Below are 55,125 nucleotides of genomic sequence, written 5' to 3' on the forward strand. Positions count from 1 at the left end.
GATCGGGCGCACCCTCGTGGACATCCTGTGGACCGAGCACGCCCGGGACCGGGGCGCGGCCATGTCGGCACTCCGCCGCTACGAACTGGACCGGCAGGGCGACCAGGCCTTCGACCGGCTCTCCGGCGGGCAGCAGGCGCGCTTCCAGATCCTGCTGCTGGAGTTGCAGGGAACCACCGCCCTGCTGCTGGACGAGCCGACCGACAACCTGGACCTGGAGTCGGCGGAGGCCCTGCAGGAGGGGCTGGAGGCGTACGAGGGAACGGTCCTGGCGGTCACCCACGACCGCTGGTTCGCCCGGTCCTTCGACCGCTTCCTGGTGTTCGGCAGCGACGGCCTGGTACGCGAGACGCCGGAACCGGTGTGGGACGAGCGCCGCGTGGAGCGGGCACGCTGAGGGAGTGCCGCGTCTGCCGTTCGGGAAGGCGCCGCTGCGGCGGCGCTCGGCCTACCGGAGGGGACCGGCCTCGCCTGGGGAGTGAGACCATCCACGCATGGCAGACGCACGGCTTCCCCGGGGATGAGCGCTTCAGTGGATCCGCGACGTGCCGGGGGACCGGGAGGCCGCCGCTCCGCATCCCGCTCGGCCGGTGAAGTGGGCCGTCTCGCCGGAGACCCACGAGATGCCCCGCCCGGGGATCTGCTGCGGCGGCGTCGGTGCGTCGCCGCTGCCACCAGCGGGTTCCCGTACACGGCGAACTGCGCCGGCGTGCCGAACCGGCCGTCCGCTACGAGGCCACCGTGCCGGTCGCGGTCCTGAACGACCGGCTGTCACCGGCAGCGGAATCGTCCTCATCGGTCACCTTGTAGCCGGGGACGGAAGGCCAGCGGACCGTCAGAACCACGGACTCCTCCTCCGCGAACCAGGAGTGATCGACGCCCCGGCCCCACACGACGTAGTCCCCCTGCTCGGCCAGGAGAACACTGCGCCCGGGCAGTTCCACCCTGAAGCGCCCGCTGATGAGGACCAGCAGGGCGGTGCGCTCTTCGCCGGTCACCCACTGAGCCCGCTCATCGCCCTGCGGATGGACGCCCCACTTGATCTCCACGTCCTCGCTGTGACGGGGATCGGAGGCGTCCTTGAAATGTCCCAGCAGCCACCCTCGGTCCAGTGCCGCGTCCCTGCCGGCATTGCCCACGTACACACTGTCCGTCACGGCTCCGGACGGTAGCAGCCGGGCGCATCCGCGCTCTCACAGCAGCGGCTGTCACCATTTCCGCAACAGGCCCTGGGTGGCCCGACAGAGCTCCATGAGGGTGTCATCGAAGGTTGGGAACTCCCGCCGCCGAGTTGGTCTTGGCCGGGGTGGCGTGCGGAGGAACGTACGGCCTTGGCCCACAGTTCAGCGCGCTGTCACCGGTGTCGCCCGGCTGGGGCACGCCGGGATGCAGTGCGGGCGTGCGTCCGTACGGTCGGTTGCAGGGCCCGGTCGGTGCCCGGCCCCGCACCTCAGGAGGTTCGTCATGCGGCGCATACGCTCCACGCTCGCCACCCTCGCCACCCTCGGCGCCGCCGGGGTGCTCGCGCTGGCCGTTCCCTGTTCGGCCTTCGCCGCGAACGGGTTCATCGTGATCGACGGTGTCCGTCACGACAGTCCGAAAGGGTGCATCGAGATTCCGCACCTGTCGGTCGTCTTCAACGTCTCGGACGTGCCCGTCCTGGTGCACAACGTTCCGGGGTGCGTCGGCAGCGTCGTCCGGATCATCCCTCCCGGGCTGGCGGAACAGGTGCCCGGGACGCACAGCCTCTTCGTCGGGTGACCTGACGCCTCAGCGGCCCGTGCCCGGTGCGGCATTTCTTTACGCTTCCCTGACGCCCGGGCCGGATCCACGCCCCCTCCTCCCGGTGTCCTCCCCGTTGTCCGGATCGCATGGAAGACGGACGAAGAGGGTCCGCGAGGACCCGAGAAGGGGGCTGCCGTGGAAGGCACCGTCGTCGCAGTGGTCGTGGTCGTCGCCCTGCTGCTGCTCGTACTGAGGAGCGGGATGCGGGTCGTCAACCAGGTGGAGCGGGGGGTGGTGTTCCGCTGGGGCAAGGCGCTGCCCAGCTACCGGCAGCCCGGCGTCACCTTCCTCATCCCCTTCGCCGACCGTATGCGCAAGGTGAACGTGCAGGTCGCGACGATGCCGGTGCCCACCCAGGAGGGCATCACCCGGGACAACGTGTCGGTGAAGGTCGACGCCGTCGTCTACTTCCGGGTCACCGACCCGGTGCGCGCGGCGATCGAGGTGCAGGACTACGTCTTCGCCGTCGGCCAGGTCGCCCAGTCCTCCCTGCGCTCCATCATCGGCAAGAGCGACCTGGACGACCTGCTGAGTGACCGGGAGCGGCTGCACGAGGGGCTGGCGCTGATGATCGACAGCCCGGCCGCCGGGTGGGGCGTGCACATCGACCGGGTAGAGATCAAGGACGTCCAGCTCCCGGAGTCCCTGAAGCGGTCCATGTCCCGGCAGGCCGAGGCCGAGCGGGAGCGGCGGGCCCGGGTCATCACCGCGGACGGTGAGTTCCAGGCCGCGCAGCAGCTCGCCAACGCGTCCCGGATCATGGCGGACACGCCCGAGGCCATGCAGCTTCGTCTGCTGCAGACCGTCGTCGAGGTGGCCGCGGAGAAGAACTCCACCCTCGTCATGCCGTTCCCGGTGGAGCTGCTGCGCTACTTCGACCGGGCGGTGAAGAAGATCGACGCCGAGGTGGGGACTACGGAGAGCGCCGGGGGCGGGACGGAGGGCGCCGCGGTCAGGACCGAGAGCGTTCCGGCGCCTGCTCCCGCACCGGCGCCTGCTCCCGCACCGGCTCCGGCTCCCGTGCCGACTCCGACTCCCGCTCCCGCTCCCGCTCCGGAGCAGGCCGAGACGGAGTCCGCCCCACGGCCGTAGCCGGCGCTGACGCCGACGCCGACGCCACTGCCAGCACCACCGTCACGCACACCGACCCCGCCGCCATCGCCGTCATCGCCGCGGCGGGCGAGGTGAGCTGGGCCAGGGTCCCCGCCGCCGTCGCGCTCACGCCCTGGAAGGTGAGCATGCCGGCCGAGTGCAGCCCCAGGGCCTGGCCGGTGAGGGCGTCGGGGGTCAGGCTCATCAGCCTCTCCTGCTGGACCAGACCCGCCCCGAAGCCCACGGAGGCCACGGTCACGCAGAGGGCCGCCACCGGCACCGGCGGGTGTGTGCCGAACAGCAGGTACGGCGTCGCCAGCAGGAGCAGCAGCGGTGTGGCCAGGCGGGCGCGTACGGCGGCGGGGAGCAGCCGGCCGACCGTCACGTCCCCGGCGAACATGCCGAGCGCCGCGTAGGCGAACAGCGTGCCCGCCGCGTGCGGGGCGTACGACACGTAGAGCGACTCGCAGCCGACGACCATGCCGTTGGGCAGCCACAGGCCGAGGTAGGTCAGGCGGCGCGGCCGGGACGAGAACAGCTCGGCGTTGGCCCGCCAGGTCGCCGACGGCGAGGGGCGCCCGGCGGCCCGGGGTGAGCGGGCGGTCAGGCCGAACCGCAGGACCAGCGCGGCCGTCAGGTACAGGGCCGCCGCCAGCAGCAGGCAGGCGCGCGGGGTGAGCGCGGTGAGCAGGGCGCCGCCGGTGGCGAACCCGGCGACCTGTGTCAGCCCGCTCATCGTGTTGAACAGCGAACGGCCCGGCAGATAGCCCTCCTTGGTGAGGATCTCGTTCACCAGCCCCCAGCGGACCCCGCCGCCGAGCGAGGCCACCAGGCCCAGCAGGAGTACGACGGTGAGGAGCACGCCGGACGGCAGGCCGGGCAGCGCCTGCGCCGCCGTGCCGGCCGCGAAGGCCAGCGCGATCGCGGACAGGGCCGTACGCGGGGGCAGCCGGTCGGCGCCGGACAGCAGGACGGTGGCGCCCAGCACCTGCGCGAGCGACGGGCCGAACATGCTCACCGCCGACAGCAGCGGGGAGCCGGTGGCCCGGTACACGAGGGTGGCGAGGGCGAGGCCGCCGACGGTCTGGGCGGCGGTCTGCGCGGCCGAGCCGAGGAAGAGGGGGGTGAACTCCGGGGTGCGGAACAGGGACCGGTAACTGGGCATGGTCCGGAGTCTCGGCCGGGCCCGAGCGGGCCGGTTATTGTTTCGCCGTCGCGCGAAAGGTCGCGGCCCCCAAGAGCCGCAGCCGCGGGAAGTCGCAGCCACGACGAGAGGTCGTACCCGCCGCCTCTCGCAGCCGCGCGCGGCCGCAACCAGGGAAGGGGCGTGCCGGATCATGGGATGGTGGCAGGTCAACGCCGACACCGTCGCCCGCAGTCGGTTCGTCATCTCGCCGCTCGCCGAGGTCTTCGCCGGCCTGAAGCTGCTGCACGCCGGGCAGGGGTCGCATCCCGGGGAGCACGCGTGGCTGGGCGCCCATCGGCCCGCCTACGAGGCCCGGCTCGCGGCCGACCCCGTGACCGCCCGGCTGGTCCGGGCCGGGCTGGGCCGGGAGTGGATCGCCGACTTCCTCACCCCCACGCCCCGCGGCGGGGAGAGCCTCGCCGTGGAGGTCGCCCGCGTGCGCGCGGCCGATCCCGCTGCCGCCCGGGCCCATCTGCGGATGTCCCTGGGCGGGCCGCTCCCGGACGTACTGGACCGGGACGATCTGCCCGAGCGGGCGGCGGCGCTGCTGGAGTGGGCGTGGGAGGAGACCGTACGGCCGTACTGGGAGCGGCGCCGACGGGTGCTGGAGGCGGATGTGGTCGCGCGGACGGCGGGGGTGAGCCGGGGCGGCTGGGCGAGTGTGCTGGACGGGTTGCGGCCGGGCGGGACGCGGTGGCTCGGGGAGAGCCGGTTCCAGGTCAATCGGCACGAGTATCCGCCGCGGGAGATCTCCGGCGCCGAGCTGGTGTTCGTGCCGGTGACCGCGCAGCGCTCGGGGTGGGTGTCCTGGGAGGAGGGGGAACGGTACGCCGTGGTCTATCCCTGCGCCGGCGTCCTGGCCGGGGACGCCGGCCGTGCGGTGCCCGCGGGGCTGGGGGCGCTGATCGGGACGGCCCGGGCCGGGGTGCTCGTTCTGCTCGGCTCCCCCATGAGCACCAGCCAGCTGACCGCCGTGACCGGGCAGGGCCTCGGCTCGGTAGGGCGTCATCTGAAGGTGCTGCGGGAGGCGGGGCTGGTGGAACGGCGGCGGGCCGGGCGGTCGGTGCTGTACGTGCGGACGGGGGCCGGTGACGCGTTGGTGGAGGCCGGGCGGCGGGGACGCGGGGCGGCACGGCTAGCATCCGGGCATGACGACTACTGACCACAACGTGCTGGATGTCGAGATCGGGGCCCTCACCGGCGGCTCCGCGAACCTGCCGCAGTACGCCGGCAAGGCCGTGCTCATCGTGAACGTGGCCTCCAAGTGCGGCCTGACCCCGCAGTACTCCGGGCTGGAGAAGCTCCAGGAGCGGTACGCCGAGCAGGGCTTCACCGTGCTGGGCGTGCCCTGCAACCAGTTCCTCGGGCAGGAGCCCGGCACCGCCGAGGAGATCGCGGAGTTCTGCTCGGCGACGTACGGCGTGACGTTTCCGCTGACCGAGAAGGTCGAGGTGAACGGGGAGGGCCGGCACCCGCTGTACGAGCGGCTCGTCGGCTTCGCCGACGACGAGGGGCACACCGGGGACATCCGCTGGAACTTCGAGAAGTTCCTGATCGGGCGGGACGGCCGGGTCGTCGCGCGGTTCTCGCCGCGGACCGAGCCGGACGCGGCCGAGGTCGTCGCCGCGATCGAGGCCCAGCTGGGCTGAGCCCCGACGGCAAAGGACCGAGCCCTCTCGGCAAGGACGGCGACTGGTCGAGAGGGCTCTGCTGGTGGTGCTTGTGCAGTTGTGTGCCAGGCAGGGTCAGGGAGAACCCCTCACGCCTTGACCGAGGCCACGAAGGCGTTCCACGCGTCGGCGGGGAAGGCCAGGATCGGTCCCTGCGGGGTCTTGGAGTCGCGGACGGCGAGTTCGGCGGCGGTGGGCGACTTGACCTCGACGCAGGCGCCGTTGCCCGCGGAATAGGAGGACTTCATCCACGTCTCCGAAGCGCCCTGAATCAGTGCCATGTCCACTCCTGTTACGAGTTGCGGTAGTGCGGTTCACGCCAACCATGTCGTCTGATTGGCGTGATCGACGCTACCGGGCAACTGCGCCTGGCGGCGTAGTCGTTCACTCGACCGGATGGCATATTCCAGGTGAGCCTTCCACTGGAGCCGACCGACGGTGTACGATCCCGCGCCCGCTGTGGCCTGACCTCAGTCGGCGTACGTTTTCGCCACATCCGCGATGAATTGCCGGGATGCCTCCACATTGAGGGACTGTGCCCGCAGATGTTCGTACATCACGGCGTACTTCTGCACGTCCTGCGCCTTCTCCAGGTAGAGGTCGCTGGTGACGCCCTCCAGGTACACCACGCTGGAGTCGGCCGCGTCGGCGAACTCCAGGATCGCGTACTGGCCGTTGAGCCCCGGGTGCGCGCCCACGTCGAAGGGCAGCACCTGCACGGTGACGTGCGGCAGCTGCGACATCTCGATCAGGTGCTCCAGCTGCTCCCGCATCACCAGCCGGCTGCCCACGACCCGCTTCAGGGCGGCCTCGTCCAGCACCACCCACAGCCGGAGCGGGTTGTTCTGGGCGGTGATACGTTCCTGTCGGCGCATCCGCACCTGGACCCGCTTCTCGATCTCGGCGGTCGACGTCTCCGGCAACGCGCCCTGCACCAGGGCCTCGGCGTAGGCGCGGGTCTGCAACAGACCGGTCACCAGCTGGGGTTCGTACACCCGCAGCGACTCGGCGTCGGTCTCCAGACCGATGTACACGCTGTACGGGATGTCACCGAAGGTGTGCCACCACCCCTGCTGCCGGGAGTCCCGGGCCATCTCCATCAGCGAGTCGACGATCCGCTGGTCCTCGACCTCGTACACCCCGCACAGGTCACGCACGTCGCGCTGACTGATGCTTCTCCGGCCGTTCTCCAGCCTGCTGATCTTCGACTGCGACACGAGCAGCCGCTCCGCCACCTCTTCGGCCGTCATGCCCTTCAGCTCGCGCAGTCTGCGCAGCTCCTGGCCCAGCCGGCGCCGCCTGACGGTGGGATTGACATTGGACGCCACGGGACGTGCACCTCCGGCTGCCTGCCTGTTACTTGACACTTTCCGTATCTGCTGTTGAGCAGACTGCCACCAAGGTGCTTTCTACCGCTGGGAAACGGAGGATATGCGGCAGCCGCCTCGACCTCCTGTCCACCGGACGCAGTCGAGCGGGACGGCGAGACCACAGGGGTCTCACCGCCCCGCTCGGACCAGCGGCTCCCGAACCGGGTCTGTGGGGACCTGGGGTGCGGCTCAGTGGGCCACGGCGCGTGCCATGGACCCGCGGTGCGGCTGCATCGGAACCCCGTGTGCGGGTTCCGCCGCCCGGACTCCGGAGGCGGCCTGCCGGCCGCCCGCGACCGGGCCGCGGCGCGGCTGGGCCGCCGCACCGTTCTGCACGTCCATGACGGCGTGCGCGACCAGCCCGCCCATGGGGTCGTGCCGGATCAGATCCCGCAACCGGGACCTGGACGATCGGCCCTCGTTCCCGGGGTACAGATGCTTGCCGAGCCCGACGGCGTGCGCCAGGGCGGCGAGCGCCGCGGTCCGCGGGTCCGGCGGTACGCCGGTGCGGATCGCGGAGTCCAGCCGGGCCTTGATCTCCCGGCTGATGGCGGTGTCCGTCGCCTGGTAACGCGTCGTCGGCAGCACCCCGCACATCTGGCCGGGCACGGCGGCGACCATGCCGCACCGCTCCAGATGCGAGAGGTAGGTCTGCCTGAGCCCCAGCCGGGGCCCGCCGATCCAGTGGACGGCACGCACGGGAGCGCCACGCCTTCGCAGCAACTCCAACGCGCAGTCCAGAGTCGGATCTCCTGTCGGCCGTGGTACCACCACGGCGATACGATCCCCGTCTGGGGCTATCCGTCCGGCCAGCGCCAGCTCCACTAGCTGTGCACCGGCCAGACCGAGGTCGAGCGACTGCGGCTGTGCAGTGGTACCCGTGGCCGGGTCCAGTGCCAGCAGCAGAAGCTCCTCCGGAAGTGTTCTGCGGCTCCTGCCCATCCATGCCTCCCCGCGTGGATGAATGACAGGGTGACCCCTCTCACATTGGTCTGTCGAGGGCGCGTGACCGGTTCGTGAGGGAACCGGTAGGTATGTCGTTCTCGTCTACCGCAGGGGCCAAGCCCTCACACAGGACACTGGTACATGGTTCGGACAGGGCGCACACGTGGACGTGCGACGCATGGAGGAGGCATCGGTGGCGGGCGAGTCCCCCGACAGGTCGAAGCAGCGCGAGTCGTCGGCGGAACCGACGTCGGGGAGTGCGGGTTCGGTTCCCGAGGCGCGCGATCCGCGTCTCGCCGTGTCCCGTGAGAAGGATTCCTCGGGCGGCGGCTCGGACATGGCGACGAAGGTCCTGACGGTACGGCCGGAGTCCCCCGCCGAAGCGAAGCCGACCGCCACCGACGAGGAATCCGCCCTCAAGGCAGCGGTCTCCGCCTGGGTCCGCGACCCCAAGCCCGGCACACCCGCACACCCGACCGCCTCCAAGTCGGCGGCCGAGGACGAGGCTGAGGGTCCGTCGGACGCGGGACTCAAGGCTGAGGCGGCGTCCGGCGCGAGCGCCGAGGCCGGGGCGGAGACGGAGACGGCGGACGGGGAGCCGTCCGACGCGGAGACCGCGGAGACCAGGGGCGAGGCGGACGCGGAGCAGCAGGCGGCCACCGATGCCGATGCGGACGCGAAGGCTGACGCCGAGGCCGATGCGGACGCGAAGGCTGACGCCGAGGCCAAGGCCGACGCGAAGGCTGACGCCGAGGCCAAGGCCGACGGGAGCACTGACGCCAAGGCGGACGAGAAGGCCGAGGCGAAGCCTGACGCCGGCGCGGAGGATGCGTCCGGTGCCGAGGACGACGCACGTGCGAACGAGGCCGCTGCTGAAGCCGAGGCCCCCGACGACGGCGTAGCCGAGACGGAAGAGGCCGAGAAGGCCGAGGAAGTCGCGAAGGCCGAGAAGGCCGAGGACGGGCCGAAGGCCGCCGACGGCGGGGACGCCCCACAGGGGCCACCCGCAGGCGACGACGAAAGCCGCACGGGTGGTGCGGGTGGGAAGACGGACGCCGAAGGCGCAGCCGAGGCGGAGGCCCCCGCCGACCCGCCGCAGGCAACCCGTGCGGGTGGGAAGACGGACGCCGAAGGCGCAGCCGAGGCGTCCGTCGATCAGCCGACCACCGTCTTCAAGGCCGTACAGCCCAAGAAGCCCGCCGTCGATCAGCCCACGACCATGCTCAAGCTCGGCGGCAAGCCCAAGCCTGCGGAGTCCGACTCCGAGCGCACGAGCAAGTTCGTCGCGCTGAGGGACGACCTGACCAAGCCGGCCGCTCCCAAGCCCGCCGCCCCCCAGCCGGCCCCGGACGCCACCACCCCCGTCCCCCAGGTCGGCCCCGAGCGCACCACCCAGCAGCCGCTCCCGCCCAAGCCGCCGCTGGACCTGCTGGCCGAGCTGACGAACACGCCGCCGCCCCCGGAGACCCCGGTCCGCACGCTCGTGCGCCGGGTCAAGATCTGGACCCCGCTGGTCCTGCTCCTGGTGATCGTCTTCGCGGTCGTACAGGCGTTCCGCCCGCTGCCGTCCCCCACCCTCGCGCTGACCGCCGAGGAGACGTACACCTTCGACGGCGGCACCACGAACCTGCCGTGGCCCGGCGAGGGCCAGGGCTGGATCGACGCGGACGGCGTCGGCACGATGGGCCACTTCGGCAAGCAGACCCCCGTGGCCATCGGCTCGGTCGCCAAGACGATGACCGCGTACATCATCCTCAAGGAGCACCCGCTGAAGGCGGGCGAGGAGGGTCCGAAGATCAAGGTCGACGCGACGGCGGAGAAGGAGGGCGGCTACAACAAGGACGGCGAGTCCACGCTCGACACCGTCCACGCCGGTGAGTCCCTCACCGAGAAGCAGGCCCTGTCGGCCGTCCTGATCCCCTCCGCCAACAACATCGCCCGGCTCCTCGCCCGCTGGGACGCGGGCTCGGAGGCGGCGTTCGTGAAGAAGATGAACGCCACCGCGCGGGAGCTGGGGATGACCCGCACGACGTACACCGACCCGTCGGGCCTGAAGGAGACCACCGTCTCCACGGCCGAGGACCAGGTGAAGCTGGGCCGCGCGTTCGTGAAGGTCCCGGCCCTGGTCGCGATCAGCAGCGCGGCCAGCTGGACGGACCCCTCGGGCAAGTTCTGGCCCAACTACAACGAGCTGCCGTACCGGATCGGCGCGATCGGCATCAAGACCGGCAGCACCACCGCGGCCGGCGGCAACCTGCTCTTCGCCTCCCGCAAGAAGGTCGGCGGGCAGACGGTCACGCTCGTCGGCGCGGTCCTCGGCCAGCACAAGCGGGAGATCCTCAAGACGGTCAACACGGTCAGCCAGACCGCGCTGCTCGCCGCCCAGGACGCGCTGACCTCGTCGAAGATCCTGAAGAAGGGCGACGTGGTCGGCTACGTGGACGACCGGCTCGGCGGCCACACCCCGATCGTCGTCACGAAGGACGTCACGACGCCCGGCTGGGCCGGGATGAAGGTGAGGCTGTCGTTCGCCTCCGGGACGGTGCCGCACACCGCGAAGGCCGGGACCCGCGTCGGGACGCTCACCGTGGGTGACGGGACGGCCGGTGCGGTCAAGGTTCCGGTGGCCTTGGAGAAGGACCTGGCCGAGCCCGGTTTCGGCGCCAAGCTGACCCGGCTGGGCTGACCGCCCCGCCCCCCGCCCGCAGCGCACCCCGCCCTACGCCGGGCCCCACCCGGGAGCCCCGTGGCGGGGTGCGTGCTAGCGTCACGAATCGGGGCAGGTCGCCGGTCCCGGGAACCGGGCCGCGAATGGGACGGAAAACGGCCGGGAACACCGTGGGAAGCCGGCCGGGAAGAGAAAACGGGACACGGGGAGTGCCTTCAGGTGGCCACAGCGGAGCCGACACGCGCCGACGAAGCAGATCCGGGCCCCGGATCGGGATCCGGCCAGCGAATACGTGCGTCCATGACGGACAGGCCTGACGCGGACGGCAGCCGTGCCGCGGACGGCCGCGCCTTCGGCGTACGGCCCGACGGGCACTGCGACGCGCACCCCGACGCACGCCCCCGCGGGCGCGCGCGCCCGCTCGCCCTCCTGGAGCCCCTCCGGCAGCGCATGCTCCGGCACCCCGTGCTGTCGGTCACGGCGCTCGCCGGCGTCCTGCACATCATCTGGTTCTTCACCTTCGCGAACAGCGGCGGCGATCTCGCGGCGCAGGACGCGTGGGCGGAGTTCGTCGGCCGGCACCCGGACTCGGCGTACAACCTCGCCTGGTACGGCGGCATGCACCCAGTGTCGTACAGCGTGGTGTCGCCGTATCTGATGTCGGTCCTCGGCGTCCGTACGACGATGATGATCGCCGGAACGGTGTCCGCGGGCCTGCTGACGATGGTCCTCATCCGCAGCCGGGCGGTGCGGAACCCGCTGTGGGCCTCGCTCGCCGGGGTCTTCGCGCTGCTGTGCAACGCGATCTCCGGCCGGGTCACCTTCGGCCTCGGCACGATGTTCGCGCTCGGCGCGGTCGCGGCCGTCTTCTGCTGGCCGTACCGGTGGCGGTACAAACGCTGGGCGAAGGCGCTGGTCGCCGCCCCGCTGGCCGCGCTCGCCACGATGGCCTCGCCGGTGGCCGGGCTGTTCGTGGGCCTGGTGGCGGTCGCGCTGTTCCTGCAGAAGCGGCGGCCGGGCGCCTGGGCGCTGGGGCTCGCGCCGTCGGCGGTGGTCGCGGTGTCGGCCTGGCTGTTCCCGTTCTCCGGCACCCAGCCGATGGTCTTCGGCTCGGTGGTCATGCCCCTGCTGTACGGCCTGTTCTGCCTGTTCCTGGTGCCGAAGGAGTGGGTGACGGTACGGCTGACGGCCGGCGTCTACAGCGTCTCCGTGGTCCTGGTCTGGCTGATCAGTTCGCAGATCGGGTCGAACATCTCGCGGCTGCCGATGCTGTTCGCGGGCGCGACGCTGGTCGCGGCCCTGCCGTACACCGTGCCGAGGTCCCGCAAGTGGTACGTGACCGTGGTGGCCTTCCTCGGCTTCGTCGGCTGGCTCGGTTTCAAGTCGGTGGACGACATCATCCACACCACACCGGCCGCGTCCTGGGCGAGGGAGCTCGCCCCGCTCGTCAACCAGCTGCAGAAGGCCGGCGCCGAGAAGGGCCGTGTCGAGGTGGTCCCGGCCCGCTCGCACCGGGAGGCGTCCGCGCTCGCGCCGTACGTCAACCTGGCCCGCGGCTGGAACCGGCAGGCCGACATGGAGCGCAACCCGCTCTTCTACGACGACACGCTCAACTCGGCGACCTACCACGAGTGGCTCCAGCGGTGGGCGGTGCACTACGTGGTGCTGCCCAAGGACAACGTGGACGGGGACGGCGGCGAGCGTCAGCTGCTCCAGCGCGGGATGCCGTACCTGCGGCAGATCTGGGGCGACGCCAACTGGCAGCTGTTCAAGGTGACCGATCCGACGCCGCTCGCCGAGCCGAACGCGGTGGTGGACCGGGCCGAGCAGGGCGAGATGACGCTGCGGGTGCGCAAGCCGGGGCGGATCCTGATCCGGATCCCGTACTCGCCGTGGCTGAGCGTCGTCGACGAGCACGGCAAGAGCCGGCCCTACGCGAAGACCAAGGCGTGTCTGATGGCGACGCCGGAGGACGTCGACGGGGACAAGTGGACCGTGCTGCACGCGCCCAGGGCCGGGACGTACCATCTGGCGGCGCCCTACCAGCTGCCGCGCGGCACGCCCTGCCCGGACGAGCTGAGGAAGCCGTGACGGTCAGCGGAGCCGGTCCACGTACGTGTCCGTGCCCGGCACCGTCGGGATGAACGGCGCGACCAGCTCCACCCGGCCGAGGCCCGACTCCGCCACCTGTTCCTCCAGGCCGGTGAAGTGCTCCGCCCAGCAGGCGCGCGGGTCCCGCTCCAGGAACCACAGCAGCGTCAGCCGGGTGCCGACGCCCTCGACCTGCCGGACGTAGGTCATGCGGTCGCCCGGCAGCGGGGTCGGCCGGAACACGGTGACCAGCGCGGCCGGGGAACCGGCGAGGCGCCGCGGCAGGTGCCGGGCGCGCAGCCACTCCAGCAGCGCGGCCCGCTGCTCGGGCGCGTCGCTGTCGATCACCTCGAGCACCAGGCCGGCGTACGGGTGGTCGAGGGCGTGGACGTCCCGGGGTCCGGCGGCGCCGTCCCGGTACACGGTGGTCTCGTGGTCCTGGAAGGCCGTGAAGACGTGGGTGCGGTCGTGGTAGACACGGGCGTCCCGGTTGAGGCGCCTGTTGATGGCGACCGTCCACCTCATGTGGTCGTCGTAGCGGCCGGCGGTGATCCAGTAGGTGGAGAGGTAGCAGCCGGCGGTGACCGGCCGGGCGACCGCCGACTTCTCCGGGTAGCGCAGGAGCTGCAGTTCGCGGGTGGCCACCCAGCGGCGGCCCGCGTACATCCAGGGCATGGCCATCGCGCCGGCGTAGTAGTGGTCGTCCTCGTACCAGCGGTTGTACGCGTACTCGTGGCCGGGGTGCGGCTCGACCATGGTGATCAGGGCGTGACCGGGACGGACACCGTACGGCCCGACGGCGGCCAGCTCGGCGTACGTCCCACTGCGGGTGTCCTCGCGGGTGTCCTCGCTCATGCGGTTCCCCTTTCCTGCGGTCGCCCATACTCTGACGCCCCGTCAGGTGAAGCGCCAGGGTCCGGGAGGCCTCCATGCCGCTGCTCGCGGGCAAGACGGTCGTCGTCTCCGGGGTCGGCGCCGGACTCGGCCACCAGGTCGCCGCCGCCGTCGTGCGGGACGGGGGGAACGCCGTTCTCGGCGCCCGCACCGGGGCGAACCTCGCCCGGAGCGCGGCCGTGATCGATCCGGAGGGGACGCGTACGGCGTTCCGGGCGACCGACATCACCGTCGAGGGGCAGTGCGAGGCGCTGGCGGAACTGGCGCGGGAGCGGTTCGGCGGGATCGACGCGGTGGTGCAGGTGGCCGCCTGGGACACGTACTTCGGCGGGCTGGCGGACGCCGACTTCGCGACCTGGCAGTCCGTCCTCGACGTGAACCTGCTGGGGACGCTGCGGATGACCCGGGCCTGCCTGCCGGCGCTGCGGGCGGCGGGGGGCGGGTCGGTGGTGTTCATCGGGACGCAGTCCGCGGTGGCCGCGCCCTCACAGGTGCGGCAGGCCGCCTACGCCGCCTCGAAAGGGGCGCTGACCAGTGCGATGTACTCGCTGGCGCGGGAGCTGGGGCCGGACCGGATCCGGGTGAACTCGGTGCTGCCGGGCTGGATGTGGGGGCCGCCGGTGCAGGCGTACGTCCGGTTCGCCGCGCGGAGCGAGGGGGTGCCGGAGGAGGAGGTGCTGGGGCGGCTGACCGAGCGGATGGCACTGCCGGACCTGGCCACGGACGGGGATGTGGCCGAAGCGGCGGTGTTCCTCACCTCCGACCGGGCGCGGGCGATCACCGGGCAGTCGCTGCTCGTGAACGCCGGGGAGCTGATGAGATAGGCCGTTTGTTCATATGGCTGAACACAGGTCACTACAACGAACAATTTTGCCGTGACTTGACCTACCGCTTGCTTGTCGCGTTCATGTGGACAGACCCACGATCGGGCACATGAACAGTCTCGACTGGGCCGTGCTCATCGGCTACTTCGGTGTGATGGTCGCGATCGGCGTCTGGTCGCACAAGCGCGTGGACAACGTCTCCGACTTCTTCACGGCCGGCGGCAAGATGCCCTGGTGGCTCTCCGGCATCTCGCACCACATGTCGGGCTACAGCGCCGTGATGTTCACCGGATACGCGGGCATCGCCTACACCTACGGCGTCACCTCCTTCATCACCTGGTCCTTCCCCATCGCGCTCGGCATCGCCATCGGGTCGAAGCTGTTCGCGCCGCGCATCAACCGGCTGCGCTCCCGGCTCCACGTGGCCTCCCCGCTGGAGTACCTGAAGAACCGTTACAACCTGCCCACCCAGCAGGCCCTCGCCTGGTCCGGCATGCTGCTGAAGATCGTGGACGTGGGTGCCAAGTGGGCGGCGATCGCCACCCTGTTGTCGGTGTTCACCGGGATGTCGCTGAACCAGGGCATCCTCATCACCGGCGCGATCACCGCCGTCTACTGCACCATCGGCGGCCTGTGGGCGGACGCGCTGACCGAACTCGGCCAGTTCGTCATCCAGTTGCTCGCCGGCGTCTCCATGTTCGTCGCGGTCGTGGCGAAGCTGAACGACAAGGACATCGGCTTCCTCGGCGCCTGGGACGAGCCCGCGCTGCACGGCCACGGCAAGCCGCTGGTCGGCCCCTACGGCACGGTGTTCCTGCTGGCGTTCCTGTTCATCAAGCTCTTCGAGTACAACGGCGGCATGCTCAACCAGGCCCAGCGGTACATGGCCACCGGCAGTGCCCGCCAGGCCGAACGCTCGGCCCGGCTGTCGGCGATCCTCTGGCTGGTCTGGCCGGTGGTCCTGTTCTTCCCGATGTGGATGTCACCGCTGCTGGTCACGGCGAAGAAGCCGGACGGCTCCGACTCCTACGCCCTGATGACCGAACAGCTGCTGCCGCACGGGCTGCTCGGTCTCGTCATCGTCGGGTTCTTCTCCCACACCATGGCGATGTGCTCCTCCGACGCGAACGCCATCGCCGCCGTCTTCACGCGGGACTGCGCGCCGGTGATCTCGGCGCGGGCGCGGGAGTGGAACGCGCGCAGCGGGCTGATCGCGGCACGCGTCACGACGGTGGTCTTCCTCGGGCTGTCGATGGCGGCCGCGACGCAGGTCAACTCCCCCGCGTTCAAGGACATCATCACCGTCGTCATCAAGTGGGTCGCCGGTCTGATGGGTCCGATGGCGATCCCGATGATGCTCGGTCTGCTCCGCCCGTTCCGCCGCTCCGGCCCCACGGCGGCGCTCGTCAGCTGGGCCCTGGGACTGCTCGCGTTCTGGCTGGTCAACTACCCGGTCAACTGGCGGATCGACGGGGGCGTGCCGCTCCAGTACCAGGTGTCCATCCCGCTCGCCGTCTCCCTCGTGCTGTACATCGCCATCGGCTACCTGAAGCCGGAGGACACACCGGAGCGGCTGGCGATCATCGAGAAGGTGAACACCGACGGCGACGAGGGGGCCGCGCGGGCCGTGCCGGTCCCCGCGGGTGCGGGCGACGACGTGGTGGGGGCGCCGTAGCGGTCGCCGCCGCGGCAGCGGCCGGCACGGCATCCTCCCTCAGGCCCGCGGATACCTCGCCAGCCACCCCGGGGACGACCCCGCCGGGCCGTGCAGCGCCGGGCCCTGGGTCATCTCCATCGCGAAGTCGTCGGCCAGCTCCAGGATCGTGGGGCGGCCCTCCAGCTCGGCCAGCCAGGCCGGCGGGAGGGCCGTCTCGCCGTGCAGGGCGCCGAGGAGGCCGCCGGTCAGGGCGCCGGCGGCGGCGGAGGGGCCGCTCTGGTTCACCGCCAGGCCCAGCCCGTGGCGGACGTCCTCGCCCACCAGCGCGCAGTACACCGACGCGGCCAGCAGCCCGTCCGCCGTGCCGTCGCCGGCCAGTTCCTCCACCCGGGAGGGCGTCGGTATGCCCTGCCGTACCGCGCCGAGGGCGTGCTGGAGGGCGTCCGAGACGGGCTGGTGGCCGGGGCGCACGGCGAGCAGGGCGAGGGCGCGCTGCACGGCGCCGTCCAGGCTGTCGCCCCGGGCCAGCGCGTGCACGATCACGGCGTACGCGCCCGCCGACAGGTAGGCGATGGGGTGGCCGTGGGACTGGGCCGCGCACTCCACGGCGAGCTGGACGACCAGTTGGGGTTCCCAGCCGACGAGGAGGCCGAAGGGGGCGGAGCGGGCGACCGCCTCCGGGCCCAGCTCGCCCGGGTTCTTCGGGGACTCCGGCGTGCCCATGGTGTCGTCGCCGAACCCGATGAGCAGTGCGCGGGTCGGATCCCGGCGGGCGTACAGCCACTCCTCGCGGGCGAGCCAGCCGTCGTCCTTGCGGCGCTCGTCGGGCCCCCAGTCCCGCTGGGTGGACGCCCAGCGCAGATAGGCCCGGTGCAGATCGGTCGGCGGGTGCCAGGCGCCGGTGTCACGGCGTACCTGGGCGCGTATCAGCCCGTCGACCGTGAACAGGGTCAGCTGGGTGTGGTGGGTGACGGTGCCGCGCCGGCCGTGGCCGAAGGCCAGGTCCAGCAGCCCCTCACCGCCGTACGCGGCCCGGATCTCCTCCAGGGACAGCGGGTCGGCCGGTCCGCCCAGCGCGTCGCCGACCGCGGCCCCGAGCAGCGTGCCGCGCACCCGGCTGCGGAAGTCCTGCTGCTCGGCACGGCCCCAGACGGCACCGGTCGTCGCCCCCACCAGACCTCCCACGGCACCGTCCGCCTGTACGACGCCCAGCAATGTAGTCGACCGGGGTCACTCGGTTCACGGGGGCGGACCGGCCAGGGCGGCATGCTCGGCCACCTTGCGGGGCGTTGATCGCCGTTCTTGGCGCAAAGCGTGCGGCAGCGGGCGGGGCGTAGCGGCGAGAATTCGTTCATGACCACCACCCCCACCCGCCACACCGGCCTCGGCCTCGCCGCCGGTGTGCTCACCGGCATACTCGCCCTCTACATCGCCCTGGTCGCCCTCGGGAACATCACCGACTTCGGGACCAACCAGCAGTTCGTACGGCATGTGCTGGCGATGGACACGACGTTCAAGGACGAGGACCTGATGTGGCGGGCCGTCACCAGCACGGCTCTCCAGGACACCGCGTACGTCCTGATCATCGTGTGGGAGACGGTGGCCGCCCTGGTCCTGCTCTGGGGCACGTATCTGTGGGCGCGGCGGGATCACGAGCGTGCCCGGCGCCTCTCCACCTACGGGCTGCTGATGCTGCTGCTGCTCTTCGGCGCCGGGTTCATCGCGATCGGCGGCGAGTGGTTCGCGATGTGGCAGTCGAAGACGTGGAACGGGCTGGACGCGGCGACCCGCATCTTCCTGCTGGCCGGGGTGGCGCTGGTCGTGAACCAGCTGCCCGACGGCCGCCGGGACGCTATTTGACGACCGCGACCCGCGTGCCCTGGTCGCCGAAGGCCCACAGCGCGGCTCCGTCCTCCTTGTGGAGGCGGATGCCGCCCAGCTTCTGGCCGTTCGCCGGGGGCGGGGAGGCGCCGTCCAGGGCGTTGGAGAAGGCGATGTTCACGCCGTCCGCCTTGGTGAAGTACATGACGTGCTCGATCTCCACGCCGTCCGAGCCCTTGAGGGACTGGGTGCGCAGGGTGACCGAGTAGCGGCCGGGCTGCGGGCTCACCGTGCCCGGCCACACCGTGAACGTGCGGGTCGCGTTGCCGGTCGCGTCGACCAGCCAGACCCGCTTCTCGCCGAGCGAGTACACGATCCGGCGGCCCTCGCCCGATCCGTCCGGCAGGGCGTCCTCGGCCGGTGCCTCCGGTGTGAGCGTGGCGTGCGGGCGCGCCGACGCCGAGGTGCCGGGCCTGGCCACGGAGGCCGTGGGATGCGGCCCGGCGTCCGCCTGTACGGCGAGGGCGACGACGACGGCGGTCGCCCCCGTCGTCAGACCGGTGACCCAGGCCCACGAGGGCAGTCGGGCAGCCACGGGACGCATCTCCTCCGCTACGGGTCCCCTCTTCTCAGCACAGGGGTCGGATCATCGTACTCAGTCCAGGACCGGCAGCAGATCCGGCAGGTGCCCGTCGGACGCCTCGGCCGTCCGCCGCCGCTCCTCCGGCACCTCGCCGTAGAGCGTGGTGCGCGGCTTGGCGGGGCGGCCGGCCGCCTCCGCGACCGCGACCAGGTCGCGGATCGACTTGTACGAGCCGTAGGAGGAGCCCGCCATGCGGGAGATCGTCTCCTCCATCAGCGTCCCGCCCAGGTCGTTCGCCCCGGAGCGGAGCATCTCCGCCGCCCCCTCGGTGCCCAGTTTCACCCAGCTTGTCTGGATGTTGGTGATCCAGGGGTGGAGCAGGAGCCGGGCCATCGCCGTCACCGCCCGGTTGTCCCGCATCGACGGGCCCGGCCGGGCGATCCCCGCCAGGTACACCGGGGCGTTCGTGTGGATGAACGGCAGCGTCACGAACTCGGTGAAGCCGCCCGTCTCCCGCTGGATCCGGGCCAGTGTGCGCAGGTGGCCGAGCCAGTGGCGGGGCTGGTCCACATGCCCGTACATCATCGTGGACGAGGATCGGATGCCCAGCTCGTGCGCGGCGGTGACCACCTCGATCCAGGTGGCCGTGGGCAGCTTGCCCTTGGTCAGCACCCAGCGCACCTCGTCGTCCAGGATCTCCGCCGCCGTACCGGGGATGGAGTCCAGGCCCGCCTCCTTGGCGGCGGTCAGCCACTCCCGGACCGACATCCCGGTCCGGGTCGCGCCGTTCACCACCTCCATCGGGGAGAAGGCGTGCACGTGCATGCCCGGGACGCGGTCCTTCACGGCCTTGGCGATATCGAAGTAGGCGCTGCCCGGCAGGTCCGGGTGGATGCCGCCCTGCATGCACACCTCGACCGCGCCCACGTCCCACGCCTGCCGGGCGCGGTCCGCCACCTGCTCCAGCGAGAGCGTGTACGCGTCCGCGTCCGTGCGGCGCTGCGCGAAGGCGCAGAACCGGCAGCCGGTGTAGCAGACGTTGGTGAAGTTGATGTTGCGCGTGACGATGTAGGTGACGTCGTCGCCGACCACCGACCTGCGCACGTCGTCGGCCACCCGGCACAGCGCGTCCAGCGCCGGGCCGTCGGCGTGCAGCAGGGCCAGGGCCTCGGCGTCGGTCAGCCGGGTGGGGTCGTCGGCCGCCGTGCGCAGCGCCTCGCGCACATCGGCGTCGATGCGCTCCGGGGCCATCCCGGGGGCCGCCGCCTCGCGCAGGGCGTCCCAGTCGCCGTACACCTCGTCGAAGTCGGTGCGCCGGTCGCCGGTGCGGCCCTCGGTGTCGACGGCCGTGTGCAGGTCCGTGCGGCCGGAGGCGGTGAACACCTCCTCCGGCTCCTGCCAGGGCCGGCCCTCCACGACCGCGTCCTCCCGGGCCAGGCCCGTCTCCGGGTCGGCGAGGGCCGACACGTGCGGGCGCAGCCGCGGGTCCAGCCAGGGCTCGCCGCGGCGGACGAACTCCGGGTACACACAGAGCCGTTCGCGCAGGGTGAAGCCGGCCGCCCGGGAGCGCTCGGTGAGTTCCTCGATCTGCGGCCAGGGGCGTTCGGGGTTGACGTGGTCGATGGTCAGCGGGGAGACCCCGCCCCAGTCGTCGATGCCGGCGCCGATCAGCCGCTCGTACTCGCTGTCGACCAGGTTCGGCGGGGCCTGGAGGCAGGCCGAGGGGCCCATGATGTGCCGGGCGACCGCCACCGTGGCGACCAGGTCGTCCAGTTCGGCGTCCGGCATGCCGCGCATCGCCGTGTCCGGCTTGGCGCGGAAGTTCTGGATGATCAGTTCCTGGATGCCGTGGTGGGCCCGGGAGATCTTCCGGAGCGCGAACAGCGAATCGGCGCGCTCCTCGTACGTCTCGCCGATGCCGATGAGCAGGCCGGAGGTGAACGGCACGGAGGAACGGCCGGCGTCCTCCAGCACCCGCAGCCGTACCGCCGGTTCCTTGTCCGGGGAGCCGTGGTGCGGGCCGCCCGGCTCGGACCACAGCCGCTCGGCGGTCGTCTCCAGCATCATGCCCATGCTCGGCGCGACGGGCTTGAGCCGCTGGAAGTCCGTCCACGTCATCACGCCCGGGTTGAGGTGGGGCAGCAGACCCGTCTCCTCCAGGATGCGGATGGAGATCGCGCGGACGTAGGCGATGGTGTCGTCGTAGCCGTGCGCGTCCAGCCACTCGCGCGCCTCCGGCCAGCGGTCCTCCGGCTTGTCGCCGAGGGTGATCAGGGCTTCCTTGCAGCCGAGGGCGGCACCCTTGCGGGCGATGTCCAGCACCTCGTCGGGGGACATGAACATCCCGTGCCCGGCGCGGCGCAGCCTGCCGGGCACGGTGGCGAAGGTGCAGTAGTGGCACTTGTCCCGGCACAGCCGGGTGAGGGGGATAAAGACGCTCTTCGAGTACGTGATGACGCCGGGCCTGCCCGCCGCCTCCAGGCCCGCGTCCCGCACCCGGGCGGCGGAGGCGGCGAGGGCGGTCAGGTCCTCACCGCGTGCCTGGAGGAGCACCGCCGCCTCGGCGACGTCGAGGGCGACGCCGTCCCGGGCACGTTTGAGGGCGCGACGCATGGAGTTCTCGGTGGGGCCGGTTCCGGAGGTCGCGGAAGTCGTCATCCCTTGAGCATACGTTCGCGGTGATCACCGCCGAGGAGCACCGCCCGCGAGGAGGGGACCGTAGGCGTCGAGCGCGCGCAGCACCTCCGCCGCACCGCCGGGCGGCAGTTGCACCACGACCTCCTCGATCCCCAGCTCCGCGTAGTGGGCGAGCTTTCCGGGGGTGGGCTGGACGGCGTACGGGACGATCTGGAGGGCGGCCGGGTCGCGGCCCGCGTCCGCCCACACCGAGCGCAGCACCGGCAGCGACTCGGTCAGCCCGCGCCCGCCGATCGGCAGCCAGCCGTCGGCGAACTCGGCGATGTGCGCGAACAGCCTGGGCCCCGCGCCCCCGCCGACGAGGGTGCGGGGGCCGACGACCGGTCCGCGCGGCTTCTGCACGGGCTTGGGGTGCGCGAGGCTGGCCCGGACGCCGCCGAACTCACCCTCGTACGCGGTCGGCTCCTCGCTCCACAGCGCCCGCATCAGCGCCATCCGGTCCCGGACCAGCTCCCGCCGGGTCCGCCAGGCCACTCCGTGGTCGGCGGCCTCCTCCACGTTCCAGCCATAGCCGAGGCCGAGGGTGAAACGGCCGCCGGACAGGTGGTCCAGGGTGGCGATCTGCTTGGCGAGGTCGATGGGGTCGTGCTGGGCGACGAGGGTGATGCCGGTGCCGAGCGCCAGGTCCCGGGTCACGGCCGCCGCCTGGCCGAGGGCGATGAAGGGGTCGAGGGTGCGGCCGTACTCGCGGGGGAGGTCGCCGCCGGCGGGGTACGGGGTGGTGCGCTCTGCGGGGATGTGGGTGTGTTCCGGCAGGTAGAGGCCGGAGAAGCCGCGTTCTTCGAGTTCGCGGGCGAGGTGGACGGGGGTGATGGTCTCGTCGGTCAGGAAGATCGTGACGGAGATGCGCATGGGGCATCGTACCGACTGGTCGGTCGCTCGTCAGGGGTACGCGCGGTCCGATGTGGCCGGTCGCGCCGTTCCGCACGCCCCTGGGGGCGCCTACGTTGAGGAGGTGACGACGTTGCGCGGCACCATCCCGCCCGGCTCCCCCGACTTCGTGTACCTCCCCTTCGAAGTCCCGCCGGACACCTCCGAGTTGAACGTCTCGTACACCTACGACAAACCCCCCGTCCCACCCGGCACCCCCGGCAACGCCCTCGACATCGGGCTGTTCGACCAGCGCGGCACCGAGCTGGGCGGGCGGGGGTTCCGGGGATGGTCGGGCGGGGCCCGGACCGGGTTCTTCGTGCGGGCGGACGACGCCACACCCGGGTACCTGCCCGGGCCGCTGCGCCCCGGCACCTGGCACATCGTGCTCGGGCCGTACACCGTGGCGCCGCAGGGCCTGTCGTACGAGGTGACCGTCACGCTCACGCAAGGGGCGGCCGGGACGACGCCGGAGCCGGTGTATCCGCCGGACCGCGCCCGGGGGCGGGGCCGGGACTGGTACCGGGGCGACTGCCACCTGCACTCCTGGCACTCCGACGGGCGCCGCACCCCGGCCGAGATCGCGGCTCTGGCCCGGGCGGCCGGGCTGGACTTCCTCAACAGCTCCGACCACAACACCCACGCCTCGCACGCCCACTGGGCCGACGCGGCCGGTGACGACCTGCTGGTGCTGCTCGGTGAGGAGGTCACCACCCGCAACGGGCACGTCCTGGCCGTCGGCACCGAGCCGGGCACCTTCACCGACTGGCGCTACCGGGCCCGGGACGGCCGCTGGGCGCGGTTCGCGCGGGACATCCGCCGGGCCGGCGGTCTGGTCGTACCGGCCCATCCGCACGGCGACTGCGTGGGCTGCGCCTGGAAGTTCGGGTTCGCGGAGGCCGACGTCGTGGAGGTGTGGAACGGGGCCTGGACCCCGGACGACGAGGTGGCGCTGGCGGCCTGGGACGCGCGGCTGGTGGCGTCCGTGCGGGGCGGGCGGGCGTGGCTGCCGGCGATGGGCGACAGCGACGCCCACCGCGATCCGGACGTGGTCGGACTGCCCCAGACGGTCGTCCTCGCCGACGGGCTGACCAGGGAGGCGGTCCTTGAGGGGCTGCGGGCGGGACGGTCGTACGTCGCCGAGTCACGGCACGTCTCGCTGGCGTTCTCCGCGTCGGCCGACGGCGGTGGACGGGCGGGCGAGGAGGCGGGGACCGGGGAGCGGCTGGCGGTCGGGTACGACACCGAGGTGACCGTCCGGCTGGAGGTGTCCGGGGCGCCGCGCTGCTCGGTCCGGCTCGTCACCGACCAGGGCGTGATGTTCACCGGGGAGCCGCTGCCGGTGTCCGGCACGGGAACCGTTCAGTGGCGGACGACCCCGGCCCGCGCGGCCTACGTGCGGGCCGAGGTGCGGCACGAGACGACGCCGGGGCCGGTGCCGGGGGCGATGGCCGCGTTCACCAACCCGGTGTTCCTGGGGCGGGCCGGCGACGAGGGGGCCGCCCACGGGGCATGATGGCCCCGTACCGAGAGGGGCGAGATGTCCGACCGCACCGACCGCAAGCACCGCCTGGTGACCCGCTTCCAGCGGTACGTCGCCAACCCGGTCAACCGGCGGCTGCCGTTCCAGACCCTGCTGGAGACCACCGGCCGCACCTCCGGCCTGCCCCGGCGGACCCCGGTCGGCGGGCGCCGGGTCGGCACCTCCTTCTGGCTGGTCTCCGAGTTCGGCCTCAGGTCGCAGTACGTGCGCAACATCCAGGCCGACCCCGTGGTCCGGGTGCGCATCGCCGGCCGCTGGCACCGCGGCACCGCCCACCTCCTCCCCGACGACGACGCCAGGGCCCGGCTGCGCGCCCTGCCCCGCTTCAACAGCGCGGCGGTACGGGCGTTCGGCACGGACCTGCTGACGGTGCGGGTGGATCTGGCCGACTGAGGGAGGCGACACTGCGCGGGTGAAGCTCACCACCGCCCCCTCCGTGATCGACCCCGCGCGCGACGTCCCGGACCTGCTGCCGTACGCCCGCCCGGCCGTCCGGCTGCATCCGCGCCGCGGCACACCCGGCCCGTACGACAGTCACATCGGCGGCCCGGTGCCGTGGCCGGCGGCCGAACCGTGGCCGCGGTGCACCGACCACCGGGACGTGAACGGCAGGGCGTTCACGCTGCCGCTGGTCGCGGTGGCCCAGTTCACCGCGGCCGATTTCCCGGAGATCCGCTTCCCCGACGGCACGGACCTGGTCCAGCTCCTGTGGTGCCCCGACTGGCACGACCAGCCGCACCCCGCGGGCTGGGGCCAGGCCTGCCGGCTCTTCTGGCGCCGGGCCGCCTCGGTCACCGGCGCGCCGACCGGGCAGCCCGACCCCGGGGACCACCCGCGGTACGACACGGGCATGATCCCGCGCGCCTGCGTCCTGCACCCCGAGCGGGTCACGGACTACCCCGGCGACGAGGAACTCCCGGCCGGGCTCGCCGCCCGCTTCGGGACCTGGCTGACCGGACGCGGCCTGACCGACGACCTCACCACCGTCCCCGGCTACAAGCTCGGCGGCTTCCTGGACTGGTGCACGACCGGCCTGCCGGCCGCCCTGGAGTGCGGCGAGTGCCGGGCGCCGCTGGAACTGTTCCTGCAGTGCGACACCTGCGAGTACCCCCTCGGCAGCTGGGCCCCCGACGACGCGCCGGACCGCTTCCGGCCGCTGGAGGAACGCCACCTGCGCACGGGCGACGCGGCCGGCGACGCGTCCCGCGAGCCGGTCGGCATGACCATCGGCCGCGGCAGCCACGCGGGACTCTTCGTGTGCTCCGCGGACCCCCGCCACCCGGCGTCGTTCTTCACCCAGTGAACGGACCCGGGACGGCCGCGGGCCGCCCCGGACGGCGCCGTCACCCCGGCCACACGATCGCCTGCACCTCGCTGTAGGCGTGCAGGGCGTACACGCCGACGTCCCGGCCGACCCCGCTGCTCTTGAACCCGCCGAACGGGGCCTCCATGTTGCGGCCGACCGTGTTGACGCCCACGCCCCCGGCCCGCAGCCGCCGGGCCAGGCGGAAGGCGCGGGAGACGTCACCGGACCAGACGTAGTCGACGAGCCCGTAGTCGGAGTCGTTGGCGAGGGCCACCCCCTCGTCCTCGTCGTCGAACGGGATCACCACCACCACGGGCCCGAAGATCTCCTCGCGCGCCACCCGCATGGCGTTCGTGCAGTCGGCGAGCAGGGTGGGCGCGACGAAGAACCCCCTGTCCAGCGCGGGGCGTTCGCCGCCCGCCACGACCACCGCGCCCTCCTTTCGTCCCAGTTCGACGTACGACTCGACACGCGCCCGGTGCGCGGCGGAGATGACCGGCCCCACGACCGTGCCGGGCTCCCGCGGGTCCCCCACCTTCAGGCGGCGGGCGTACGCGGCGAGTTGACCGACCAGCCGCTCGTACACCCCGCGCTGGGCCAGCACCCGGGTCGGTGCCGTGCAGATCTGGCCGCTGTAGAAGGAGAACGTGGTGCCGATGCCGGCGACGGCCGAGGGGAGGTCGGCGTCGTCCAGGACGAGCGCGGCGCCCTTCCCGCCCAGCTCCATCAGCTGCCGTCTCATGTCCCGGCCGCACACCTCGGCGATCCGCCGTCCGACGGCCGTGGACCCGGTGAAGCTCACCATGTCGACGTCCGCGGAGGCGACCGCGGCCTCGCCCACCGAGACGTCCCGCCCGGAGACGACGTTCACCACGCCCGGCGGCACCCCGGCCGCCTCCAGCGCCCGCGCCATCCGGTAGACGGAGAGGGGGTCCTGCGGAGCGGGTTTCACCACGACCGTGTTGCCCATCGCCAGCGCGGGGGCGATCTTCCCGGCCGGGTTGGCCCAGGGGTTGTTGTAGGAGGTGACGCAGGTGACGACCCCGACGGGCTGCCGTACCGCCAGCGCCCCCAGCACACCGGCCCGCCCCATCGGCCCGGCCTCGGTGATCTGCGGGGCGATCGCCCACTCGGCGCTCTCCACCCGCGCGTACCGGCGGAAGCGGGCGGCGGCCACCCCGACCTGCATCGCCCGCGCGGTCGCGGTGGTCGCGCCGGTCTCGGCCCGGGCCAGGTCGGCGTACGGCACCAGCCGGTCTCGGATGATCTCCGCGGCCCGCCGGAGCACCGCGGCCCGCTCCTCCGGCCGGGTCCGCGACCACGCCCCGAACGCCTCCCGGGCCGCCGCGCAGGCCGCCCGCGCCTGCTCCGGCGAGGCCTCCGGCGCCCAGCCGACGGTCTCCTCGGTGGCCGGGTCGGTCACCGGGTAGTGTCCGGCGTCCGGCGCGACCCACTCCCCGCCGACGAACAGCGGCTGCCCCTCGCCCGCCGCGGGCCCACCGTCCGCGTCGCTCACCGCGTGTCCACCGTCCGCGTGTGCCGCCCGGAGCGCAGCACCCGGCCCGGTACGGCCCCGGTCACCACGTCGTCCCGGATGGCCTCCACCCCGTTCACCCACACGGCCCGCACTCCCAGCGCCCGGGAGTCCAGCCGGGGACCGTCCCCCGGCAGGTCGTGCACCAGCCGGGCCGGGCCGGCGTCGATCCGCTCCGGGTCGAAGAGGACGAGGTCCGCGTGCCAGCCCTCCTCGATCCGGCCCCGCTCGCGCAGCCCGAACAGCCGCGCCGGGTCGTCGGTCAGCATCCGCACCGCCCGCTCCAGACCGACCAGCCTGCGCCCGCGCAGACAGTCCCCCAGGAACCGGGTGGTGTACGGCGCCCCGCACATCCGGTCCAGGTGGGCGCCCGCGTCCGAACCGCCGAGCAGGACGTCCTCGTGCCGCCAGGTCTCGGCGCGCAGCGCCCAGGACGCCGGGTCGTTGTCGGTCGGCATGGGCCACAGGACCGTACGCAGGTCGTCGTGGACGCAGATCCCCACCAGGCAGGCGAAGGGGTCCTGGCCGCGCTCGGCGGCGATGTCCCGCACCACGCGGCCGGTGAGCCCGCGGTTGGCCTCGCTGTAGGTGTCCCCGATGACGTACCGCCCGAAGTCCGTGAGCCGCCGGAACACCCCGGCCTCCTCGGACCGGGCCCGCCGCAGCATCTCCTCCCGGACGGCCGCGTCCCGCAGCCGGGCGATCCGCTCGGGCACCGGCAGCGCGAGGACCTCCCCCCAGCCGGGGATGAGGTTGAGGGCGCAGAAGGTCCCCAGGGACATGTTCATCGGGGTGAGGATCGGCATGGTGAGCGCCACGACCCGCCCTCCGGCCTTCCTCGCCCGCTCGCTCGCGCTCAGCTGCCGCGGCACCCGTTCCGGTACGGCGGCGTCGATGGTGAGGACGTTCCAGTTCAGGGGCCGGCCGGCGGCCGCGCTCATCTCCACGAGGAGATCGATCTCGTCGTCGCTGAACCGGTCCAGGCAGCCGGTGACGATGGCCTCGATCTGCGTCCCCTCGTGCTCGCCCACGGCCTTCGACAGCGCCAGCAGCTCCGCCGGCCCCGCGTGCCGGGACGCGACCGGCTGCCCGTCGCCGTCGGAGTGCGTACCGGACTGCGTGGTGGACAGCCCCCAGGCCCCCGCGTCCATGGCCTCGTGCAGCAGCCGCAGCATGGCGTCCATCTGGTCGGCGCCCGGCCGGCCTCCGACGGCCTCCGGGCCCATGACGTACCGCCGCAGCGCGCAGTGCCCCACCATGAACCCGGCGTTGACGGCGATCCGCCCCTCCAGGGCGTCCAGGTACTCCCCGAAGGAGTGCCAGTTCCAGGGCGCCCCCTCCTCCAGCGCCACCAGGGACATGCCCTCCACCTTGGACATCATCCGCCGGGTGTAGTCGGCGTCCCCGGGACGGGAGGGGTGGAGCGGGGCGAGGGTGAACCCGCAGTTGCCGGCGGCGACGGTGGTCACGCCGTGGTTGAGGGAGGGGGTGGCGTAGGGGTCCCAGAAGAGCTGGGCGTCGTAGTGGGTGTGGGGGTCGACGAAGCCGGGGGTGAGGACGAGGCCGTGCGCGTCCTCGGTGCTGCGGGCCGCCTCGGTGACGGTGCCGACGGCGGCGATCCGGCCGTCCCGGATGCCGACGTCGGCGGTGACGGCGGGCGCACCGGTGCCGTCCACGACGGTGGCGCCCTCGATCAGGTGGTCCAGCATGCCCGGCCCCCTTGCACAGCCTGACGGAACCGCGTGGTCCGGTGCACCGGATCGGTGTCGATCTTCGGGATCACGTGCTCCCCGATGAGCCGGATCGTCCGCAGCGTCTCCTCCTTCGGCACCCCCACCGGCAGCCCGAAACTCAGCTGGTCCGCGCCCGCCTGCTCCCAGCGCTTGCACTGGCGCAGCACCTCGTCCGGATCGCCGCAGATCAGCAGCTCCTCCTCGATCAGCAGCTCCACGAACTCCGGGGTGTACGGGGGCAGCGTCTCCGGCCACACCGGGAACCCCTCCGGCCGCGGGAAGGTGTCGTGGTAGCGGAAGACCAGCGAGGGCAGGTAGTGCAGTCCGCCGTTCACGGCGGTCTCGACGGCCTCGGCGTGCGTGGGCGCGCAGATCGCGGTGGTCGTGACCATCACGTTGTCGTTGACGAAGTCCCCGACCGGCTCGGCGTCGACGACCGCCGTCTTGTACTGCTCCAGCACCCATTCCATGTCGGAGACCTTCTGGATGCTGAAGCCGAGCACCCCGAGTCCCTTCCTCGCGGCCATCGCGTACGACGGCGGGGACCCGGCCGCGTACCACATCGCCGGGTGCGACTTCCCGTACGGCTTCGGCAGGACCTTCCGCGGCGGCAGCTGCCAGTGCTTGCCCTGGAAGCCGGCGTACTCGTCCTGGAGCCACATCTTCGGGAACTCGGCGATGGTCTCCTCCCAGATCTCCTTCGTGAAGTTCATGTCGGTGACCCCCGGTATGAACCCGAGGATCTCGTGGCTGCCCGCACCCCGTCCGCTGCCGAACTCGAAGCGGCCCTCGCTGAGGTGGTCCAGCATGGCGACCTTCTCGGCGACCTTCACCGGGTGGTTGACCTGGGCCAGCGGGTTGAAGATCCCGGAGCCGAGGTGGATCCGCTCGGTGGCGTGGGCGAGGTAGCCGAGGAAGACGTCGTTGGCGGACAGGTGCGAGTACTCCTCCAGGAAGTGGTGCTCGGAGGCCCAGGCGTACTTGAAGCCGGACCTGTCCGCCTGGATGACGTACTCGGTCTCCTCCATCAGCGCCTTGTGCTCGGCCAGCGGGTCGGTCTCGGCACGCTTGCCGACGTATCCCTGTACGAAGAGCCCGAATTCCACGGCGGTTCACCGTCCCCGGTCCTGAAGTATCTGACGAGCCGTCAGTTTTGACGACTCTCGCACCGGCCGCGCGGAGGGTCAATACCTGACGGTAAGTCAGATGACGTTGATCCCGGCCAGCCACCCGCCGTCGACGACGAACGGCTGCCCGGTGATGTACGACGAGTCGTCGCACGTCAGGAACAGCGCCAGCCGCGCCACCTCCTCCGGCCTCCCGATCCGCCCCAGCGGCACCAGCCCCCGGTACAGCTCGTCCAGGGCACGGCTCGTCTCCTCCGGATCGGCGCCCGGGTCCAGCAGGGCCGGGTTCGACATCGCGGTGTCGACGGCGCCCGGACAGACCGCGTTGACCCGGATCCGCCGGCCCGCCAGCTCCAGCGCCGCCACCCGGGTCAGCCCCAGCACCGCGTGCTTGGTGGCGGCGTACGCGCCCACGGCGACCATGCCGGTCAGCGCGGTGTAGGAGGCCGTGTTGACGATCGTGCCCCCGTCGGCCATCTGAGGCGCCACCGCCTTCATCCCCAGGAAGCAGCCGACCTGGTTCACCTGCACCACCTGCATGAACTCGGCCAGCGGGGTGTCCACGAGGGCGTTGAAACGCAGGATGCCCGCGTTGTTGACGAGCCCGTCGATGCGCCCGTACTCCCGCATGACGGCGGCCACGGCCTCCCTCCAGCCGTCCTCCGTCCCCACGTCGAGATGGACGTACAGCGCCCCGATCTCCTCGGCGAGCGCCTTGCCCTGGTCGTCCAGCACGTCCGCCACGGCCACCCGCGCGCCCTCCGCCCGGAACAGCCGCGCCTCCTGCTCGCCCTGTCCGCGCGCCGCCCCGGTGATGATCACGACGCGTCCGTCCAGCTTGCCCATGCCGTACTCCTCAGAGGTCAGGGGCCACTTCGGCTCCGAAGGCCGCCATCTGGTCGGTGAGTTCGGTGCGGCCGCGGCTGCGGAACCGCACCTGGATCTGGTCCACGCCCATCGCGCGGTACGCGCGCAGGGACTCGGCGAGCGCCCGCGGCGGCCCGCTGACCGTGCGCCGCCCCACGTCCCAGCCGGGCCGGCCGACGTACAGGGGCTCGGTGATCGCGCCGATGGTGCAGGGGGCCTCGACGCCCGCCTCCTCCCGCAACGCCCTCAGCCGGGCGACGGCGGCCGGCAGCCGCTCCCGCGGGTCCCCCTGCGGCAGCCAGCCGTCGCCCTTCAGCGCGGCCCGGCGGACGGCGGCGGGCGAGGAGCCGCCGACCCAGAGGGGGACGGACGGCTGGGCGGGGCGCGGCCGTTGGCCCAGTCCCGCGAAGTCGTAGCGCTTCCCGTGGTGTTCGGGGAACTCGTCGGGCCCCAGGGCGGCCCGCAGGGCGTCGATGGTCTCGTCCAGCACCGCCCCGCGCCGCTCGAAGTCGACGCCGAGCACCTCGAACTCCTCCCGTACGTGCCCGGCCCCCACCCCCAGGACGAGCCGCCCGCCGGAGAGGTGGTCGAGGGTGGCGTACTGCTTGGCGGTGAGCAGCGGATGCCGCAGCCCCACGACCGCCACATGGCTGAGCAGCCGCACCCGCTCGGTGACGGCGGCGAGGTGGGCGAGGGTGGCCACGGGGTCGTACCAGACGGTGCTCATGGCCGGGGCGAGGCGGCGCGGTACGCCCACGTGGTCGCAGCAGGCGACGTACGCGAACCCCGCCGCGTCGGCCGCCCGTGCCACGGCGACCAGGTCCTCCGGTCCGGCCGCGGCCTCCCAGGGCTCGGTGTAGAGGGTGCTCTGCGACTGGACGGGCAGCTGGATGCCGTACGCCAGGGCGCTCACGCCCGCCACAGCCCCTGCGGGGTGAGCCCGAGCAGCTCGATGGCGTTGCCCCGGACGATCCGGGTCACGGTCTCCGGGTCCAGGTGCCCCATCTGGGCCTCGCCGACCTCGCGGGACTTGGGCCAGGTGGAGTCGGAGTGCGGGTAGTCGGTCTCGTACAGGACGTTGCCGACACCGATGGCGTCGAGGTTCCCGAGCCCGAAGGCGTCGTCGAAGAAGCAGCCGTGGACGTGCTCGGCGAACAGCTCGGACGGCGGCCGGGTGACCTTGCCGGCGACCCCGCCCCACCCCCGGTTCTCCTCCCACACCACGTCCGCGCGCTCAAGGATGTAGGGAATCCACCCGATCTGGCCTTCCGCGTACATCACCTGCAGGTTCGGGAAACGCTCGAACTTGCCGCTCATCAGCCAGTCGACCATCGAGAAGCAGCAGTTGGCGAAGGTGATCGTGGAGCCGACGGCGGGCGGCGCGTCGGCCGAGGTGGAGGGCATCCGGCTGGACGACCCGATGTGCATGGCGATGACGGTGCCGGTCTCGTCGCAGGCGGCGAGGAACGGATCCCACTCGTCGGTGTGGACGGAGGGCAGCCCGAGGTGCGGCGGGATCTCGGAGAAGGCGACCGCCCGGACACCGCGTGCGGCGTTCCGCCGCACCTCCTGCGCGGCCAGGCGGGCGTCCCAGAGGGGTATGAGGGTCAGCGGTACGAGCCTCCCCCGCGCCTGGTCCCCGCACCACTCCTCCACCATCCAGTCGTTGTAGGCGCGGACGCAGAGCAGGGCGAGTTCCTTGTCGGCGGCCTCCGTGAACGTCTGCCCGCAGAAGCGGGGGAAGGTCGGGAAGCACAGCGCCGACTGGACATGGTTGACGTCCATGTCGGCGAGGCGGGCGGGCACGTCGTACGACCCGGCCCGCATCTGCTCGTAGGTGATGACTTCCAGCCGGACCTCGTCCCGGGCGTACCCCACGGCGGTGTCGAGACGCGTGAGCGGCCGGCGCAGGTCCTCGTACACCCACCAGTCGCCGACGGGCCCCTCGTCGGAGCCCGGGGTGCCCATCACGGGCTTGAAGCGTCCGCCCAGGAAGGTCATCTCCTTCAGCGGCGCCCGCACGATCCGGGGCCCGACGTCCCGGTACTTCCCCGGCAGCCGGTCCTGCCAGACCCGGGCGGGCTCAACGGTGTGGTCGTCGACGGAGATGATCAGCGGGAACTGTGTGGTCTCCATACTCCTCACGGTAGCGTTGATCTGACGAACCGTCAGCTACGGCGCCGGGCGGCCGGCATGCGGAGGGAATGTGAGGACCTTGTGGACCGCCGCGCGAACCCCGGTGATCGGCCATGATCGCCTGTGATCGGCGTCTCGCACGGCTGACGCAACCGCCCCGAACAAGGCAAACTGACGGGGTTGTTCGTGATGCCGAGGGGGACGAACGCATGGACGGTGGGCCGCGAGTGCCGGAACAGCGCCGCGCCGACTCCGTGACCATCGCGGAGCCGGCGGCGTTGCGCTTCGGCGTGCTCGGTCCGGTGCGTGCCTGGCGCGGCGAGGAGGCGCTCCAGACGGGCTCCCCCCAGCAGCGCGCCCTGCTGGCCGCACTCCTGCTGCGCGAGGGCCGCACGGCCACGGCGGCGGAACTGATCGACGCGCTGTGGGGATCCGAGCCGCCCTCCCAGGCCCTGGCGGCGGTCCGCACCTACGCCTCCCGGCTGCGCAAGGCGCTCAGCCCCGGGATCCTGGTCAGCGAGTCCGGCGGCTACGCCGTCCGCGGCCTGCGCGAGGGCGCCCTGGACCTGGCGGTCGCCCAGGACCGGGCGGCGGAGGCGGAGAAGGCGCGGGGGGCGGGTGACCTGGGCCGGGCCCGCACGCTCCTGAACCAGGCCCTCGCCCTGTGGGACGGCGAACCCCTGGCCGGAGTCCCCGGCCCGTACGCCGAGGCCCAGCGGGCCCGCCTGGAGGAGTGGCGCCTCGTCCTCCTCGAATCCCGCCTCGACCTCGACCTGGAACAGGGCTGCCACGCCGAGGCGGTCTCGGAACTGACGGCGCTGACGGCGGCGCACCCGCTCCGGGAGCGTCTGCGCGAACTCCTGATGCTGGCGCTGTACCGCAGCGGCCGCCAGGCGGAAGCGCTCGCGGTCTACGCCGACACCCGCCGCCTCCTGTCGGAGGAGCTGGGGGTCGACCCCCGCCCGGGCCTGAGCGAACTCCAGCAGCGCATCCTCCAGGCGGACCCGACCCTGGCGGAGCCCTCGGCCCCCGTGACGGAGCCCTCGGCGACCCCGGTCCGCCCCGCCCAGCTCCCGGCCTCGGTCCCCGACTTCACCGGCCGCTCCTCCTTCGTCGCGGACCTGACGCACGTCCTCTCCTCGGCGTCCGAGGCGGAGGGCCGGATCATGGCGGTGTCGGCCCTGGCCGGCATCGGGGGCGTGGGCAAGACGACGCTGGCGGTACACGTCGCCCACCGGGCCAGGGGGGCCTTCCCGGACGGACAGCTGTACGTGGACCTCCAGGGGGCGGGGCCTCGCCCGGCGGAGCCGGAGACGGTACTCGGTTCGTTCCTGAGGGCGCTGGGCACGGCGGACGCATCGATCCCGGATTCGCTGGAGGAGCGAGCGGCCCTCTACCGCTCGGTCCTGGACGGCCGCCGGGTCCTGGTCCTGCTGGACAACGCGAAGGACGCGGCCCAGGTGAGACCGCTGCTGCCGGGGACGGAGGGCTGCGCGGCCCTGGTCACCTCCCGGGTCCGCATGATGGACCTGGCCGGCGCGCATCTGGTCGACCTGGACGTCATGTCTCCGGACGAGGCGCTGGCGTTGTTCACGAGGATCGTGGGCGAGGAACGGGTGGCCTCGGAGCGGAAGGCCGCGCTGGACGTCGTCGCCGCGTGCGGCTTCCTCCCGCTGGCGATCCGCATCGCCGCGTCCCGCCTCGCGGCGCGCCGCACCTGGACGGTCTCGGTCCTGGCGGCCAAGCTGGCCGACGAACGCCGCCGCCTGGACGAGCTGCAGGCCGGGGACCTGGCGGTGAAGGCCACCTTCGAGCTGGGGTACGGCCAGCTTGAGCCCGCCCAGGCAAGGGCATTCCGGCTGCTGGGCCTGGCCGACGGCCCGGACATCTCCCTGGCCGCCGCGGCCGCGGTCCTGGACCTCCCCGCGGAGGAGACCGAGGACCTGCTGGAGTCTCTGGTGGACACGTCGCTGCTGGAGTCCGCGGCGCCCGGGCGGTACCGGTTCCACGACCTGGTACGGCTCTATGCGCGGGCTTGCGCGGAGAGGGACGAGGGGTCGCCGAGCGAGCGGGGGGCGGCGATGTCGCGGTTGCTGGACTTCTACCTGGCGACGACCGCGGGTGTGTACGCGATCGAGCGGCCGGGGGACCGGTTGGTGGACGACCTGGAATCGACGGAGTACGCGGGGCTGCGGTTCACGGAAGCCACTGCGGCACTGGACTGGCTCTACACGGAGGCCGCGCCGCTCCTGGCGTGCGTGCGGCAGTCGGCTGGCACCGAACGACTGCGGCGGGGCGTCGACCTGCTGTGGGCGGCCAAGGACCTGACCGAGTCAGGGGCGAACTCCCACCAGTACGAGGCGACGGCCCGTGCGATGTGCGAGGCGACTCAGGCGGTAGGGAATCCCCGGGCCGAGGGCAGGGCGCGGACCATTTTGACAGACGTCCTGCTGGTATCCGGGCGTATTCAGCAAGCGGAAGCGGAAGCCCGGACAGCGATGCGTCTGGCAAAGGGCGTGAGCGACTCGACCGCCGCCAGTTGGGTGGCCAACAACCGAGGACTGATCTGCCTTCACCAGCGACGTTACGCGGATGGTCGGGCCTACTTCGATCAGGCCATCGACGGTTTCAGGGCTGCAGGGAACCGCCCGGGCGAAGCCTCCGCCCTGTCCAATCTCTCACGGGCGCAACTGGGTGTCGGCAACACCGCTGAGGCGGTCGAGATCGCCATGCGTGGGCTGGCCGTCTACCTCAGTCTGGGACGGACCATGCGTCTGGCGAACGGGCACTTCGCGGTGGGCGTCGCGCTGTCTCAGGCCGGTAGACACAGTGAGGCGCTTGCGCAGTTCTCCGAAGCGCGAGCCATCTTCAGTGGGCACCGTCAGCGCCTGTGGGAGGGGACGACGAACTTCCGCATCGCTGAGGTCCTCATGGCCACGGAACATGTCACGCAGGCGGCCCAGCATGCTGAACAGGCCCTGGCACTGGGGTGCATCGGCGGGGACCGCATGCGGGGGAACGTCCTGACGCTCCTTGGTCAAGCCCTGTCCGCGCTGGGCCAGGTCGACCGCGCGAAGGCCTGCTGGCGGGAAGCACTCAGCTTGTACGAGCAGAACAGCGCAGCGGAGGCGGAGGACGTACGCGCCTTGCTGGCTGCGGGCACTGCGGCGTGAAGCTGCCCAGTACGGCGCGGGCCTGAGGCCCGTTCAGCATTCGTTTATCCCTGCGCGGCACTCTGTTACCAGTCAGACCATCGCGTCGGGGGGCAGATGGTCCGCTGGAGCCCTCACCGGTTAGTGTGCGGCTCCGAACGCCCGTCCGGCGGCCCTCGGGGGAGCTACCGGACGGGCGTTCCCGGCCCTCACCACAGTGAAGGAAGCATGATGAGCGACACGAAGAACACCGCGGACGCCAAGCCGCTGGACAACCACATGCCCAGCGAGCCGGCCACCGACGAGACCGTCACCACGCTCGACAACCACATGCCGATCGGGCCGGCGACGGATGCCATCACGACGATGGACAACCACATGCCTGCGCCGCCCGCCTTGGACCTGGACGCCAAGTAGACCTTCATTCCGACGGGGATCGGCCGCGGTGGCGCGGAGGGGGAGCCGCCGCGGCCGAGGTGTGTCCGGGGGAAGCCGCCGCATCACGGCATGTCGCAGCACACCACCGAGGGGCCGGGCGCAGGCTCGGCCCCTCGGTGGTGTCACCCCTCCAACTCGCACCACACCGTCTTCTCCACCCCCTGCTCCACACCCCACCGCACAGTCACCGCTTCGATCAGCGCGAGGCCCCGTCCGGTCTCGTCGTCCTGCGTGGCCAGCAACAACACGGGAAGACTCCCCGCCTCCGGGTCGGTGACCTCGACGCGGATGCTGCCGCTGTCCGTCCGGGCCACCCGTACACGGACACACACCCCCTCCCCCACATGCCGGATCACGTTACCCACGAGTTCGGTGACGCACAGCTGGACGTCGGCGCAGGGCGCGTCCAGGTAGCGGCGGACGGTGCGACGCAGTCCCTGGAGCGCCTTCGGTACGGCGACGAACTCGACGTCCAGCGGTGGGCGGCCCGGCGTAAGGCCCGCACCCCGCAGCACCCGCGCCAGCTTGCGCGCCGTCACCGTGTTGCAGTTGCCGAGCGCGACCAGGCCGGCCGGGGGTTCGTATCTGCCCGCGAAGCTCGACAGGTCCACCCGGAGGGAGGGCAGGGTGATGCCGTGGGCGGAGAGCGCCTCGCGCAGGTCGTCCACGCAGAGGGTGGTGTCGTAGGCGGAGTTGCCGCGCTGGGCGGAGGGAGAATTCGGGGACGACACGGTTGCGTACGCCTTCCTGTGCACTCTGTGACGAAACAGTCACACCATGACGCCGCCACCGGTACCTTTTGAAGAGATCCCGGCTGCGCAAGCTCAACTGGCAAACGGCGGTGATGAGTCGTGCCCCCACGCAAAGACCCTGACGCTTCGGCGAACGTCCCTTCCTTCTACGGCGCGGAGTTGCGGTACCGGCGGGAGCTGGCGGGGCTCACGTTGGAGCAGCTGGCCGAGGGAAGCTTCCGAGGCGTCCCGTTCCTCAGCCAGATCGAGCGCGGGGAACGGCGCATGCCCCTGGACCTGGCACGGCACGTCGACAAGGTGCTGGGGACGGACGGGTTTTTCGAGCGGCGGTGTGAAGACGCGCGCCGGGCGAAGCAGTCGGGGCATGCGGAATACTTCGCGGATGTGGCGGAGATGGAGCGGCACGCGGAGACGATCGAGGAATGGTCTCCGATGCTGGTGCCAGGCTTGCTGCAAACGCAGGCGTACGCCGAGGCCGTCGTCCACACGTCGCTGCCCTGGCTGCCGCCCCAGACCGTCGGGAAACAGGTCCAGGCCCGACTGGCGCGCGCAGAGATCTGGAAACGGGAGGAGCGGCCGTCGTTCTGGGCGGTGCTGCACGAGTCACTCATCCGCAGGCCACTCCTGCCCCCGACGGAGATGGCGGAGCAGCTGGAGCACATCGCGCACGTCATCCGCTCCACGCAGGGCGTTCTGCAGATCCTCCCGGAAAAGGCACACGCCCACCCGTTCATGATGGGCATGATGAAGGTGATGACCTTCCCCGACGCGCCGCCGGTGGCCTACACCGAGGGACTCCACAATGGCCAACTCATCGACTATCCGGCGCTCGTGAAGGACTACCGCAGGTCGTACGATCTGCTCAGGGCCGCGGCACTACCGCCAGAGGTGTCCCTGGCCAAGGTCGAACGAGCGGCGGAGGACTACCGAGATGGCAAACTGCGGGATTGACCTGGGCACCGCCGTGTGGCGCAAGAGCAGCTACAGCAACGGCAGCGGCGGGGATTGCGTCGAAGTAGCCGACGGTCACCCCGACGTCGTCCCCGTCCGCGACTCCAAGAGGGCCCAGGACGCACCCGTGCTCCTCTTCCATCCCCTCGCCTGGAGCGCCTTTGTCGGTTCCCTGAGGGACTGACCCCGCCCGGTTATCCACAGGGCAAGCAGCGAGTCACGGTTTCTGCGATCTTGCCCGTGTGGAGCGAACGGACTTGAGGGCGCTGGCGGACAGGGGCGTCCTCCTCACCTCACGTGCCGTAGAGGCCGGCTGGCCCAGGCGTAGCCTGACGCGGGCGCTGCGCGGGGACGGCTGGACGCGGCTCCGGCACGGCGCCTGGGCCGAGCCGGGGCGCGGCCCGGACCTGCTCACTCACCTCCGGGCCGTCCAGCTCCGCGTGCCGCAGCTCGTCGTGAGCCACGGTTCGGCGGCCGCTCTCTGGCGGATCGAGCTGCTCGGCGGTAGCCGCAAGGCGCCTCTGGACTTCATCGACCCTCACCTCAGCGTCCACCGCCTGGGCACCGACGTGCGCGTGCACCGGATACCGCTCGTCAGAAGTGACGTGGTGGAGAGGCAGGGGCTCCGGCTCACCACCCCCACCCGCACACTCGCCGACCTTCTCCGACGCGGTCCGAGGGACGTGGCGGTCGCTGCCGTGGACTCGGCCCTGACCTACCGCAGGGTCGGACGGGTCCGGCGCGCGCCGCTGGTCCGGATGGACGAGGTGGCCGCCGCGCTGGGGAAGGCCTCGCCCGGGTCGCTCCGCGCGCGGGACTGGCTCCGGCTGACCGACCCGCTCGCCGGCTCCCCCGCCGAGACGGTTGCCCGACTGCGCATGTACGACGCCGGGCTGCGCCCCGAGAGTCAGGCGGAACTGCGCACACCGGACGGCAGCCGCCGCGTCGTCGACTTCCTCTTCCGGGCGGCAGGGCTCGGCGTGGAGATCGAGGGGTACGCCTACCACGGCAGCCGTGAAGCCCACCGCAGGGACATCGCCCGCTACAACCAGCTACTCCGCTGCCCCGAGATCCGCAGCCTCCTCCGCTTCACCGCCGAGGACGTCTTTCACCGGCCTGGCTACATGGTCAAGGAGATCAAGGCGACCTTGGCTTCTCTGACCGGCGATTCCAAGTGACCGTGGGGCCGCTCGCTTCTCGGCCAGTGTCGGGCCTCCGCGAGGTGAGTCAAGGGCGCTTCCGTTCCGCTGCGCTCCACTCCCGCGTCGGCTCCGCCGATGGGCCTCCGGCCCACCCTTGACACACCTCGCTCCACCCCGGGGAAGAAGCGAGCGAGCGGCCGGAAAGGCAGTGGCCCAGCCCGGCACCGGCCCCCGGGTCACTCGCCCGGCCCCGTCGGGAGGGGGCGCGGTCCGGCCGTTCGGGGACGCCGGGCAGGCCTGGCGGCTGACGGCCGGTGAGTGGGGCGCGGTCCGGCCGCGGGGACGCCGGGCAGGTCTGGCGGCTGCGGCTTTTCGGGGTTCCGGGAGCCTCGGCGAGTCCACGAAGGTGCCTTTTCACCCCCTCAGATGGTGAATGGCGGATTTGGGCCAGGGGGGCGGGGGAGGCTGGACAGATCGGGCACGTCGGGAACGTCGGGCAGGCGGGAGGGTTTGGTGGAGGTGGCCCAAGTCCGCCAATCACCGCTTCCGTGTGACCTGCGGGGCTCATGAGACGCCCGACGCGGCGTGCAGGCGAGGCGGGGACGCGCCCCACCCACCGGACCGCAAGCCGCTCGGCCCACCCGGCGTGCCGACGCTCGCCTGGCGCGCCCCACCCACCGGACCGCAAGCCGCCCTGCCCACCCGGCGTGCCGACGCTCGCCTGGCGCGCCCCACCCACCGGACCGCAAGCCGCCCTGCCCACCCGGCGTGCCGGCGAGATGGCGACGCGTCCCACCCACCCGCCGCAGGCCGCTAAGCCGACCCGGCGTCCAAGTAAGCCGCGACTGCGCCCCCACCCACGCCACGAACGCAGCCGACCTCGGGGCCGACGGGCCTGAGGCGGCCCCTTTCCCGGGCTGCCCGCTCGCTTCTTCCCCGGGCTGGAGTGAGGTGGGTCAAGGGTGGGCCGGAGGTCCATCGCCGAAGGCGACGCGGGAGTGGAGCGCAGCGGAACGGGAGCGCCCTTGACGCACCTCGCGGAAGCCCGACACTGGCCGAGAAGCGGGCGGCCCAACGGTCACTTCGAAGCGCCGGGTGCGGTCATCCCCTTCCCCTCAGCTCCCCCTTCAGTACCTTCCCGCTCGCGTTCCGCGGGAGCGCCGGGACGAACTGCACCGATCTCGGCACCTTGTAGTTCGCCATCTCCCGGCGCGACCAGGCGATCAGGTCGTCGGAGGTCAGTGACGAGTCGGGGCGGCGGACGACGTAGGCCATCGCGACCTCGCCCAGGCGGGGGGCCGGGACGCCGACGACCGCCGCTTCCGTGACGTCCGGGTGGGTGCACAGCACCTGCTCTATCTCCGCCGGGTACGCGTTGAAGCCGCCGACGATGAACATGTCCTTGAGCCGGTCCGTGATGCGCAGGTTGCCCGCCGTGTCCAGGACGCCCACGTCGCCCGTGCGCAGCCAGCCGTCAGCCGTCAGCGTCTCCGCCGTCGCCTCCGGGTCGGCGTGGTAGCCCTGCATGACGTTGAAGCCCCGGACCAGTACCTCGCCGGGCGTACCGGGCGGGCCGGCCACTCGTACCTCCGTGCCGGGGATCGGCCGGCCGGAGGTGGAGGCGATCACCGGGACGGGGTCGTCGCGGCGGCACATCGTGACGATGCCGCTCGCCTCGGAGAGGCCGTAGGCCGTGAGGACCGTGTCGACGCCCAGTTCGCCGCGCAGGCGCTCCACCAGGCGCAGGGGGACCACCGCCGCGCCCGTCACCACCAGGCGCAGGCTGGAGAGGTCGTGCGCGCCACGGGACGGGTGGTCCAGCAGTGACTGGTGCAGGGTCGGGGGGCCCGGCAGCACCGAGATCCGTTCCGCCGCGATGTTCGCCAGGGCCGTGTCCACGTTGAACACCGGCTGCGGGACCATCGTCGCGCCCCGCATGAGGCAGGCGAGCACCCCGGCCTTGTAGCCGAAGGTGTGGAAGAACGGGTTGACGATCAGATAGCGGTCGGAGCGGCGGAGGCCGGCGAGGTCCGCCCAGGTCTCGTACGCCCTCAGGGTCTGCCCGTGCGTGATCAGCGCACCCTTGGGGCGGCCCGTCGTACCGGAGGTGAAGAGGATGTCCGCGAGGGAGTCCGCGGTCAGCCGGCCCTCGCGGGCGGTCACTTCGCGGGCCGGCAGGTCGTCGCCCCTCGTCAGGAACTCCTTCCACGTCTCGAAGTCCGGCGGTGCGTCGTCCGACAGGACCACCACCCGTTCCAGGTCCGGCAACGCCGGGAGGGGTACGGCCACCGCCGGTCCCGTCCCCGCTGCCCGTCGCAGCGACGCCACGTACGACGTGCCCAGGAACGTCCCCGTCACGAACAGCAGCCTCGCCCCGCTGCGGCGCAGTACGTCCGTCGCCTCCGCGCCCTTGAAGCGGGTGTTCAGCGGGACCAGGACGCCGCCGGCCGAGACCGCGCCCAGGGCCGCGACGATCCAGTCGAGGGAGTTGGGGGCCCAGACGGCCACCCGGTCGCCCGGCTCCACCCCGGTGGCCAGGCAGGCCGCCGCCGCTCGCCGCACCCGGGCGCCCAGGCCGGCGTACGTGATTCTCGTGCGGCCGTCCACCACGGCCTCGCCGTCCGCGTACCGCTCGGCCGCCCAACGCACCAGTTCAGGGATGGTTTTCCACGATGGTGACCCGGTCATACGTCCGGCCTCCCCGACGACGTGAGCGGTAGCTGACTAGGCGTCAGATTAGGGGTAATCTGACGAGCTGTCAGGAGAGGGGGAGCCCCATGAGTCTCATGGCAGGGCCGGCAGGGCCGGCAGGGCGGACCGGGTCGGCAGGGATCAAGGACGCCGTCGCCATCGTCGGGATCGGGCAGACGGCGTTCGCCAGGCACCTCGCCGAGGACGAGAGGACGCTCGCCTGTCGGGCCGTGCTCGCCGCGCTCGACGACGCGGGGATCGCGCCCGGTGAGGTGGACGCGCTCGCCTCCTACACGATGGAGGAGACCGACGAGGTGGAGCTGGCGAAGGCCGTCGGGTTCGGGGACCTGACCTTCTTCAGCAAGGTGGGATACGGAGGGGGCGGGTCCTGTGCGACCGTCGCTCATCTCGCCGGTGCCATCGCGTCCGGGCAGGCCACCGTGGGGGTCGCGTGGCGGTCGCGGAAGAGGGGGAGCGGGCCTCGGCCGTGGACGAACACCGCCGTGCAGCTGCCGACCCCGGCCCAGTGGACCCGGCCCTTCGGCCTCCTCCGCCCCGCCGACGAGATCGCCATGCTCACGCGCCGCTACATGCACGAGTACGGCGTCAGCCGTGACCACCTGTTCAATGTCGCGCTGGCCTGCCGGAACCGGGCCAACCAGAACCCGGCGGCCGTCATGTACGAGCGGCCCCTCACCCGCGAGATGTACATGACCTCCCGGTGGATCAGCGAACCGCTCTGCCTCTACGACAACTGCCTGGAGACGGACGGCGCCCTGGCCTGCGTGGTCGTCGGCAGGGAGCGGGCCCGGGACTGCGCCAGGAAGCCCGTGTACGTCCACGCCGCCGCGCAGGGGCTGCCCGCCCAGCACCACGGCATGGTCAACTACTGGAACGACGACCCGCTCACCGGCCCCGCCTGGACCGCCGCCCGGCACCTGTGGAAGCACGCCGACTTCACGCCGGAGGACGTCGACGTGGCGCAGATCTACGACGCCTTCAGCGCCCTCATACCGCTCTCGCTGGAGGGGTACGGCTTCTGTGCGCGCGGCGAGGGGGGTGCGTTCACCGAGCAGGGTGCCCTGGAGATCGGCGGGCGGCTGCCCCTCAACACCGGCGGGGGCGGGCTCAGCGAGGCGTACGTGCACGGGTTCAACCTCGTCAACGAGGGCGTCCGGCAGCTGCGCGGGACCAGTACCGCCCAGGTCCCGGGCGCCGCGACCTGCCTGGTCACGGCCGGTGAAGGCGTCCCCACCTCCGCTCTCCTCCTCAGGAGCTGACCGCCATGCTGAGTCCCGTCACCGACACCGACGGCGCCCCCTTCTGGGAGTACGCGGCCCGTGGCGAGCTGCGCGTCCAGGCGTGCGGCGACTGCGGTGAACTCCGCTTCCCGCCCCGGCCCTGCTGCCCGCACTGCCAGTCCTTCGCTGCCGAGTGGCGGGCGCTGTCGGGGCGGGGGCGGGTGTGGTCGTACGTCGTGCCGCACCCGCCGCTGCTGCCCGACTACGCGGCTCAGGCGCCGTACAACGTGGTCGTCGTGGAGGTGGAGGAGGCGCCTCGGATACGGCTCGTGGGGAACGTGGTCGCGTCCGCCGGGGCGCCGCTCGGCTCCGTCGATCCGGGGCGGCTGCGGATCGGTGCCCGGGTGCGGGTGGTCTTCTCCGGTGGGCTGCCGCAGTGGGTGCTCGCGTGAACACCGTCCGGGTCGACGTCGACCGGGACGCGGGGGTCGCCGTCGTCACGCTGGACCGGCCCGCGCGGCTCAACGCCATCGACCTCACCATGGTCCGTGAACTGGCCGAGGTGTGGGAGGCGTTGCGTTTCGACGACTCGGTGCGGGCCGTCGTGCTCGCCGGGAGCGGGGAGCGGGCGTTCTGTACGGGGATCGACCGGGACGTCGTCGTTCCGCAGCCCGGCTCGCCGTACATGCAGGACGATCCGCTGCTGGGTGTCGGGCCCAAGGCGAACGGACTGTGGAAGCCGGTCGTCGCCGCCGTGGAGGGGATGGCCTGCGGGGGTGCCTTCTACCTGCTCGGGGAGTGCGAGTTCGTCGTCGCCGGGGACGGCGCCGCCTTCTTCGACCCGCACACCACCTACGGCATGGTCAGCGCCTACGAGTCGATGCTGATGGCGCAGCGCATGCCGTACGGGGAGGTCGCGCGGATGGTGCTCATGGGGAGCGCCGAGCGGCTCTCGGCCCGGCGGGCCTACGAGGTCGGTCTCGTCTCCGACGTCACGGAAGCAGGCCGGGCGTTGGGGGCCGCCGTCGACTGTGCCGCCGTCATCGCCGGGTATCCGGCCGAGGCCGTGCAGGGGACGGTGCGGGCGTTGTGGGCGGCCCGGGAGGCCTCTCTCGCGCCGGCGTTCGCGCAGGCGCCGCATCTGATCGCGCTGGGGAACCTGCCGGGCGCACGGCAGGCGGAGCTGTTCGCCGCCCGCCGCGCGGAGTTCAGGACGCGGTGAGGTGGACCCGCCGGGGTCACCAGTTGTAGGACGCCACCTCGTCCAGGTCGCAGTGGTCGACCCGCGGGGCGCTCTCCTCGGCGTCGTCCACCGGTACCCGGACGGTCTTCGTGCCGTTCGCGGGCACGGTGACCTCCTTGATGGTGCCGTTGACCGTCATGTCGTCCGCGTCCTCGAAGACGATGTGGACGTCGAAGCTGCTCTCGGCGGTGTTCGGGTTGGTGATCTCGACGGTCGCGTAGGGCTTCTTCACCGTCGCGCAGCTCACCAGCCGGGCCGTGCCGTCCTGGTGCTCGGAGGGGATCGGTGTGCCGGTCGATGCGTCGGACGAGCCGCCGGAGGTGTCGTCGCCGTACGAGTCGTCGTAGGCGTCGTCGCCGTAGTAGTCGTCGTCATCGTCGTAGTCGTGGTGCGTGCCGGAGCCGTAGCCGCCGCCCGACGACGTGGACGTGGAGCTGTCGTGGTCCTGGCTGGAGCTGCTGCACCCGCCGCCGCTGCCATGGCTGTGGCCGTGGCCGTGGCCGCGGCTCCTGAATCCGGTCAGTGCCAGGACGACCAGGACCGATACCGCCGTGAGTCTGAGCATGTGTCCCCGTCGATGCATGCCCCGCACTCTAGACGGTGGCTGTCACGGTCATGTCACTGTGTGGCGACCGCCGCGTACCCGGCGTAGCGTCTGCCCTGAGAGCGGTGGACGCACCCGCTCCCCCGCGACGACGGCCGCCGTCCCAGGCCCTTCCGTGCGACCGGTACGACGGCCGTCACCCACCCGCGGGCCCCGCGGCCGGTGCCCGCTCAGGCCGTCCGCGCCGTCCCCGTCCCCTTCTCCGCGTCCAGCGCGTACACGCACCGGTCCTTGCTGCACGCGTACACCACACCGTCCTTGACCACCGGGGAGCCGGTGATCTCGCCGCCGGTCGCCAGCTTCCAGCGCAGCCGGCCGTCGTCGGCCTTCAGCGTGTAGAGGAGGTGGTCGGTGGAGCCGAAGTGGATGCGGCCCTCGGCGACGGCGGGCGCGCCCACGACCTCCCCGCCCGCCTGGAAGCGCCACTTGGGGGTGCCGGTGACCGCGTCCAGCGTGTAGAGGCCGGTGCCGCTGCCGACGTGCACGTGCCCGGCGGCCACCAGGACCGGCTCGACGGAGGAGCGGGCCTCGGTCGCGATGCGCCAGCGGTCGCGGCCGTCGGCGGCGTCGAGGGCGTAGACCGTGCCGAGGTAGTCGGCGAGGTACACACCGCCGCCGGTGACGGCGGGGCCGGGGGCGAAGGCGGGCGGGCTCAGGAAGACCGCCGGGGCCTCGAAGTGCCAGCGGACCATGCCGCTCGCCGCCTCGACGGCGAGCACGCGGGTGCCGGCGGAGACGTAGACGTGCCCGTCCGGGGCGGGGGTCAGGCGGACCGGGACGCCGCCGCAGGAGGCCGCGTCGCCGATGGGGTACGACCAGCGCTCCTCGCCGGTGCGGGCCTCCAGGGCGCGCAGCCGGGCGTCCTGCCAGACGTACACCGTGCCGTCGTGCACGGCGGGCCCCGCCTCGGGGGACTCGAAGTCGGTCTGGCAGCCGGTGATCTCCCACAGCTTCTGCCCGGTGGCGGCCTCCCAGGCCTGGACGCCGCCGCCGCGGGTGCCGGTGACGACGGTGCCGCGGTCGGCCTTGAGGCAGTACACCCAGGCGTCCGTGGACAGCCGCCACAGGTCGGTGCCCTCGCGGGCGTCCAGGGCGAACAGGGTGGGGCCGTCGGAGGCGTGGATACGGCCGTCCGCCACCGCCATGGACCAGGCGACGTCCCGGGTCTTGAAGCGGCGGCGGCCGGTGCCGACGTCCAGGGCGTGCACCTCGAAGGAGGTGACGTAGACCAGGTCGTCGGCCACGGCGGGGGTGCCCCACACGTCGTTGGACATGCGGAAGCGCCAGGGGCGCCAGCCGCTCGCCGTCTCCGGGGGCGTCGGCGGTACGGGCGGTACGGCGGGGTCGGCGCCGGCCACGCCGGGGCGGGGCCGGGACCAGCTGGCGACCAGGCCGGCCTCGGGCGGGGGCGCCTTGACGGCGGCGGCGCGGGCGTCGGCGACCCGGGGTCCGGGGCCGATGGGCACCTGGGCGCCGGCCAGCCGGACCGGGCCGGTGTCGGGGGCGACGCCGGCGGGGACGGACACCGGGGCGGGCGCGGGGGCCGGGGGGTCGTAGGGCGGGGGCGGGGGTACGGCCTGCCGGCCGCCGCTGCGCGGGCCGCCGGTCGGTGCCGGGGCGGGCTTGGCGGCGGGGCGTCCGCCGCGGCGGGACTCGATGAGGGCGACCGCCTTCTCGGGCAGCCAGGCGGAGGCGGTGCCGCTGTCGTCGGAACCGGAGCCGAACAGGTGCGGGGCGAGCTGGGCCTGGAGGTCGGCCGGGGTGGGGCGGGCGGTGGCGTCCATCTGCATGCAGAGCTCGATGAGCGGGCGCAGCTCGTCGGGGAGGCCCGTGAGGTCCGGGCCCTCGCGGAGCAGCATGAAGACGGTCTCGACCGGGTTGGCGCCGTGGAAGGGCGGGTGGCCGGTGGCCGCGAAGACCAGCATGGAGCCGAGGGAGAAGACGTCGCTGGCGCCGGTGACGCTGCGGGAGTCCTTGGCCTGCTCGGGGGACATGTAGGCGGGGGTGCCGACGGCGACGTTCGTCATGGTCAGGCGCGTGTTGGAGACGCCGGAGGCGATACCGAAGTCGATCACCCGGGGGCCGTCCTCGACCACGAGCACGTTGGAGGGCTTGAGGTCGCGGTGGACCAGCCCGGCGCCGTGGATGGACTGGAGGGCCTCGGCGACGCCCGCCGCGAGCCAGCGCACGGCCTGGGCCGGGAGCGGCCCGCAGTCGTTCACTATCTCTTCCAGCGAGGGCGCGGGGACGTAGGCGGTGGCCAGCCAGGGCACGGCGGCGCGCGGGTCGGCGTCGACCACGGCCGCGGTGTAGAAGCCGGAGACCGCGCGGGCCGCCTCCACCTCACGGGTGAAGCGGACGCGGAAGAGCTGGTCCTCGGCCAGCTCGGTGCGCACCGTCTTGATCGCCACGCGCCGGCCGGATGCCGAGCGCGCGAGATAGACCAGCCCCATGCCGCCGGCGCCCAGCCGGCCCAGCACCTCGAACGGCCCGATCCGCCGCGGATCGTGCTGCGTCAGCTGATCCACCACTTGCCTGCCACCTCCCCGTACGAGCCGCGCCACTCTCCATATGTACGCGACCGGAGTGCAGCGTCTCACCACCGCACCGCCGTGGCGGCACGCACCCCGATTCTTCCTGGCCGGGCGGCCGGTTGCGAACCCGATGACAATCAGGGTGTCTCATGCCCAATCCATCCAAACCGGATGGATCAGCGGTGCAGCAGCGCGAACGACGCCCCCTGATTGTCGGTGACGACGGCCACTCGTCCGTACGACGTCTCGAAGGGTGGAGCCTGGACGCGTCCGCCGAGCCGCTGTACGGCATCCAGGGCGTCGTCCAGATCCGTGACCCGGAAGTGGACGAGGAAGTGCGGAGGCATCTCGGCCGGGAAGACCTCGGTGACGTGCGCGCGGCCGAAGTCGGGCTCGGCGTCGGTGCCGAACAGGGCGTCGTGGAAGAGGCCGCCGTAGAAGGCGTTGGCGGCGGCGGTGTCCCGGGTGTACAGCTCGGCCCAGACGAAGGTGCCCGGCGCGCGCCGCCGCCCGAAGCCGGGATGGGTGCCGGGCTGCCACAGCCCGAAGACCGCGCCGTCGGGGTCGGCGGCGAGGGCGGCGGTGCCGAGGTCGCCGACCGGGAACGGGGCCATGACCACCTGTCCGCCGGCCGCATTGATCCGCCGGCCGAGGGCGCCCGCGTCCGAGGTCGCGAAGGACACCGTCCAGACGGTGGGCATACGGCCGTCGGTCTTGGGCGCGAGCGAGGCGACGCGGTCGCCGTCCAGCACGGCCCACACGGAGGAGCCGTACGACTCCTCGAAGCCCCATCCGAAAAGCTCACCGTAGAACCGCTTGCCCGCCTCGACGTCGGGCAGCTGGGCGTCCACCCAGCAGGGGACGCCCTCCCTGTATGCCTCTTCGTTCGCGGATGCCCTGTTTTCGGCCATGCCGTCAAAGTAACCGGGCCGCGCGCACCCCGCAGACCAGGCACACCCTCCCCGATACCCCCGTGCACCCCATTTGCAGTCGGCCGAATCGCGCTCCGATCACCCCTCGGTAAGCTGACGGCATGACAGGACAAGTGCGTACCGTCGACGGCCGCGTGGCCGGCCGGCGTGGGCAGGCGACCCGGCAGAAGCTGCTCGACTGCCTCAGCGAGATGCTCAGCTCCTCCCCCTACCGGGACGTCAAGGTCATCGATGTCGCCCGGAAGGCGGGCACTTCGCCCGCGACCTTCTACCAGTACTTCCCCGACGTCGAGGGCGCCGTCCTGGAGATCGCCGAGCAGATGGCGGCCGAGGGTGCCGGGCTGACCGAACTGCTCGAAGGGCGCAGCTGGGCCGGCAAGTCCGGCTGGGCCACCGCGCAGGAACTCGTGGACGGGTTCCTGGAGTTCTGGCGGAAGAACGACGCGATCCTGCGGGTGGTCGACCTCGGAGCGGCCGAGGGGGACAAACGGTTCTACAAGATCCGCATGAAGATCCTTAACTCGGTCAACAACTCCCTCGCGGACTCCATCGCGGAACTGCAGTCCAAGGGCCGGGTCGACAAGGACGTGAACCCGGCGGCGGTGGCCGGTTCGCTGGTCGCGATGCTCGCGGCGGTGGCGTCCCACCAGAAGGGTTTCTCCTCCTGGGGCGTGAAGCAGGCCGAACTGAAGCCGAACCTGGCGCTGTTGGTGCACCTGGGCGTGACCGGCAAGAAGCCTTCCAAATAAGCGCACCCGTTGTCAGGGTCCAAGTCCTGTCTGGCAGGCGGTGGTTCACACGGTGAACCACCGCCTGCCGTCTACGCCGGCAACGGCCGGTCCCGCACCACGTGCTTCATCACGAGCGTCGACGTCAGCCGCTGCACACCGGGCAGGGTCGCCAGCCGCTCGTCGTACAGCCGCTGGAACGCGGCCAGGTCGGCGGTGGCCACCCGGAGCAGGTAGTCCGGCTCGCCGAACAGCCGCTGGGCGTCCAGCACGTGCTCCAGCCCGCCGACCGCCCGCTCGAATTCCGCCACCGTGTCCCGGTCCTCCTGGCGCATGGACACGAAGACCAGCGCCTCGAAGTTCAGGCCGAGCGAGGCCGGGTCCACCACCGCGCGGTAGCCCTGGATGGCGCCGGACCGCTCCAGCTCGCGCAGCCGCCGGTGGCAGGGCGAGACGCTGAGCCGCACCCGGGCGGCCAGCTCGGTCACGGTCAGCCGCCCGTCCTGCTGCAGCTCCGCAAGGATTTTCCGGTCCACGTCGTCCATGAAGAAGATACTTGCTCAGAAATAGCGATCATGAGCAAACTACAGGAACACTTTCGGGCCATTCACGCCTAATGTCCCCGGTATGGAATCGGCACTGCTCCTCTCCTTCCTCCTCGTGGACCTGCTGCTGGTGTGCGTACCGGGCGCCGACTGGGCGTACGTCATCACGACCGCGCTGCGCGGCGGCTCGGTCCTGCGCGCGGTGGCGGGCCTGGTCTGCGGCTACGCCCTGCACACCGCCCTGGCGACGGCGGGCCTCGCCGTACTGGTGGTCGGCTCGCCCCGGCTGCTGACGGTCCTGACGGTCGCGGGCGCGGGCTATCTGCTCTGGCTCGGCTGGGGCGTCCTGCGCCGCCCGGCGGTCCCGGACGCGGACACCACGGCGGCCCCCGAGGGCCGGCTCTTCCTGCGCGGCGCCACGATCAGCGGCCTGAACCCCAAGGGCCTGCTGCTCTACCTCTCGGTACTCCCCCAGTTCCTCACCCTCCGGGGCAGCCGCCTGCCCGTCCCCGCCCAGACGGCCGCCCTCGGCCTCCTCCACATGGCCTGCTGCGCGGCCGTCTACCTCACGGTGGGCGCCCTCGCCCGCGCCCTCCTCGCGGCGCGGCCCGTGGCAGCCCGGGCGGTGACGCGGACGTCCGGTGCGGCGATGCTGGGGATCGGGGCGTTCCTGCTGGTGGAGCGGCTGGCGACGCTCTAGGCCAGCGGGCGGCGGCGGCCGCTGCCGGACCCGCCGCCGTGCGGCCCCCGGCCCCCGTCCGGACCGGCCGTCGTACGACCGGGCTGCCGTACGGCCGCGGCTGCCGTAGGGGCCGGTCGCACAGTCCCCGCGCCCCTGCGGAGCGCTACCTGCGTGTCAGCCGGAACAGTCGGATCTCCCGCTCCACCCGCGCCTGGTACACGGCGTACGGCGGCCAGAACGCCAGCAGTGCCTGCCAGGCGGCGGCCCGCTCCTCCCCCGTGAGCAGCCGGGCCGTGACCGGGACGTCCCGGCCCTGCCGGTTCACCGAGGCCTCCGGGTGGGCGAGGAGGTTGTGGGTCCAGGCGGGGTGGCCGGGACGGCCGAAGTTGGAGCCGACCAGGATCCAGCCGTTGCCGTCCGCCTCCGGCATGCAGGCCAGCGGGGTCCGGCGGGGCCGTCCGGTCCTCGCTCCCGTCGAGGTGAGGATCACGCCGGGCAGCATCCGGGCGCTGAGCAGCACCCGGCCCCGGGTGAGCCGGTGCACGCCCCGGTCGAGGGCCGGGACGACATGGGGGGCGACCCTGGCGAACAGCCGGGTGGAGGAGGCCTTCCGGACGAGCCGGACGCCGAGCGACGTGGCCATCAGACGGCCACCTCCCCGCCCGCGAACAGCCCGGCCGTCTCGGCGGCCCGGTCGCGCAGCCGGTGCACCGGGCCGAACAGCAGCTCGTCTCCGGCCGCCCGCTTGAAGTACAGGTGGGCGTCGTGCTCCCAGGTGAACCCGATCCCGCCGTGCAGCTGGATGCCGTCGGCGGCGGCCCGGCGCAGTGCCTCCAGTCCCTGCGCGAGGGCGAGTCCGCCGGCCCGCTGCCCCTGGCCGGCCGCCCAGGCGGCGTAGTACGCGGCGGACCGGGCCGCCTGGACCTCGACGTACACGTCCGCCAACCGGTGCTTGACGGCCTGGAAGGAGCCGATGGGGCGTCCGAACTGCTCGCGCTGTCCGGCGTATTCGACGGTCCGCTCCAGTATCCGGTCGGCCGCCCCGACGGCCTCGGCGGCGAGGACGGCGGCGAGGGTGTCGCCGAGCGCGGCGAGGGCGGGGCGCACGTCGGTGTCGGCCGAGCCGAGCACCTCGGCGCTCACGTCCCACAGTTGCACGCGCCCCTGGGGGCGGGTGGCGTCCAGCGCGGTCTGCCGGGTGCGGGTCAGGCCGGCCGCGTCCGCCGGGACGAGGAACAGCAGGGTCCGCGAGCGGGCGAAGCCTCCGGTGTGCGCGGGGACGAGCAGCAGCCCGGCGCTGTGCCCGTCCAGCACCTGCGCGGCCTCCCCGTACAGCCGCCAGCCACCGTCCGCCCGTCGCGCCTGCACCCCGCCGGCCCGTCCACCACCGGCGCTGTAGCTGTCGTTCCCGCAGGTCAGGGCGAGGGCTGCGGTGAGAGCGGGCCCGGGGACGGCGAGGGCGGCGGTGAGGGTGCCGGCGGCGATGCGGGGCAGCAGGCCGGCGCACTGCTCCCCGGTGCCGAGGGCGAGGACCAGCGGGGCGGTCAGGACGGAGGTGGCGAGCAGCGGCGAGGGGGTGAGCGCCCGCCCCACCTCCTCGCAGGCGAGGGCCAGTTCGGTGACCGAGCAGCCGACACCGCCGTACCGCTCGGGCAGGGCGAGCCCGGGCAGGCCGAGCCGGCCGGCGAGGGCCGGCCACAGGAGGGGGTCGTATCCGGCGGGGGTGTCGACGGCGGCGCGCACCTCGGCCGGGCCGCAGCGTGTGCGCAGCAGCTCGCGCAGGGTTCGGCGGATCTCGTCCTGCTCGGCGGTGAGGCGTGTGTCCATGGCCTTCCCTCCTTATCTGACGGGGCGTCATATTAGGAGGGCCGGAACGAGATGCCCAGAGGGAGGAGCCCGCTCATGGGCCGAGGGAGCAGGAAGGCCGCCGTGGCCGGCGTGGCCCTCTCCGACTGCGGACGGGTGGACGACGCGACGCCGTACGCGCTGCACGCCCAGGCGGCCCGCCGGGCCCTCGCCGACGCGGGCCTGGACCGGGCGGTGGTCGACGGGTTCGCCTCCGCCGGACTCGGCACGCTCGCGCCGGTGGAGGTCGCCGAGTACCTGGGCCTGCGCCCCACCTGGGTGGACTCCACCTCGGTCGGCGGCGCGACCTGGGAGGTGATGGCGGCGCACGCCGCGGACGCGATCGCGGCCGGCCACGCGAACGCCGTCCTGCTGGTCTACGGCTCCACGGCCCGCGCGGACATCAGGGCGGGCCGCCGCACGGGCACCCTGTCCTTCGGCGCGCGCGGCCCCCTCCAGTTCGAGGCGCCGTACGGCCACACGCTGATCGCGAAGTACGCGATGGCGGCCCGCCGGCACATGATCGAGTACGGCACCACGGTCGAGCAGCTGGCCGAGGTGGCGGTCCAGGCGCGGGCGAACGCCGCGCTGAACCCGGAGGCGATGTTCCGCGATCCGGTCACCGTCGACGACGTCCTGTCCGGCCCGATGGTCGCGGACCCCTTCACCAGGCTGCACTGCTGTCTGCGCTCGGACGGCGGCGCGGCGGTCCTGCTGGCCGCCGAGGAGTACGCACGGGACTGCCGTACGGCCCCCGTCCGGATCCTCGGCACCGGCGAGCACGTCTCCCACGCCGCCATGTCGGAGTGGCCGGACTTCACGGTCTCCCCTGCGGCGGTGAGCGGCCGGCTGGCCTTCGGGCGGGCGGGGGTGACCCCGGCGGACGTCGACTTCGCGGAGATCTACGACGCCTTCACCTACATGACCCTGGTGACCCTGGAGGATTTGGGTTTCTGCGCGAAGGGCGAGGGCGGGGCGTTCGTGGGGAAGGGCCGGCTGCTGGTGCGGGGCGGGGAGCTGCCGGTGAACACGGACGGGGGCGGGCTGTCGGCCCAGCATCCGGGGATGCGGGGCCTGTTCCTGCTGGTGGAGGCGGTACGGCAGCTGCGCGGAGAGGCCGGGGAACGGCAGGTGCGGACACGGGACGGCGGGCTGCCCCGGCTGGGCGTGGCCTCGGGGACCGGCGGCTGGTTCTGCTCCTCCGGAACGGTGGTGCTGGCGCGGGACTGAGCGGGGCGGGGCGGGACCGGGCGGGAGGGCGGGCGGTGGCGCAGGACTGAGCACGCGATGAGCGGTGATACTCGCCCCATGGCACAGCACGATCTTCACGAACTGCTCCGCTCGCAGCGGGTCTGGGACCCGGAGGCGACCCGGCTGGACCCCTTCGACCCGGACACGGCACCGCCCGCCCCGCTGGCCCTGTTCACGACCTGGTTCGCGGAGGCGGTGGCGGCGGGGCAGCAGGAGCCGCACACCATGTCGCTGGCGACCGTGGACGAGGAGGGCAGGCCGGACGTGCGGATCGTGATGCTGCACGGCGCCGACCCGGACGGCTGGTCCTTCGCCACGCACTCCACCAGCCGCAAGGGCCGTGCGCTGACCGCCCGGCCGTACGCCGCCCTCGCCTTCTACTGGCCGGTGCTGGGCCGCCAGGTGCGGGTGCGGGGGCCGGTCGTCTCCGCGCCGTCCGAGGAGAGCCAGGCCGACCTGCACGCGCGGTCCACGGGCGCGCTGGCCGCCGCGCTGACCGGCCGGCAGAGCGAGGAGCTGGCCTCGGCGGCGGAGCTGCGGCAGGCGTCGGAGGCGGCCTGGGAGCGGGCCCGGGCGAACCCCGGGGAGCCGTCGCCGACCTGGACCCTGTACCGGCTCCGCCCGGAGACCGTGGAGTTCTTCCAGGGGGACCCGGACCGGCGGCACGTGCGCCTGGAGTACCGCAGCACGGAGTTCGGCTGGAGCCGGGCGCTGCTGTGGCCCTGAGGAATTACTCGCCGCGCTCCTGAGGACCCTGTGGATCCCTCGCCGCGCTCCTGAGGACCCTGTGGATCCCGCCCCGCGGTCCTGAGGAATCTCCTTTCCCGCCGGTCACACTTCCGCGCCGTCGTCCGTCAGGGCGGTGACAGCGGTTCACGAGCACGAGGAGACGGCGATGGAGAAGCGTTCGATCACGGCCGAGGTCCCGATGGCCCCCCGTATGCCCGAGGACCCGGCGCAGCTGGTGCCCGAGCTGGCGGAGGTGTCGGCGGCACTGTTCCGGGCGACCGGCAACGGTTCGGTGCCGCGCTCCACGATCGGCCTCGTCCAGCTGCGGGCCGGCCAGATCGTCGGCAGCACCTACCTGACCGTGCTGCACACGGGCTTCCTGCGCAAGGCCGGGCAGTCGGAGGAGCGGATCACCTCGGTGGCGTCCTGGCAGGACTCGCCGTACTTCACCGCCGCCGAGCGGGCCGCGCTGGCCCTGGTGGAGGCCGTGCTCCAGCCGTCCGCGTCCGGCGAGCGGGTCTCCGACGAGCTGTACGCGCGGGCGGCCGAGCACTACGAGGGCAAGGCGCTGGCCACGCTGATGTTCGCGATCGGCCAGGTGAACTTCTTCGCGCCGGTCGCGCTCATCGCCAAGCCGGTGCCGGGCAGGTCCTTCACCGATCCGTGGAACTGAGCCGGGCCGGGGCGGGCCAGTCTCCGCGCGGGCCGGCTCCGTCTCCGCGCGGGCCGGCTCCGTCTCCGCACGGAACGGCTCCGTCTCCGCACGGCCCGGGTCCGTCGCCGCCCGGTGCGCCGCGGAACACCGGGATGCCGTCCCGGAACGTGACCTCCAGCGGCATTCCGGCCCGCACGGCGTCCTCCGGGCAGTCCACCAGTTCCGTCATCATCCGGGGGCCTTCGGCCAGGTCGACCACCGCGGCCAGGTAGGGGACGCGGGCGTCGAACGGGCGCAGGTCGTTGCGGTGGACCGTGGACCACGTGTACAGCGTCGCCCGGCCGCTCGCCTCCTCCCAGCCGACCCGCTCGCTCCAGCAGTGCGGGCAGAACTCGCGGGGGTAGTGGTGGGCCCGGCCGCAGGCCCCGCAGCGGCGGATCAGCAGGCGGCCCCCGGCGGCCGCCTCCCAGTAGGGGCGGGTGAGGGCGTCGGTCTCCGGGAGGTCGTGGCGCGGGCCGCCCGTCGTGTCGTGACCGCCCATCAGAACCATCCCAGCGCCGCGTCCAGCGACCAGGTCTGCCAGGACATCCCGAAGAACCCGACGAGGGAGA

Annotated in this window: 51 protein-coding genes and 1 pseudogene (2 of these 52 running past the window's edge); 26 read left to right on the plus strand and 26 right to left on the minus strand. The window is 72.6% G+C overall.

Annotation, left to right across the window (positions count from 1 at the left end; genetic code table 11):
• A protein-coding gene (locus tag ACZ7N4_RS11910) for an ABC-F family ATP-binding cassette domain-containing protein (protein ID WP_471356779.1) crosses the window boundary here: on the plus strand, nt 1-397 show its final stretch. 1,223 nt of this gene lie to the left of the window's left edge; 397 of the gene's 1,620 nt are visible here — the last part of the coding sequence; its start codon lies off the left edge, out of view; its stop codon occupies nt 395-397.
• Between the two features lie 331 nt (nt 398-728).
• Here ACZ7N4_RS11910 and ACZ7N4_RS11915 read toward each other — a convergent pair whose 3' ends face one another.
• Entirely contained in the window at nt 729-1,157 is a 429-nt protein-coding gene (locus ACZ7N4_RS11915; protein ID WP_471356780.1) for a cupin domain-containing protein, read from the minus strand.
• Between the two features lie 307 nt (nt 1,158-1,464).
• Here ACZ7N4_RS11915 and ACZ7N4_RS11920 point away from each other — a divergent pair, with 307 nt between their 5' ends.
• A complete protein-coding gene (locus ACZ7N4_RS11920; protein ID WP_471356782.1) occupies nt 1,465-1,761 on the plus strand; it encodes a hypothetical protein in 297 nt (98 codons plus the stop codon).
• A gap of 225 nt (nt 1,762-1,986) precedes the next feature.
• Nucleotides 1,987-2,445, plus strand: a pseudogene (locus tag ACZ7N4_RS11925) (SPFH domain-containing protein); the annotation flags it as partial.
• Nucleotides 2,446-2,737: 292 nt separating this feature from the next.
• On the opposite strand, the gene ACZ7N4_RS11930 reads toward ACZ7N4_RS11925, so the two are convergent.
• Nucleotides 2,738-4,042, minus strand: coding sequence for an MFS transporter (locus ACZ7N4_RS11930; RefSeq protein ID WP_471356784.1), 1,305 nt, complete (start codon nt 4,040-4,042; stop codon nt 2,738-2,740).
• A gap of 172 nt (nt 4,043-4,214) precedes the next feature.
• Between ACZ7N4_RS11930 and ACZ7N4_RS11935 the strand changes: the two genes are divergently transcribed.
• Both ACZ7N4_RS11935 and ACZ7N4_RS11940 read left to right on the plus strand, forming a co-directional pair.
• Nucleotides 4,215-5,225 carry an ArsR/SmtB family transcription factor gene (locus tag ACZ7N4_RS11935; protein WP_471356786.1) on the plus strand — a complete coding sequence of 337 codons (1,011 nt, stop codon included), beginning with the start codon at nt 4,215-4,217 and terminating at the stop codon, nt 5,223-5,225.
• Nucleotides 5,212-5,712, plus strand: a complete 501-nt coding sequence (locus ACZ7N4_RS11940) for a glutathione peroxidase (RefSeq protein WP_471356788.1) — start codon at nt 5,212-5,214, stop codon at nt 5,710-5,712. The genes ACZ7N4_RS11935 and ACZ7N4_RS11940 overlap by 14 nt, the downstream gene beginning before the upstream one ends.
• Before the next feature lie 110 nt (nt 5,713-5,822).
• On the opposite strand, the gene ACZ7N4_RS11945 is transcribed toward ACZ7N4_RS11940, so the two are convergent.
• From ACZ7N4_RS11945 to ACZ7N4_RS11955, 3 genes are all read right to left on the minus strand, one after another.
• On the minus strand, nt 5,823-6,014 hold the full coding sequence (locus ACZ7N4_RS11945) for a DUF397 domain-containing protein (RefSeq protein ID WP_471356789.1): 192 nt from the start codon (nt 6,012-6,014) through the stop codon (nt 5,823-5,825).
• Between the two features lie 189 nt (nt 6,015-6,203).
• The gene (locus ACZ7N4_RS11950) at nt 6,204-7,061 is read right to left on the minus strand and encodes a helix-turn-helix domain-containing protein (protein ID WP_356145903.1); all 858 of its coding nucleotides are present in this window, start codon (nt 7,059-7,061) and stop codon (nt 6,204-6,206) included.
• Between the two features lie 231 nt (nt 7,062-7,292).
• Nucleotides 7,293-8,045: a GOLPH3/VPS74 family protein gene (locus ACZ7N4_RS11955; protein ID WP_471356791.1), complete on the minus strand. Its 753-nt coding sequence runs from the start codon at nt 8,043-8,045 to the stop codon at nt 7,293-7,295.
• A 181-nt stretch (nt 8,046-8,226) separates the two neighbouring features.
• Here ACZ7N4_RS11955 and ACZ7N4_RS11960 point away from each other — a divergent pair, with 181 nt between their 5' ends.
• Both ACZ7N4_RS11960 and ACZ7N4_RS11965 read left to right on the plus strand, forming a co-directional pair.
• Entirely contained in the window at nt 8,227-10,734 is a 2,508-nt protein-coding gene (locus ACZ7N4_RS11960) for a D-alanyl-D-alanine carboxypeptidase (protein ID WP_471356794.1), read from the plus strand.
• A 201-nt stretch (nt 10,735-10,935) separates the two neighbouring features.
• Nucleotides 10,936-12,807, plus strand: a complete 1,872-nt coding sequence (locus ACZ7N4_RS11965) for an MFS transporter (RefSeq protein WP_471356797.1) — start codon at nt 10,936-10,938, stop codon at nt 12,805-12,807.
• A 3-nt stretch (nt 12,808-12,810) separates the two neighbouring features.
• Here ACZ7N4_RS11965 and ACZ7N4_RS11970 read toward each other — a convergent pair whose 3' ends face one another.
• A complete protein-coding gene (locus tag ACZ7N4_RS11970; protein ID WP_471356799.1) occupies nt 12,811-13,662 on the minus strand; it encodes a hypothetical protein in 852 nt (283 codons plus the stop codon).
• Nucleotides 13,663-13,736: 74 nt separating this feature from the next.
• Here ACZ7N4_RS11970 and ACZ7N4_RS11975 point away from each other — a divergent pair, with 74 nt between their 5' ends.
• Nucleotides 13,737-14,525, plus strand: coding sequence for an SDR family oxidoreductase (locus ACZ7N4_RS11975; RefSeq protein WP_471356801.1), 789 nt, complete (start codon nt 13,737-13,739; stop codon nt 14,523-14,525).
• A 109-nt stretch (nt 14,526-14,634) separates the two neighbouring features.
• A complete protein-coding gene (locus tag ACZ7N4_RS11980) occupies nt 14,635-16,200 on the plus strand; it encodes a sodium:solute symporter family protein (protein ID WP_471356803.1) in 1,566 nt (521 codons plus the stop codon).
• A 39-nt stretch (nt 16,201-16,239) separates the two neighbouring features.
• Here ACZ7N4_RS11980 and ACZ7N4_RS11985 read toward each other — a convergent pair whose 3' ends face one another.
• Complete coding sequence (locus ACZ7N4_RS11985; protein WP_471356806.1) at nt 16,240-17,355, minus strand: ADP-ribosylglycohydrolase family protein; 1,116 nt, start codon at nt 17,353-17,355, stop codon at nt 16,240-16,242.
• A 180-nt stretch (nt 17,356-17,535) separates the two neighbouring features.
• Between ACZ7N4_RS11985 and ACZ7N4_RS11990 the strand changes: the two genes are divergently transcribed.
• Nucleotides 17,536-18,042: a DUF2165 domain-containing protein gene (locus ACZ7N4_RS11990; RefSeq protein ID WP_471356808.1), complete on the plus strand. Its 507-nt coding sequence runs from the start codon at nt 17,536-17,538 to the stop codon at nt 18,040-18,042.
• On the opposite strand, the gene ACZ7N4_RS11995 is transcribed toward ACZ7N4_RS11990, so the two are convergent.
• Genes ACZ7N4_RS11995 through ACZ7N4_RS12005 form a run of 3 tightly spaced genes read right to left on the minus strand, consistent with a single transcriptional unit; the run spans nt 18,035 to nt 22,135 of the window.
• Nucleotides 18,035-18,607, minus strand: coding sequence for a hypothetical protein (locus tag ACZ7N4_RS11995; protein ID WP_471356810.1), 573 nt, complete (start codon nt 18,605-18,607; stop codon nt 18,035-18,037). The two genes, ACZ7N4_RS11990 and ACZ7N4_RS11995, sit on opposite strands and share 8 nt — an antisense overlap.
• Before the next feature lie 51 nt (nt 18,608-18,658).
• On the minus strand, nt 18,659-21,244 hold the full coding sequence (locus tag ACZ7N4_RS12000) for a bifunctional FO biosynthesis protein CofGH (RefSeq protein ID WP_471356813.1): 2,586 nt from the start codon (nt 21,242-21,244) through the stop codon (nt 18,659-18,661).
• Nucleotides 21,245-21,268: 24 nt separating this feature from the next.
• Nucleotides 21,269-22,135, minus strand: coding sequence for an LLM class F420-dependent oxidoreductase (locus tag ACZ7N4_RS12005; RefSeq protein WP_471356815.1), 867 nt, complete (start codon nt 22,133-22,135; stop codon nt 21,269-21,271).
• On the opposite strand from ACZ7N4_RS12005, the gene ACZ7N4_RS12010 reads away from it, so the two are divergent.
• Genes ACZ7N4_RS12010 through ACZ7N4_RS12020 form a run of 3 tightly spaced genes read left to right on the plus strand, consistent with a single transcriptional unit; the run spans nt 22,134 to nt 24,999 of the window.
• Complete coding sequence (locus tag ACZ7N4_RS12010; protein ID WP_471356817.1) at nt 22,134-23,669, plus strand: CehA/McbA family metallohydrolase; 1,536 nt, start codon at nt 22,134-22,136, stop codon at nt 23,667-23,669. The genes ACZ7N4_RS12005 and ACZ7N4_RS12010 overlap by 2 nt on opposite strands.
• Nucleotides 23,670-23,693: 24 nt before the next feature.
• Entirely contained in the window at nt 23,694-24,089 is a 396-nt protein-coding gene (locus ACZ7N4_RS12015) for a nitroreductase/quinone reductase family protein (protein ID WP_471356819.1), read from the plus strand.
• A 19-nt stretch (nt 24,090-24,108) separates the two neighbouring features.
• Nucleotides 24,109-24,999 (plus strand): hypothetical protein, encoded by an 891-nt coding sequence (locus tag ACZ7N4_RS12020; protein ID WP_471356821.1) that lies wholly within the window; start codon nt 24,109-24,111, stop codon nt 24,997-24,999.
• Nucleotides 25,000-25,039: 40 nt separating this feature from the next.
• Here the strand turns inward: ACZ7N4_RS12020 and ACZ7N4_RS12025 are convergent, their stop codons facing one another.
• The 6 genes from ACZ7N4_RS12025 to ACZ7N4_RS12050 all read right to left on the minus strand — a co-directional run bounded on the left by ACZ7N4_RS12025 (nt 25,040) and on the right by ACZ7N4_RS12050 (nt 32,399).
• Complete coding sequence (locus ACZ7N4_RS12025; protein WP_471356822.1) at nt 25,040-26,518, minus strand: aldehyde dehydrogenase family protein; 1,479 nt, start codon at nt 26,516-26,518, stop codon at nt 25,040-25,042.
• Nucleotides 26,515-28,245, minus strand: a complete 1,731-nt coding sequence (locus tag ACZ7N4_RS12030) for an N-acyl-D-amino-acid deacylase family protein (RefSeq protein WP_471356824.1) — start codon at nt 28,243-28,245, stop codon at nt 26,515-26,517. Before ACZ7N4_RS12030 ends, ACZ7N4_RS12025 begins: the two co-directional genes overlap by 4 nt.
• Nucleotides 28,230-29,375, minus strand: a complete 1,146-nt coding sequence (locus ACZ7N4_RS12035) for an LLM class flavin-dependent oxidoreductase (protein WP_471356825.1) — start codon at nt 29,373-29,375, stop codon at nt 28,230-28,232. Before ACZ7N4_RS12035 ends, ACZ7N4_RS12030 begins: the two co-directional genes overlap by 16 nt.
• 96 nt (nt 29,376-29,471) lie before the next feature.
• Nucleotides 29,472-30,242 (minus strand): SDR family NAD(P)-dependent oxidoreductase, encoded by a 771-nt coding sequence (locus ACZ7N4_RS12040; RefSeq protein WP_471356827.1) that lies wholly within the window; start codon nt 30,240-30,242, stop codon nt 29,472-29,474.
• Between the two features lie 10 nt (nt 30,243-30,252).
• Nucleotides 30,253-31,167, minus strand: a complete 915-nt coding sequence (locus ACZ7N4_RS12045; protein ID WP_471357148.1) for a TIGR03619 family F420-dependent LLM class oxidoreductase — start codon at nt 31,165-31,167, stop codon at nt 30,253-30,255.
• A 5-nt stretch (nt 31,168-31,172) separates the two neighbouring features.
• Nucleotides 31,173-32,399 (minus strand): amidohydrolase family protein, encoded by a 1,227-nt coding sequence (locus ACZ7N4_RS12050; RefSeq protein WP_471356829.1) that lies wholly within the window; start codon nt 32,397-32,399, stop codon nt 31,173-31,175.
• Nucleotides 32,400-32,608: 209 nt separating this feature from the next.
• Here ACZ7N4_RS12050 and afsR point away from each other — a divergent pair, with 209 nt between their 5' ends.
• Nucleotides 32,609-35,572 (plus strand): SARP-family global regulator AfsR, encoded by a 2,964-nt coding sequence (afsR, locus tag ACZ7N4_RS12055; protein WP_471356833.1) that lies wholly within the window; start codon nt 32,609-32,611, stop codon nt 35,570-35,572.
• Nucleotides 35,573-35,782: 210 nt separating this feature from the next.
• Complete coding sequence (gene afsS / locus ACZ7N4_RS12060) at nt 35,783-35,968, plus strand: regulatory protein AfsS (RefSeq protein ID WP_356145963.1); 186 nt, start codon at nt 35,783-35,785, stop codon at nt 35,966-35,968.
• Nucleotides 35,969-36,111: 143 nt separating this feature from the next.
• Here the strand turns inward: afsS and ACZ7N4_RS12065 are convergent, their stop codons facing one another.
• Entirely contained in the window at nt 36,112-36,720 is a 609-nt protein-coding gene (locus tag ACZ7N4_RS12065; protein ID WP_471356837.1) for an ATP-binding protein, read from the minus strand.
• Between the two features lie 120 nt (nt 36,721-36,840).
• On the opposite strand from ACZ7N4_RS12065, the gene ACZ7N4_RS12070 reads away from it, so the two are divergent.
• Genes ACZ7N4_RS12070 through ACZ7N4_RS12080 form a run of 3 tightly spaced genes read left to right on the plus strand, consistent with a single transcriptional unit; the run spans nt 36,841 to nt 38,870 of the window.
• Complete coding sequence (locus ACZ7N4_RS12070) at nt 36,841-37,692, plus strand: helix-turn-helix domain-containing protein (RefSeq protein ID WP_471356839.1); 852 nt, start codon at nt 36,841-36,843, stop codon at nt 37,690-37,692.
• Nucleotides 37,673-37,876: a DUF397 domain-containing protein gene (locus ACZ7N4_RS12075; protein WP_471356840.1), complete on the plus strand. Its 204-nt coding sequence runs from the start codon at nt 37,673-37,675 to the stop codon at nt 37,874-37,876. The genes ACZ7N4_RS12070 and ACZ7N4_RS12075 overlap by 20 nt, the downstream gene beginning before the upstream one ends.
• Nucleotides 37,877-37,934: 58 nt before the next feature.
• Nucleotides 37,935-38,870 (plus strand): hypothetical protein, encoded by a 936-nt coding sequence (locus ACZ7N4_RS12080; RefSeq protein WP_471356842.1) that lies wholly within the window; start codon nt 37,935-37,937, stop codon nt 38,868-38,870.
• 1,065 nt (nt 38,871-39,935) lie between these two features.
• Here the strand turns inward: ACZ7N4_RS12080 and ACZ7N4_RS12085 are convergent.
• Nucleotides 39,936-41,522, minus strand: a complete 1,587-nt coding sequence (locus ACZ7N4_RS12085) for a FadD3 family acyl-CoA ligase (RefSeq protein ID WP_471356843.1) — start codon at nt 41,520-41,522, stop codon at nt 39,936-39,938.
• Between the two features lie 98 nt (nt 41,523-41,620).
• Here ACZ7N4_RS12085 and ACZ7N4_RS12090 point away from each other — a divergent pair, with 98 nt between their 5' ends.
• Genes ACZ7N4_RS12090 through ACZ7N4_RS12100 form a run of 3 tightly spaced genes read left to right on the plus strand, consistent with a single transcriptional unit; the run spans nt 41,621 to nt 43,988 of the window.
• The gene (locus ACZ7N4_RS12090; protein ID WP_471357152.1) at nt 41,621-42,805 is read left to right on the plus strand and encodes a lipid-transfer protein; all 1,185 of its coding nucleotides are present in this window, start codon (nt 41,621-41,623) and stop codon (nt 42,803-42,805) included.
• A gap of 5 nt (nt 42,806-42,810) precedes the next feature.
• A complete protein-coding gene (locus tag ACZ7N4_RS12095) occupies nt 42,811-43,218 on the plus strand; it encodes a Zn-ribbon domain-containing OB-fold protein (protein WP_471356846.1) in 408 nt (135 codons plus the stop codon).
• A complete protein-coding gene (locus ACZ7N4_RS12100) occupies nt 43,215-43,988 on the plus strand; it encodes an enoyl-CoA hydratase/isomerase family protein (RefSeq protein WP_471356847.1) in 774 nt (257 codons plus the stop codon). Before ACZ7N4_RS12095 ends, ACZ7N4_RS12100 begins: the two co-directional genes overlap by 4 nt.
• Before the next feature lie 16 nt (nt 43,989-44,004).
• Here ACZ7N4_RS12100 and ACZ7N4_RS12105 read toward each other — a convergent pair whose 3' ends face one another.
• The 3 genes from ACZ7N4_RS12105 to kbpA form a co-directional block, all read right to left on the minus strand.
• Nucleotides 44,005-44,592: a hypothetical protein gene (locus ACZ7N4_RS12105; RefSeq protein ID WP_471356850.1), complete on the minus strand. Its 588-nt coding sequence runs from the start codon at nt 44,590-44,592 to the stop codon at nt 44,005-44,007.
• A gap of 191 nt (nt 44,593-44,783) precedes the next feature.
• The gene (afsK, locus tag ACZ7N4_RS12110; RefSeq protein ID WP_471356851.1) at nt 44,784-47,144 is read right to left on the minus strand and encodes a protein serine/threonine kinase AfsK; all 2,361 of its coding nucleotides are present in this window, start codon (nt 47,142-47,144) and stop codon (nt 44,784-44,786) included.
• A gap of 179 nt (nt 47,145-47,323) precedes the next feature.
• Entirely contained in the window at nt 47,324-48,058 is a 735-nt protein-coding gene (gene kbpA, locus ACZ7N4_RS12115) for an AfsK-binding protein KbpA (RefSeq protein ID WP_471356854.1), read from the minus strand.
• 122 nt (nt 48,059-48,180) lie between these two features.
• Between kbpA and ACZ7N4_RS12120 the strand changes: the two genes are divergently transcribed.
• Nucleotides 48,181-48,828: a TetR family transcriptional regulator gene (locus ACZ7N4_RS12120; protein WP_471356856.1), complete on the plus strand. Its 648-nt coding sequence runs from the start codon at nt 48,181-48,183 to the stop codon at nt 48,826-48,828.
• 71 nt (nt 48,829-48,899) lie between these two features.
• Here ACZ7N4_RS12120 and ACZ7N4_RS12125 read toward each other — a convergent pair whose 3' ends face one another.
• Nucleotides 48,900-49,352 carry an Lrp/AsnC family transcriptional regulator gene (locus ACZ7N4_RS12125; RefSeq protein WP_189294896.1) on the minus strand — a complete coding sequence of 151 codons (453 nt, stop codon included), beginning with the start codon at nt 49,350-49,352 and terminating at the stop codon, nt 48,900-48,902.
• Nucleotides 49,353-49,434: 82 nt separating this feature from the next.
• Here ACZ7N4_RS12125 and ACZ7N4_RS12130 point away from each other — a divergent pair, with 82 nt between their 5' ends.
• A complete protein-coding gene (locus ACZ7N4_RS12130) occupies nt 49,435-50,052 on the plus strand; it encodes a LysE family translocator (RefSeq protein ID WP_471356858.1) in 618 nt (205 codons plus the stop codon).
• A gap of 145 nt (nt 50,053-50,197) precedes the next feature.
• Here ACZ7N4_RS12130 and ACZ7N4_RS12135 read toward each other — a convergent pair whose 3' ends face one another.
• Both ACZ7N4_RS12135 and ACZ7N4_RS12140 read right to left on the minus strand, forming a co-directional pair.
• Complete coding sequence (locus ACZ7N4_RS12135) at nt 50,198-50,677, minus strand: nitroreductase family deazaflavin-dependent oxidoreductase (RefSeq protein WP_471356860.1); 480 nt, start codon at nt 50,675-50,677, stop codon at nt 50,198-50,200.
• A complete protein-coding gene (locus ACZ7N4_RS12140; RefSeq protein WP_471356864.1) occupies nt 50,677-51,861 on the minus strand; it encodes an acyl-CoA dehydrogenase family protein in 1,185 nt (394 codons plus the stop codon). Before ACZ7N4_RS12140 ends, ACZ7N4_RS12135 begins: the two co-directional genes overlap by 1 nt.
• A gap of 75 nt (nt 51,862-51,936) precedes the next feature.
• On the opposite strand from ACZ7N4_RS12140, the gene ACZ7N4_RS12145 reads away from it, so the two are divergent.
• From ACZ7N4_RS12145 to ACZ7N4_RS12155, 3 genes are all read left to right on the plus strand, one after another.
• Nucleotides 51,937-53,109 carry a thiolase C-terminal domain-containing protein gene (locus ACZ7N4_RS12145; protein ID WP_471356867.1) on the plus strand — a complete coding sequence of 391 codons (1,173 nt, stop codon included), beginning with the start codon at nt 51,937-51,939 and terminating at the stop codon, nt 53,107-53,109.
• A gap of 78 nt (nt 53,110-53,187) precedes the next feature.
• The gene (locus ACZ7N4_RS12150; RefSeq protein WP_471356870.1) at nt 53,188-53,856 is read left to right on the plus strand and encodes a pyridoxine/pyridoxamine 5'-phosphate oxidase; all 669 of its coding nucleotides are present in this window, start codon (nt 53,188-53,190) and stop codon (nt 53,854-53,856) included.
• 169 nt (nt 53,857-54,025) lie between these two features.
• A complete protein-coding gene (locus tag ACZ7N4_RS12155) occupies nt 54,026-54,532 on the plus strand; it encodes a carboxymuconolactone decarboxylase family protein (protein ID WP_471356873.1) in 507 nt (168 codons plus the stop codon).
• On the opposite strand, the gene ACZ7N4_RS12160 is transcribed toward ACZ7N4_RS12155, so the two are convergent.
• Nucleotides 54,513-55,055, minus strand: coding sequence for a Zn-ribbon domain-containing OB-fold protein (locus ACZ7N4_RS12160; protein ID WP_471356875.1), 543 nt, complete (start codon nt 55,053-55,055; stop codon nt 54,513-54,515). The two genes, ACZ7N4_RS12155 and ACZ7N4_RS12160, sit on opposite strands and share 20 nt — an antisense overlap.
• Nucleotides 55,055-55,125, minus strand: the 3' portion of a protein-coding gene (locus ACZ7N4_RS12165; protein WP_471356879.1) for a DoxX family membrane protein. Its footprint extends 379 nt past the window's final position; 71 of the gene's 450 nt are visible here — the last part of the coding sequence; the start codon falls outside the window, past its right edge — the gene reads right to left on this strand; the stop codon is at nt 55,055-55,057. The genes ACZ7N4_RS12160 and ACZ7N4_RS12165 overlap by 1 nt, the downstream gene beginning before the upstream one ends.

The organism is Streptomyces sp. NPDC107654 (assembly GCF_055639035.1).

What these genes read in the sequence shown, in the direction of transcription:
- ACZ7N4_RS11920 (WP_471356782.1), top strand. Translation starts at nt 1,465, where the DNA reads ATGCGGCGCATACGCTCCACGCTCGCCACCCTCGCCACCCTCGGCGCC.
- ACZ7N4_RS11930 (WP_471356784.1), bottom strand. Translation starts at nt 4,042, where the DNA reads ATGCCCAGTTACCGGTCCCTGTTCCGCACCCCGGAGTTCACCCCCCTC.
- ACZ7N4_RS11935 (WP_471356786.1), top strand. Translation starts at nt 4,215, where the DNA reads ATGGGATGGTGGCAGGTCAACGCCGACACCGTCGCCCGCAGTCGGTTC.
- ACZ7N4_RS11940 (WP_471356788.1), top strand. Translation starts at nt 5,212, where the DNA reads ATGACGACTACTGACCACAACGTGCTGGATGTCGAGATCGGGGCCCTC.
- ACZ7N4_RS11945 (WP_471356789.1), bottom strand. Translation starts at nt 6,014, where the DNA reads ATGGCACTGATTCAGGGCGCTTCGGAGACGTGGATGAAGTCCTCCTAT.
- ACZ7N4_RS11955 (WP_471356791.1), bottom strand. Translation starts at nt 8,045, where the DNA reads ATGGGCAGGAGCCGCAGAACACTTCCGGAGGAGCTTCTGCTGCTGGCA.
- ACZ7N4_RS11960 (WP_471356794.1), top strand. Translation starts at nt 8,227, where the DNA reads ATGGAGGAGGCATCGGTGGCGGGCGAGTCCCCCGACAGGTCGAAGCAG.
- ACZ7N4_RS11970 (WP_471356799.1), bottom strand. Translation starts at nt 13,662, where the DNA reads ATGAGCGAGGACACCCGCGAGGACACCCGCAGTGGGACGTACGCCGAG.
- ACZ7N4_RS11975 (WP_471356801.1), top strand. Translation starts at nt 13,737, where the DNA reads ATGCCGCTGCTCGCGGGCAAGACGGTCGTCGTCTCCGGGGTCGGCGCC.
- ACZ7N4_RS11980 (WP_471356803.1), top strand. Translation starts at nt 14,635, where the DNA reads ATGAACAGTCTCGACTGGGCCGTGCTCATCGGCTACTTCGGTGTGATG.
- ACZ7N4_RS11990 (WP_471356808.1), top strand. Translation starts at nt 17,536, where the DNA reads ATGACCACCACCCCCACCCGCCACACCGGCCTCGGCCTCGCCGCCGGT.
- ACZ7N4_RS11995 (WP_471356810.1), bottom strand. Translation starts at nt 18,607, where the DNA reads ATGCGTCCCGTGGCTGCCCGACTGCCCTCGTGGGCCTGGGTCACCGGT.
- ACZ7N4_RS12000 (WP_471356813.1), bottom strand. Translation starts at nt 21,244, where the DNA reads ATGACGACTTCCGCGACCTCCGGAACCGGCCCCACCGAGAACTCCATG.
- ACZ7N4_RS12010 (WP_471356817.1), top strand. Translation starts at nt 22,134, where the DNA reads ATGGGGCATCGTACCGACTGGTCGGTCGCTCGTCAGGGGTACGCGCGG.
- ACZ7N4_RS12005 (WP_471356815.1), bottom strand. Translation starts at nt 22,135, where the DNA reads ATGCGCATCTCCGTCACGATCTTCCTGACCGACGAGACCATCACCCCC.
- ACZ7N4_RS12015 (WP_471356819.1), top strand. Translation starts at nt 23,694, where the DNA reads ATGTCCGACCGCACCGACCGCAAGCACCGCCTGGTGACCCGCTTCCAG.
- ACZ7N4_RS12030 (WP_471356824.1), bottom strand. Translation starts at nt 28,245, where the DNA reads ATGCTGGACCACCTGATCGAGGGCGCCACCGTCGTGGACGGCACCGGT.
- ACZ7N4_RS12040 (WP_471356827.1), bottom strand. Translation starts at nt 30,242, where the DNA reads ATGGGCAAGCTGGACGGACGCGTCGTGATCATCACCGGGGCGGCGCGC.
- ACZ7N4_RS12050 (WP_471356829.1), bottom strand. Translation starts at nt 32,399, where the DNA reads ATGGAGACCACACAGTTCCCGCTGATCATCTCCGTCGACGACCACACC.
- afsR (WP_471356833.1), top strand. Translation starts at nt 32,609, where the DNA reads ATGGACGGTGGGCCGCGAGTGCCGGAACAGCGCCGCGCCGACTCCGTG.
- afsS (WP_356145963.1), top strand. Translation starts at nt 35,783, where the DNA reads ATGAGCGACACGAAGAACACCGCGGACGCCAAGCCGCTGGACAACCAC.
- ACZ7N4_RS12075 (WP_471356840.1), top strand. Translation starts at nt 37,673, where the DNA reads ATGGCAAACTGCGGGATTGACCTGGGCACCGCCGTGTGGCGCAAGAGC.
- ACZ7N4_RS12085 (WP_471356843.1), bottom strand. Translation starts at nt 41,522, where the DNA reads ATGACCGGGTCACCATCGTGGAAAACCATCCCTGAACTGGTGCGTTGG.
- ACZ7N4_RS12090 (WP_471357152.1), top strand. Translation starts at nt 41,621, where the DNA reads ATGGCAGGGCCGGCAGGGCCGGCAGGGCGGACCGGGTCGGCAGGGATC.
- ACZ7N4_RS12095 (WP_471356846.1), top strand. Translation starts at nt 42,811, where the DNA reads ATGCTGAGTCCCGTCACCGACACCGACGGCGCCCCCTTCTGGGAGTAC.
- ACZ7N4_RS12105 (WP_471356850.1), bottom strand. Translation starts at nt 44,592, where the DNA reads ATGCATCGACGGGGACACATGCTCAGACTCACGGCGGTATCGGTCCTG.
- kbpA (WP_471356854.1), bottom strand. Translation starts at nt 48,058, where the DNA reads ATGGCCGAAAACAGGGCATCCGCGAACGAAGAGGCATACAGGGAGGGC.
- ACZ7N4_RS12120 (WP_471356856.1), top strand. Translation starts at nt 48,181, where the DNA reads ATGACAGGACAAGTGCGTACCGTCGACGGCCGCGTGGCCGGCCGGCGT.
- ACZ7N4_RS12125 (WP_189294896.1), bottom strand. Translation starts at nt 49,352, where the DNA reads ATGGACGACGTGGACCGGAAAATCCTTGCGGAGCTGCAGCAGGACGGG.
- ACZ7N4_RS12130 (WP_471356858.1), top strand. Translation starts at nt 49,435, where the DNA reads ATGGAATCGGCACTGCTCCTCTCCTTCCTCCTCGTGGACCTGCTGCTG.
- ACZ7N4_RS12135 (WP_471356860.1), bottom strand. Translation starts at nt 50,677, where the DNA reads ATGGCCACGTCGCTCGGCGTCCGGCTCGTCCGGAAGGCCTCCTCCACC.
- ACZ7N4_RS12140 (WP_471356864.1), bottom strand. Translation starts at nt 51,861, where the DNA reads ATGGACACACGCCTCACCGCCGAGCAGGACGAGATCCGCCGAACCCTG.
- ACZ7N4_RS12145 (WP_471356867.1), top strand. Translation starts at nt 51,937, where the DNA reads ATGGGCCGAGGGAGCAGGAAGGCCGCCGTGGCCGGCGTGGCCCTCTCC.
- ACZ7N4_RS12150 (WP_471356870.1), top strand. Translation starts at nt 53,188, where the DNA reads ATGGCACAGCACGATCTTCACGAACTGCTCCGCTCGCAGCGGGTCTGG.
- ACZ7N4_RS12155 (WP_471356873.1), top strand. Translation starts at nt 54,026, where the DNA reads ATGGAGAAGCGTTCGATCACGGCCGAGGTCCCGATGGCCCCCCGTATG.
- ACZ7N4_RS12160 (WP_471356875.1), bottom strand. Translation starts at nt 55,055, where the DNA reads ATGGGCGGTCACGACACGACGGGCGGCCCGCGCCACGACCTCCCGGAG.